Origin of the sequence: Microbacterium sp. 77mftsu3.1 (assembly GCF_900100525.1) — a bacterium.
Taxonomy (GTDB): domain Bacteria; phylum Actinomycetota; class Actinomycetes; order Actinomycetales; family Microbacteriaceae; genus Microbacterium; species Microbacterium aquilitoris.
In genome coordinates this window covers 225,191-281,991 of sequence record NZ_FNCR01000003.1, presented here as the reverse complement: position 1 = coordinate 281,991, position 56,801 = coordinate 225,191, and the positions used below count along the sequence as shown (strand labels likewise).

The 56,801-nt window shown below is 70.2% G+C and carries 50 protein-coding genes, 1 tRNA gene and 1 other RNA gene (2 of these 52 running past the window's edge); 30 read left to right on the top strand and 22 right to left on the bottom strand.

The annotated features are described in order from the left end of the window. The 5 genes from BLR68_RS09915 to rplL all read left to right on the top strand — a co-directional run. On the top strand, nt 1-947 hold the 3' portion of the coding sequence (locus tag BLR68_RS09915; RefSeq protein WP_018186975.1) for a Gfo/Idh/MocA family protein. It extends 199 nt beyond the left edge of the window; only the last 947 of its 1,146 coding nucleotides appear in the window; its start codon lies beyond the left edge, outside the window; its stop codon occupies nt 945-947. A gap of 36 nt (nt 948-983) precedes the next feature. Further along, entirely contained in the window at nt 984-1,988 is a 1,005-nt protein-coding gene (locus tag BLR68_RS09910) for a sugar phosphate isomerase/epimerase family protein (RefSeq protein WP_018186976.1), read from the top strand. 199 nt (nt 1,989-2,187) lie between these two features. Beyond that, nucleotides 2,188-3,210 carry a hypothetical protein gene (locus BLR68_RS09905; protein ID WP_256335367.1) on the top strand — a complete coding sequence of 341 codons (1,023 nt, stop codon included), beginning with the start codon at nt 2,188-2,190 and terminating at the stop codon, nt 3,208-3,210. Nucleotides 3,211-3,526: 316 nt separating this feature from the next. Beyond that, complete coding sequence (gene rplJ / locus BLR68_RS09900; RefSeq protein ID WP_018186978.1) at nt 3,527-4,015, top strand: 50S ribosomal protein L10; 489 nt, start codon at nt 3,527-3,529, stop codon at nt 4,013-4,015. Between the two features lie 50 nt (nt 4,016-4,065). Beyond that, entirely contained in the window at nt 4,066-4,446 is a 381-nt protein-coding gene (gene rplL, locus BLR68_RS09895) for a 50S ribosomal protein L7/L12 (protein WP_018186979.1), read from the top strand. A 79-nt stretch (nt 4,447-4,525) separates the two neighbouring features. On the opposite strand, the gene BLR68_RS09890 is transcribed toward rplL, so the two are convergent. Then, on the bottom strand, nt 4,526-5,581 hold the full coding sequence (locus tag BLR68_RS09890; protein WP_018186980.1) for a LacI family DNA-binding transcriptional regulator: 1,056 nt from the start codon (nt 5,579-5,581) through the stop codon (nt 4,526-4,528). Between the two features lie 266 nt (nt 5,582-5,847). Here BLR68_RS09890 and BLR68_RS09885 point away from each other — a divergent pair, with 266 nt between their 5' ends. The 3 genes from BLR68_RS09885 (at nt 5,848) to BLR68_RS09875 (ending at nt 9,592) form a co-directional block, all read left to right on the top strand. After that, nucleotides 5,848-7,173, top strand: coding sequence for an ABC transporter substrate-binding protein (locus tag BLR68_RS09885; RefSeq protein WP_026302873.1), 1,326 nt, complete (start codon nt 5,848-5,850; stop codon nt 7,171-7,173). A 110-nt stretch (nt 7,174-7,283) separates the two neighbouring features. Next, nucleotides 7,284-8,621 carry a carbohydrate ABC transporter permease gene (locus tag BLR68_RS09880; RefSeq protein ID WP_018186982.1) on the top strand — a complete coding sequence of 446 codons (1,338 nt, stop codon included), beginning with the start codon at nt 7,284-7,286 and terminating at the stop codon, nt 8,619-8,621. After that, nucleotides 8,621-9,592 (top strand): carbohydrate ABC transporter permease, encoded by a 972-nt coding sequence (locus BLR68_RS09875; protein WP_018186983.1) that lies wholly within the window; start codon nt 8,621-8,623, stop codon nt 9,590-9,592. Before BLR68_RS09880 ends, BLR68_RS09875 begins: the two co-directional genes overlap by 1 nt. Nucleotides 9,593-9,659: 67 nt before the next feature. Here the strand turns inward: BLR68_RS09875 and BLR68_RS09870 are convergent, their stop codons facing one another. Beyond that, nucleotides 9,660-10,343, bottom strand: a complete 684-nt coding sequence (locus BLR68_RS09870; RefSeq protein ID WP_018186984.1) for a DUF305 domain-containing protein — start codon at nt 10,341-10,343, stop codon at nt 9,660-9,662. Beyond that, nucleotides 10,340-11,050: a DUF3105 domain-containing protein gene (locus BLR68_RS09865; RefSeq protein ID WP_018186985.1), complete on the bottom strand. Its 711-nt coding sequence runs from the start codon at nt 11,048-11,050 to the stop codon at nt 10,340-10,342. Before BLR68_RS09865 ends, BLR68_RS09870 begins: the two co-directional genes overlap by 4 nt. A gap of 178 nt (nt 11,051-11,228) precedes the next feature. Between BLR68_RS09865 and BLR68_RS09860 the strand changes: the two genes are divergently transcribed. From BLR68_RS09860 to BLR68_RS09850, 3 genes are read left to right on the top strand one after another with little or no spacing between them, the layout of a single operon-like run. Further along, the gene (locus BLR68_RS09860) at nt 11,229-11,885 is read left to right on the top strand and encodes a phosphatase PAP2 family protein (RefSeq protein WP_018186986.1); all 657 of its coding nucleotides are present in this window, start codon (nt 11,229-11,231) and stop codon (nt 11,883-11,885) included. A 4-nt stretch (nt 11,886-11,889) separates the two neighbouring features. Then, a complete protein-coding gene (locus BLR68_RS09855) occupies nt 11,890-13,755 on the top strand; it encodes a helicase HerA-like domain-containing protein (RefSeq protein WP_018186987.1) in 1,866 nt (621 codons plus the stop codon). Beyond that, nucleotides 13,752-14,357: a GNAT family N-acetyltransferase gene (locus BLR68_RS09850; RefSeq protein WP_018186988.1), complete on the top strand. Its 606-nt coding sequence runs from the start codon at nt 13,752-13,754 to the stop codon at nt 14,355-14,357. Before BLR68_RS09855 ends, BLR68_RS09850 begins: the two co-directional genes overlap by 4 nt. Here the strand turns inward: BLR68_RS09850 and BLR68_RS09845 are convergent. Beyond that, nucleotides 14,352-15,782 (bottom strand): MFS transporter, encoded by a 1,431-nt coding sequence (locus BLR68_RS09845; RefSeq protein ID WP_018186989.1) that lies wholly within the window; start codon nt 15,780-15,782, stop codon nt 14,352-14,354. The genes BLR68_RS09850 and BLR68_RS09845 overlap by 6 nt on opposite strands. Before the next feature lie 190 nt (nt 15,783-15,972). Here BLR68_RS09845 and BLR68_RS09840 point away from each other — a divergent pair, with 190 nt between their 5' ends. After that, complete coding sequence (locus BLR68_RS09840) at nt 15,973-17,511, top strand: SDR family oxidoreductase (protein WP_018186990.1); 1,539 nt, start codon at nt 15,973-15,975, stop codon at nt 17,509-17,511. A gap of 18 nt (nt 17,512-17,529) precedes the next feature. On the opposite strand, the gene cydC is transcribed toward BLR68_RS09840, so the two are convergent. Genes cydC through BLR68_RS09820 form a run of 4 tightly spaced genes read right to left on the bottom strand, consistent with a single transcriptional unit; the run spans nt 17,530 to nt 23,320 of the window. Continuing rightward, a complete protein-coding gene (gene cydC, locus BLR68_RS09835) occupies nt 17,530-19,194 on the bottom strand; it encodes a thiol reductant ABC exporter subunit CydC (protein ID WP_018186991.1) in 1,665 nt (554 codons plus the stop codon). Beyond that, entirely contained in the window at nt 19,191-20,828 is a 1,638-nt protein-coding gene (gene cydD, locus BLR68_RS09830) for a thiol reductant ABC exporter subunit CydD (RefSeq protein WP_018186992.1), read from the bottom strand. Before cydD ends, cydC begins: the two co-directional genes overlap by 4 nt. A gap of 20 nt (nt 20,829-20,848) precedes the next feature. After that, nucleotides 20,849-21,883: a cytochrome d ubiquinol oxidase subunit II gene (gene cydB / locus BLR68_RS09825; RefSeq protein WP_018186993.1), complete on the bottom strand. Its 1,035-nt coding sequence runs from the start codon at nt 21,881-21,883 to the stop codon at nt 20,849-20,851. Nucleotides 21,884-21,892: 9 nt separating this feature from the next. Then, complete coding sequence (locus BLR68_RS09820; protein ID WP_018186994.1) at nt 21,893-23,320, bottom strand: cytochrome ubiquinol oxidase subunit I; 1,428 nt, start codon at nt 23,318-23,320, stop codon at nt 21,893-21,895. Between the two features lie 145 nt (nt 23,321-23,465). On the opposite strand from BLR68_RS09820, the gene BLR68_RS09815 reads away from it, so the two are divergent. Continuing rightward, nucleotides 23,466-25,622, top strand: coding sequence for a class A beta-lactamase-related serine hydrolase (locus BLR68_RS09815; RefSeq protein WP_256335365.1), 2,157 nt, complete (start codon nt 23,466-23,468; stop codon nt 25,620-25,622). Nucleotide 25,623: 1 nt separating this feature from the next. Here the strand turns inward: BLR68_RS09815 and BLR68_RS09810 are convergent, their stop codons facing one another. Further along, on the bottom strand, nt 25,624-26,247 hold the full coding sequence (locus BLR68_RS09810) for a helix-turn-helix transcriptional regulator (RefSeq protein ID WP_018186997.1): 624 nt from the start codon (nt 26,245-26,247) through the stop codon (nt 25,624-25,626). A gap of 73 nt (nt 26,248-26,320) precedes the next feature. On the opposite strand from BLR68_RS09810, the gene BLR68_RS09805 reads away from it, so the two are divergent. Beyond that, nucleotides 26,321-26,818, top strand: a complete 498-nt coding sequence (locus BLR68_RS09805) for a DUF427 domain-containing protein (protein WP_018186998.1) — start codon at nt 26,321-26,323, stop codon at nt 26,816-26,818. Nucleotides 26,819-26,842: 24 nt separating this feature from the next. Here the strand turns inward: BLR68_RS09805 and BLR68_RS09800 are convergent, their stop codons facing one another. After that, nucleotides 26,843-27,667 carry an HAD-IIA family hydrolase gene (locus tag BLR68_RS09800; RefSeq protein WP_018186999.1) on the bottom strand — a complete coding sequence of 275 codons (825 nt, stop codon included), beginning with the start codon at nt 27,665-27,667 and terminating at the stop codon, nt 26,843-26,845. 116 nt (nt 27,668-27,783) lie between these two features. Here BLR68_RS09800 and BLR68_RS09795 point away from each other — a divergent pair, with 116 nt between their 5' ends. The 5 genes from BLR68_RS09795 to BLR68_RS09775 are packed head-to-tail and all read left to right on the top strand — an operon-like array spanning nt 27,784 to nt 32,398. Continuing rightward, complete coding sequence (locus BLR68_RS09795) at nt 27,784-28,701, top strand: iron-siderophore ABC transporter substrate-binding protein (RefSeq protein ID WP_026302875.1); 918 nt, start codon at nt 27,784-27,786, stop codon at nt 28,699-28,701. After that, nucleotides 28,698-29,702: a FecCD family ABC transporter permease gene (locus BLR68_RS09790; protein ID WP_018187001.1), complete on the top strand. Its 1,005-nt coding sequence runs from the start codon at nt 28,698-28,700 to the stop codon at nt 29,700-29,702. The genes BLR68_RS09795 and BLR68_RS09790 overlap by 4 nt, the downstream gene beginning before the upstream one ends. Further along, nucleotides 29,702-30,748, top strand: coding sequence for a FecCD family ABC transporter permease (locus BLR68_RS09785; protein WP_018187002.1), 1,047 nt, complete (start codon nt 29,702-29,704; stop codon nt 30,746-30,748). The genes BLR68_RS09790 and BLR68_RS09785 overlap by 1 nt, the downstream gene beginning before the upstream one ends. Next, a complete protein-coding gene (locus BLR68_RS09780; RefSeq protein ID WP_018187003.1) occupies nt 30,741-31,556 on the top strand; it encodes an ABC transporter ATP-binding protein in 816 nt (271 codons plus the stop codon). Before BLR68_RS09785 ends, BLR68_RS09780 begins: the two co-directional genes overlap by 8 nt. Further along, complete coding sequence (locus BLR68_RS09775) at nt 31,553-32,398, top strand: siderophore-interacting protein (RefSeq protein WP_018187004.1); 846 nt, start codon at nt 31,553-31,555, stop codon at nt 32,396-32,398. Before BLR68_RS09780 ends, BLR68_RS09775 begins: the two co-directional genes overlap by 4 nt. On the opposite strand, the gene BLR68_RS09770 is transcribed toward BLR68_RS09775, so the two are convergent. The 3 genes from BLR68_RS09770 to BLR68_RS09760 all read right to left on the bottom strand — a co-directional run bounded on the left by BLR68_RS09770 (nt 32,365) and on the right by BLR68_RS09760 (nt 35,226). Next, on the bottom strand, nt 32,365-33,207 hold the full coding sequence (locus BLR68_RS09770) for an alpha/beta fold hydrolase (protein WP_018187005.1): 843 nt from the start codon (nt 33,205-33,207) through the stop codon (nt 32,365-32,367). The two genes, BLR68_RS09775 and BLR68_RS09770, sit on opposite strands and share 34 nt — an antisense overlap. A 41-nt stretch (nt 33,208-33,248) precedes the next feature. Continuing rightward, complete coding sequence (locus BLR68_RS09765; RefSeq protein WP_018187006.1) at nt 33,249-34,289, bottom strand: LLM class flavin-dependent oxidoreductase; 1,041 nt, start codon at nt 34,287-34,289, stop codon at nt 33,249-33,251. Between the two features lie 76 nt (nt 34,290-34,365). Further along, nucleotides 34,366-35,226, bottom strand: a complete 861-nt coding sequence (locus tag BLR68_RS09760) for an SDR family oxidoreductase (protein WP_018187007.1) — start codon at nt 35,224-35,226, stop codon at nt 34,366-34,368. 108 nt (nt 35,227-35,334) lie between these two features. Between BLR68_RS09760 and BLR68_RS09755 the strand changes: the two genes are divergently transcribed. The 4 genes from BLR68_RS09755 to BLR68_RS09740 are packed head-to-tail and all read left to right on the top strand — an operon-like array spanning nt 35,335 to nt 38,563. Then, nucleotides 35,335-35,697, top strand: coding sequence for a winged helix-turn-helix transcriptional regulator (locus BLR68_RS09755; protein ID WP_018187008.1), 363 nt, complete (start codon nt 35,335-35,337; stop codon nt 35,695-35,697). A 42-nt stretch (nt 35,698-35,739) separates the two neighbouring features. Next, entirely contained in the window at nt 35,740-36,678 is a 939-nt protein-coding gene (locus BLR68_RS09750) for an aldo/keto reductase (protein WP_018187009.1), read from the top strand. A gap of 41 nt (nt 36,679-36,719) precedes the next feature. Further along, the gene (locus BLR68_RS09745; RefSeq protein WP_018187010.1) at nt 36,720-37,451 is read left to right on the top strand and encodes a sulfurtransferase; all 732 of its coding nucleotides are present in this window, start codon (nt 36,720-36,722) and stop codon (nt 37,449-37,451) included. A 32-nt stretch (nt 37,452-37,483) separates the two neighbouring features. Continuing rightward, nucleotides 37,484-38,563, top strand: a complete 1,080-nt coding sequence (locus BLR68_RS09740; protein ID WP_018187011.1) for a DNA glycosylase AlkZ-like family protein — start codon at nt 37,484-37,486, stop codon at nt 38,561-38,563. Between the two features lie 6 nt (nt 38,564-38,569). Here the strand turns inward: BLR68_RS09740 and BLR68_RS09735 are convergent, their stop codons facing one another. The 5 genes from BLR68_RS09735 to BLR68_RS09715 all read right to left on the bottom strand — a co-directional run bounded on the left by BLR68_RS09735 (nt 38,570) and on the right by BLR68_RS09715 (nt 46,079). Then, on the bottom strand, nt 38,570-41,563 hold the full coding sequence (locus BLR68_RS09735) for an alpha-mannosidase (protein WP_018187012.1): 2,994 nt from the start codon (nt 41,561-41,563) through the stop codon (nt 38,570-38,572). A gap of 45 nt (nt 41,564-41,608) precedes the next feature. After that, nucleotides 41,609-42,484: a carbohydrate ABC transporter permease gene (locus BLR68_RS09730; RefSeq protein WP_018187013.1), complete on the bottom strand. Its 876-nt coding sequence runs from the start codon at nt 42,482-42,484 to the stop codon at nt 41,609-41,611. Further along, the gene (locus BLR68_RS09725) at nt 42,481-43,425 is read right to left on the bottom strand and encodes a carbohydrate ABC transporter permease (protein ID WP_018187014.1); all 945 of its coding nucleotides are present in this window, start codon (nt 43,423-43,425) and stop codon (nt 42,481-42,483) included. The genes BLR68_RS09730 and BLR68_RS09725 overlap by 4 nt, the downstream gene beginning before the upstream one ends. Before the next feature lie 4 nt (nt 43,426-43,429). Beyond that, nucleotides 43,430-44,791: an extracellular solute-binding protein gene (locus tag BLR68_RS09720; RefSeq protein WP_018187015.1), complete on the bottom strand. Its 1,362-nt coding sequence runs from the start codon at nt 44,789-44,791 to the stop codon at nt 43,430-43,432. A 109-nt stretch (nt 44,792-44,900) separates the two neighbouring features. Then, nucleotides 44,901-46,079 (bottom strand): ROK family transcriptional regulator, encoded by a 1,179-nt coding sequence (locus tag BLR68_RS09715; protein WP_018187016.1) that lies wholly within the window; start codon nt 46,077-46,079, stop codon nt 44,901-44,903. Between the two features lie 148 nt (nt 46,080-46,227). Here BLR68_RS09715 and BLR68_RS09710 point away from each other — a divergent pair, with 148 nt between their 5' ends. Then, a complete protein-coding gene (locus BLR68_RS09710; RefSeq protein ID WP_256335364.1) occupies nt 46,228-46,746 on the top strand; it encodes a GNAT family N-acetyltransferase in 519 nt (172 codons plus the stop codon). 4 nt (nt 46,747-46,750) lie between these two features. On the opposite strand, the gene BLR68_RS09705 is transcribed toward BLR68_RS09710, so the two are convergent. After that, nucleotides 46,751-47,548 (bottom strand): hypothetical protein, encoded by a 798-nt coding sequence (locus tag BLR68_RS09705; protein WP_018187018.1) that lies wholly within the window; start codon nt 47,546-47,548, stop codon nt 46,751-46,753. Between the two features lie 145 nt (nt 47,549-47,693). Here BLR68_RS09705 and BLR68_RS09700 point away from each other — a divergent pair, with 145 nt between their 5' ends. The 3 genes from BLR68_RS09700 (at nt 47,694) to BLR68_RS09690 (ending at nt 49,151) form a co-directional block, all read left to right on the top strand. Further along, on the top strand, nt 47,694-48,140 hold the full coding sequence (locus BLR68_RS09700) for an SRPBCC family protein (protein ID WP_018187019.1): 447 nt from the start codon (nt 47,694-47,696) through the stop codon (nt 48,138-48,140). A 73-nt stretch (nt 48,141-48,213) separates the two neighbouring features. After that, nucleotides 48,214-48,990 (top strand): isocitrate lyase/PEP mutase family protein, encoded by a 777-nt coding sequence (locus BLR68_RS09695; protein ID WP_018187020.1) that lies wholly within the window; start codon nt 48,214-48,216, stop codon nt 48,988-48,990. A 72-nt stretch (nt 48,991-49,062) separates the two neighbouring features. Then, nucleotides 49,063-49,151: transfer RNA gene (locus BLR68_RS09690), tRNA-Ser, on the top strand. Between the two features lie 78 nt (nt 49,152-49,229). Here the strand turns inward: BLR68_RS09690 and BLR68_RS09685 are convergent. The 3 genes from BLR68_RS09685 to BLR68_RS09675 are packed head-to-tail and all read right to left on the bottom strand — an operon-like array spanning nt 49,230 to nt 53,755. Next, nucleotides 49,230-51,473, bottom strand: coding sequence for a transglutaminase TgpA family protein (locus tag BLR68_RS09685; RefSeq protein ID WP_018187021.1), 2,244 nt, complete (start codon nt 51,471-51,473; stop codon nt 49,230-49,232). Then, nucleotides 51,463-52,710 carry a DUF58 domain-containing protein gene (locus BLR68_RS09680; RefSeq protein WP_018187022.1) on the bottom strand — a complete coding sequence of 416 codons (1,248 nt, stop codon included), beginning with the start codon at nt 52,708-52,710 and terminating at the stop codon, nt 51,463-51,465. The genes BLR68_RS09685 and BLR68_RS09680 overlap by 11 nt, the downstream gene beginning before the upstream one ends. A 13-nt stretch (nt 52,711-52,723) precedes the next feature. Then, nucleotides 52,724-53,755 carry an AAA family ATPase gene (locus BLR68_RS09675; RefSeq protein WP_018187023.1) on the bottom strand — a complete coding sequence of 344 codons (1,032 nt, stop codon included), beginning with the start codon at nt 53,753-53,755 and terminating at the stop codon, nt 52,724-52,726. A 91-nt stretch (nt 53,756-53,846) separates the two neighbouring features. Between BLR68_RS09675 and ffs the strand changes: the two genes are divergently transcribed. The 3 genes from ffs to BLR68_RS09660 all read left to right on the top strand — a co-directional run. Continuing rightward, nucleotides 53,847-53,943: signal recognition particle sRNA small type (gene ffs / locus BLR68_RS09670), an RNA gene on the top strand. Between the two features lie 74 nt (nt 53,944-54,017). Then, nucleotides 54,018-56,156, top strand: coding sequence for a phosphate acetyltransferase (gene pta, locus BLR68_RS09665; RefSeq protein WP_018187024.1), 2,139 nt, complete (start codon nt 54,018-54,020; stop codon nt 56,154-56,156). Then, a protein-coding gene (locus BLR68_RS09660; RefSeq protein ID WP_018187025.1) for an acetate/propionate family kinase crosses the window boundary here: on the top strand, nt 56,153-56,801 show its 5' portion. 575 nt of this gene lie beyond the right edge of the window; 649 of the gene's 1,224 nt are visible here — the first part of the coding sequence; its start codon is at nt 56,153-56,155; its stop codon lies off the right edge, out of view. Before pta ends, BLR68_RS09660 begins: the two co-directional genes overlap by 4 nt.

Sequence of the window (56,801 nt, the reverse complement as noted above, 5' to 3'; positions counted from 1 at the left end):
ACGTGGTCGACATCGTCACCCCCGGTGACACCCACGCCGAGATCGCGATCGCCGCGCTCGCGGCGGGCAAGCACGTGCTCTGCGAGAAGCCGCTGGCCAACTCCGTCGCCGAGGCCGAGGCGATGACACAGGCCGCGGCTCGCGCCGAGGCGCGCGGCATCCGTTCGATGGTGGGCTTCACCTACCGGCGGGTGCCGGCGGCGACGTTCGCCCGCGACCTGGTCGCCGCGGGTCGACTGGGCGACATCCGTCAGGTGCGCGCCGAGTACCTGCAGGACTGGCTGATGGATGCCGAGGCACCGATGACCTGGCGACTCGACAAGCAGAAGGCCGGCTCGGGCTCGCTCGGCGACATCGGCGCGCACGCCGTAGACCTGGCCGAGTTCATCACGGGACAGACGGTCGACAGCGTGTCCGGCATCGTCGAGACGCTCGTCCACGAACGGCCGCTCCTGGGTGAGGGCATCGGGCTGTCGGGGACCGCGAGCGCCGAGCGCGGACGGGTGACCGTCGACGACGTCGCGCTGTTCACCGGCCGGCTCAGCTCCGGGGCCCTCGCCTCTTTCGAGGCGACCCGGTACCGGACCGGGCGCAAGAACGCCCTCCGGGTCGAGGTGTCCGGCACCCGCGGCGCATTGGCCTTCGACCTCGAGCGGCTGAACGAGCTCGAGTTCTACGACGCGACCGCCGCCGAGACCGAACTCGGCTTCCGCCGCATCCTCGTCACCGAACACGGTCATCCCTACCTCGAGCCGTGGTGGCCCACGGGACACATCCTCGGATACGAACACGGGTTCTCGCACCAGGTGCGGGACTTCACCACGGCTATCGCCGAGGGGGTCGCGCCTCGACCGTCGTTCGCGGACGGTCTCCATGTGCAGCGCGTCCTCGACGCGGTGGAACGCAGTTCGGCGGCGGGCAGTCGCTGGGTGCCGACGAACGACTGACCCGCGGGGCGACCCGCATCCACGAAAGGATCTGCAATGGCGCGACCGATCACCCTGTTCACCGGCCAGTGGGCCGACCTGCCGTTCGATGAGATCGCGCGCCTCGCCGGGGAGTGGGGGTACGACGGACTCGAGATCGCCTGCTGGGGTGACCACCTCGACGTCTCCCGCTGGGACGACGCGGAGTACGTCCGGAGTCGTCGGGACATCCTCGAACGCAACGGCCTGCAGGCGCATGCGATCGCGAACCACTTGGGCGGGCAGGCGGTCTGCGACGATCCGATCGACCAGCGGCACCGCGACATCCTCTCCGACCGGGTGTGGGGTGATGGCGAGGCCGAGGGGGTGCGGCAGCGTGCGGCCGAGGGGATGAAGGACACCGCCCGGATGGCGGCGAAGCTCGGCGTGAAGATCGTGACCGGGTTCACGGGGTCGTCGATCTGGAAGTACGTCGCGATGTTCCCGCCGGCATCCCAGGACATGGTGGATGCGGGCTACGAGGACTTCGCCGCGCGTTGGAACCCGATCCTCGACGTCTTCGACGAGGTCGGCGTGAGGTTCGCCCACGAGGTGCACCCATCCGAGATCGCCTACGACTACTGGACGACTCACCGCGCGCTCGAGGCCATCGGGCACCGCGAGGCGTTCGGACTCAACTGGGACCCGAGCCACATGGTGTGGCAGGACCTCGACCCCGTGTCGTTCCTGTGGGACTTCCGCGACCGCATCATCCACGTCCACTGCAAGGACACGAAGAAGCGACTCGGCAACGGTCGGAACGGTCGGCTGTCGTCCCACCTCGCCTGGGCTGATCCGCGGCGCGGGTGGGATTTCATCTCCACGGGCCACGGCGACGTGCCGTGGGAGGACGCCTTCCGCATGCTGAACGCGATCGGGTACACCGGTCCGCTCTCCGTCGAGTGGGAGGACGCGGGCATGGACCGCCTGGTCGGCGCCCCCGAGGCTCTCGCCTTCGTTCGGCGGCTGTCGACCTACGAGCCGTCCGCCGCCGCCTTCGACGCCGCGTTCAGCACGCGCTGAGCGCTCGCGAGCGGGCGCAGCGCCGGGGCCCGAGAGCGCGCGGTCCTGTCGAGCGCGTCGGCTGTGGCGCGGCATCCGCCCTCGCTTTCGGTACGGGGACGCACTTTCGTGCCTCCTCCACACGGGCGAGGCGACCGCGGCTGTCCGGAAGGGCGACGTGCGCGTGTCGTCCGGGCGGACCGGGCGGCACGCTCGGGGGATGCGAGAACTGGACCTGGCTGCCGCCGCGTCGGCGCTGCGGCGTCGAGACGACCTCGTCCTCGATGGGTGGAGCAGACGGGACATCGACGACGCGCTCCGGGGCGGCGACCTCGTGCGGGTGCGCAGGGGGTGGTACTGCGACGGCGGGACCTGGCGGGACCTGTGGCCCGAATCGCAGCACCGCCTCCACATCGCCGCGGTGTCATCGGATGCCGGGGCGCCGCCGGTGTTCTCGTTCACCTCGGCCGCGGTCCTCCACGGATTGCCTCTCTACCGGCTGTTCGTCCAGCGCGTGCACGCGGTCGACGCCGGGGTGGGTCGGCACAGCGGACCCACGGTCGGACGACATCGTGACGCGGTCGACGATGTGGACATCGTCACGGTGGACGGACTCCCGTGCACGAGTCTCGAGCGGACGGTCAGCGATCTACTGCGCGGCGCGAGCCTCGAAGTGGCCGTGGCGGCGGCCGACGCGGCGATGCAACGTGTGGCCGGCCCGCCGCGGCGCTATGACGTGGCGGGCGGAGATGCTTTTCGAGAGCGGTTGCGGGAGCGGCTGCGGCGCAGCTCCGGAAAGCGGGGAGTGCGGGCGGCGCGCGACGTTATCGAGGTGCTCGACGGCAGATCGGAGCTGCCGCTCGAGTCGGTGACGAAGTTGCAGGTGCGGCGGCTGGGCTTCATGCAGCCCGGCCTCCAGGTGAAGGTGCCCGCCGGCACCGGCACATACTGGATGGACCTTGAACTCGTCGAGGCGGACGCGTTCCTCGAGTGCGACGGCGACGGCAATTACATGGACCCCGCGCTCACCGCCGGGCGCCCGCTCAGCGGCATCCTTCTGGCGGAGAAGGAACGCGAGGACTGGGTGCGTGGCGTCACGGGCCGACGGGTGTTGCGTTGCGCCAGCCGCGACGTCGTCACCCCCGATGCGCTCGCTGACCGCCTGCGGGCCTTCCGCATCACCCTCCCCACCTCGCGAGAGCGTCTCTTCTTGCCGAGAAGGCCCCTTCTTGCCGGGCAATAGCAGGCGCACTCGGCACGAAGCGGCGCTCTCGCGTCCCGGGCGCGCGGCGCACACACGGGCGCGGATGCCGGGATTTGGCGCGCCGGGCGGCGGCGCGTACACTGGGGCACAAGCCAAAGACCGTCGGTCATCGTCGTGCGTCCGCGCATGCGATCGAAGCTCTGCATCGCAGGGGCCCACGCAGGTGTACGACAGACTTCCGGGAAACCGGGCTCAAAGCTCCGTGCGCTTGCGCCGGAGCTTTTCTCATGCAGCCCGACCGTCGAGGTCGATGTCCCGCTGCCGCGGGACGTCTCGTACACATCAAGGAGTGACCATGGCGCAGAAGGATGCATCGGTCGCCGAGCTCACGAAGAACTTCGAGAACTCGAACGCCGTCTTGCTGACCGAGTACCGCGGTCTGACGGTTGCCCAGCTCAAGGAGCTGCGCAACAACATCCGTCAGGACGCGCAGTACGCCGTGGTGAAGAACACGCTGACCAAGATCGCCGCGAACAGCGCGGGGATCACGGCTCTGGACGAGGACCTCAAGGGCCCCTCGGCCGTCGCTTTCGTGCACGGTGACTTCGTCGCCACTGCCAAGGCTCTGCGTGACTTCGCCAAGGCCAACCCGCTTCTGGTGATCAAGGGCGGCATCTTCGAGGGCAACGCCCTCACTGCCGACGAGGTCAACAAGTACGCCTCGCTCGAGAGCCGTGAGGTTCTGCTGGCGAAGGCTGCGGGCATGATGAAGGCGACGATGGGCAAGGCTGCCGCCACCATCGACGCGCTTCGCGAAAAGCTGGAGACCGCTGACGCCGCGTAAGCGACGAGCGAGCTCTTTTACACAAACCCCATCTATCTAGGAGATACATCATGGCGAAGCTTTCCACCGAGGAGCTGCTCGAGCAGTTCGCCGGCCTCACCCTCGTCGAGCTCAGCGAGTTCGTGAAGGCGTTCGAGGAGAAGTTCGACGTCACCGCTGCTGCCCCCGTCGCCGTTGCCGGTGCCGGCGGTGGCGCTGCTGCTGAAGAGGTTGAGGAGAAGGACTCCTTCGACGTCATCCTCGAGGCTGCCGGCGACAAGAAGATCCAGGTCATCAAGGTCGTCCGCGAGCTCACCTCGCTCGGCCTCGGCGAGGCCAAGGCCGTCGTCGACGGTGCTCCCAAGGCCGTGCTCGAGGGCGCGAACAAGGAAGCTGCCGACAAGGCCAAGGAGGCCCTCGAGGCCGCCGGCGCGACGGTTTCCGTCAAGTAAGGCGAATCCCTTCACTGGAAGGCTCCGGATGCCGCGGCATCCGGAGCCTTCCGGCGTTAACCGGCCCGGTGGTGAACCGTCAGGGCTCGGCGATGCGGGAGAGCCCTGAGTCGCGGACCGCAGCGGCGGTCGCGCCCGAGCGCGGCGCCGTCGAGTTGCGGACGACGAGGCGCGGCCGGATCATCACGGTGACCGGGTCGAGCGTCGCGTCCTCGATGTGGCGCATGAGCAGTTCCACCGCCGTCGCCCCCTGTTCGCGGGGCACCTGGCGAAGGGTGGTGAGGGCGAACATCTCGGCGTTGACGTGGTCGTCGATGCCGATGACGCTGAGCTCGGACGGGACGAGGATGCCGAGACGTCGCGCCGCGATGATGGCCCCGATCGCCACTTCGTCGCAGGCCCCCACGATGGCTGTCGGGCGCTCCGACGGATCGCTGAGGAGGTCGACGGCTGCTTCGTAGCCGGCCGGCATCGACAGTTCCGCCGGTGTGCGGGTGACCTGCGCGCCGAGATCGGAGTCGTGCATCTCCCGCGCATATCCGTCGAAGCGGGCGGACTCAACGTGAGGCCAGTGGCTCGAGGACGTGCCGCCCAGGAAGGCGATGCGCCGGTGTCCCAGCGAGATGAGATGGGATGTCGCGAGGGCGGCGGCGAGCCGATCGTCGAGCGTGACGAGGCTCGTGGTCTGCTCGGTGCCGATCACGCTGACGACGGGTCGGTCGAGGGCCAGCAGCGCCTCGGTCTCGCTCGCGGCGGGTTCGAGGCCGACGGCGATGAGGCCGTCGAACCTCTTGCGGGAGAGGAAGTCGTCGAAGACGCGCCGACGGCCGGCGCTGCCGGGCGTCGCGTCGTAGAGGGTCAGGTCGAGCCCGCGTTCCAACAGGGATGCCTGGATGCCCTCGAGGACCTCGGCGAAGAACCACCGGTTCACGTGGGGGAGCACGACGCCGATGTTGCGGGTTCGCCCCGTGGCGAGGCTGACAGCGCTGGTCGAGGGGACGTAACCGAGGCGCTGTGCGGCCTCGTGGACCCGCTGTCGTGTGGCCGGGGACACCTGTGCGCTGCCGGTCAGGGCGCGACTGGCCGTCGCCTTGGAGACGCCGGCTTCGCGTGCAACGTCGGCGATGGTGCTCATCGGTCCTCCTCGACCCCGTCATGACCTGTCCCCGTGGTCGAGGACTCAGCGTAGTCGGTGGCGGCCGCGAAGGGAACCGGTTCCATCCTCAGTTCATGGGAGCGATCCCATGCGTATCATAACCGAAAGCACAATGGTTGCAGAACCTTGATATTTCGCAGTTGTGCGGAGAGTGTTCGGCCAAGTAGGTTGTCCTGGAATCGGTTCCCCAAGGATGCGGCCAAGGCTCCTCTGGGCGGACGATGATCCCGAAAGAGGAGAAGTACATGGCATTGTCACAGCGATACCGTCTTCTTGCCCCCGTCGCCCTTCTCGGCGCGGCAGCGTTGATGCTGGCAGGGTGTGCGGAAGGTGGCAGCGGAAACGGCGGCGGCGAGGCGAAGAAGACCGTCCGCATCTCCGGCGGCATTACGGGCGGCGAGGCAGACGCCCTCAACAAGTCCTTCGACCAGTTCACCAAGGACACCGGCATCACCGTCGAGTACGTCGGCGACAAGTCGTTCGAGGGCAACATCGTCACCAAGGTGACCGGTGGCGACGCCCCCGACATCGCGGTCGTCCCGCAGCCGGGTCTGTTGAAGACCCTGGTCGACACCGGGAAGGTGCTCAAGGCTCCCGAAGCGGTCGAGAAGGCCGTCGACGAGAACTGGTCGCCCGACTGGAAGAAGTACGGCACCTTCGACGACACCTTCTACGCGGCACCGATGCTCGCGAACCTGAAGGGGTACGTCTGGTACTCGCCGAAGCAGTTCGCGGAGTGGGGTGTCGAGGTCCCCAAGACGTGGGACGACATGATCGCCCTCTCCGACAAGATCGTCGAGACCACCGGCAAGCCCGCGTGGTGCGCCGGCTTCTCGTCCGAGGCGGCGTCCGGATGGCCGGGCACCGACTGGGTCGAGGACCTCGTCCTGCGCCAGTCCGGTGCCGACGTCTACGACCAGTGGGTCGCCGGTGACGTGAAGTTCACCGACCCGCAGATCAAGAAGGCGTTCGACGCGGTCGGCGAGATCCTCCTCAACCCCGACTACGTCAACGCCGGCTACGGCGACGTGAAGAGCATCAACTCGACGGCGTTCGGCGATGTCGCGGCGGCCGTGGCGAGCGGCGACTGCGCCCTCACCCACCAGGCCTCGTTCCTGTCGGCGAACTTCCTCGACGTGAAGACCGCGGACGGCAAGACCCCCGAGGTCGCGCCCGACGGTGACGTCTACGCGTTCATCATGCCCGGCTACACCGAGGGTGAGCTCCAGATCGAGGGCGGCGGCGAGTTCGTCGCCGGCTTCTCGGACGACGAGTCGACGCAGAAGGTCCTGGAATTCATGGCATCGCCCGAGTTCGCTGACGCTCGCGTCGAGCTCGGTGGCGTCATCTCGGCCAACAAGAAGGCCGACCCCAGCCTCGCCTCGAGCGAGTTCCTCAAGGAAGCGATGACGACGCTGCAGGACGACTCCACGGTCCTCCGCTTCGACGCATCCGACCTGATGCCCGCCACGGTGGGTCAGGGCTCGTTCTGGAAGGGCATGGTCGACTGGATCGACGGCAAGGACACCGACACGGTGCTCTCCGACATCCAGGCCGGTTACGAGAACTGATCGTCGCCTGACGATCGGCTGAGCCGAGCGGGGTCGGGCTTCCAAAGCCCGGCCCCGCTTCTCCCGTCCGTACCGCACGGGTACGCCGCTGTACCCAGAAGGGAACCCGCATGTCGCAGACGACCGTCGACAGGCCCGTCGACACCGAACCTGCCGTCACCACCCACGCTCAAGACCCGAGGGGTCGATCGATCACGAAGATCGTCGTCGCCGCAGGCTTCATCCTCATCGCTCTGGTCGCTTTCCTGCTCGCCTTCACCGGTTCGACCGAGGAATCGGCGCGCATCACGATCGGCTTCTCGCTCAACAGCTTCTTCCTGTGGCTCGGCGCGCTGAACCCGCTCATCCAGATCCCCGTCATCCTGCTGGTCTTCGGCCTCGTGGTGGCGATCATCCTGGTGCTCATCGAGTTCGCGCCGCGCCCCGGGCGCGGCTACTTCATCATGCGGCTGGTCGCCTGTCTCGTGATCCCGGTGCTCGCCTTCCTGCTGCTGCGTCCGTACGCCAACGCCGTCGTCTACGTGGTGGCCATCGCGCTCCTCGTCGGGGCGCTGCTCTTCTTCGCGGACTTCCGCTCCCGTCAGGGCGCGGGATACCTGTTCCAGCTCATCCTCTTCATGGCCCCGGCGAGCATCATGCTGATCCTCGGCCTCGTCTACCCGGCGATCGCGACGATCTTCAAATCGTTCTTCGACAAGACGGGCGATGAGTTCGTGGGCCTCGAGAACTACATCTGGGTCTTCACGAACCCCACCGGCACGGCCTCGATCGTCAACACGATCCTGTGGGCGCTGCTGGCGCCGACGATCTCGGTCGTCATCGGTCTCGCCTACGCGGTCTTCATCGACCGGGCCCGGGGCGAGAAGCTGCTGAAGGTCCTCGTGTTCATGCCCGTTGCGATCTCGTTCGTCGGCGCCGGCATCATCTGGAAGTTCATGTACGACGCCCGCCAGGGCGACCAGATCGGCCTCCTCAACGCGATCGTCACCGCTTTCGGCGGCGATCCGGTGCAGTGGCTCGCCATCAAGCCGGTCATCAACACGCTCATGCTGCTGGTCGTCTTCATCTGGACGCAGACCGGTTTCGCGATGGTGATCCTCTCGGCCGCGATCAAGGCTGTCCCGGTCGAGCAGATGGAGGCCGCCGAGCTCGACGGCACCAACGCGTGGCAGCGCTTCCGCAACGTCACGGTGCCCGGCATCCGCTCGTCGCTGATCGTCGTGCTGACCACCGTGACGATCGCTTCGCTGAAGGTCTACGACATCGTCGCCGTCATGACCGGTGGTCGCGACGACACGACCGTCCTCGGGTTCGAGATGGTCAACCAGCAGCAGCGGTTCCAGAGCTTCGGACACTCGTCCGCGCTGGCCGTCGTGCTGTTCCTGTTCGTCTTGCCGCTGATCGTCTACAACGCCCGATCGATGGCCAAGCAGAAGGAAATCCGCTGATGACCGTGGCAGCCCCGACCACGCCGGTCGACAACCGCACCGCGCGCCAGGTCGCGCGCGACACCCGCCGCAACGAGGCGATCGCCCACAAGAAGCTCACGTCGAAGGGCGCCACGATCGCGGCGGCCATCATCGCGATCTTCTGGACGATCCCGACCTTCGGTCTGTTCGTCACCTCGTTCCGCCCCGGCAGCGACACGCAGACGAGCGGATGGTGGACGGCGTTCACCGATCCGAAGTTCACGCTCGACAACTACATGCAGGCGCTGAACTCGGGCGGGACGTCCACGACGCTCGCCTCGGCCTTCGTGAACTCGCTCGCGATCACGATCCCCGCGACGGTGTTCCCGATCGTCATGGCGGCCCTCGCGGCCTACGCGTTCGCGTGGATCGACTTCAAGGGGCGCAGCGCGCTGTTCGTGTTCGTCTTCGCGCTCCAAATCGTGCCGCTGCAGATGGCCCTCGTGCCGCTGCTCAGCCTGTTCTCGGACGGCCTGAGCATCAATGACGTGCCGATCTTCCCCGGCTTCGGTCTGAACGAGGTCGATTACAGCTTCGCCCGCGTGTGGATCGCGCACGCGATCTTCGCGCTGCCGCTGGCGACGTTCATGCTGCACAACTTCATCGCCGAGATCCCGGGCGAGATCATCGAAGCCGCGCGCGTCGACGGTGCCGGACACGGCCAGGTGTTCTTCCGGATCATCCTGCCGCTGGCTGCTCCCGCCATCGCGTCGTTCGGCATCTTCCAGTTCCTCTGGGTCTGGAACGACCTGCTCGTCGCGACGATCTTCGCCTCGCCGGGTGCACTGCCGATCACGCAGGCCCTCAACTCGCTGTCGGGGACCTGGGGCAACAAGTGGTTCCTGCAGTCGGCGGGTACGTTCATCTCGATCCTCGTCCCGCTGATCGTGTTCTTCGCGCTGCAGCGCTTCTTCGTCCGCGGCCTCCTGGCCGGGGCGACGAAGGGCTGATCGCCGAAACGACAGAAGAGGGGGATGCCGGTGGCCACCGGCATCCCCCTCTTCTCGTTCGTGCGTGTCAGCTGCAGCCGAGGCGCTGCTGCATCGAGGTCATGGCCTCGATCTCAAAGGTCTGACCCTTCTTCATGTTCTCGGCGACCGTCTTCACGCGCGCGTCGGTGCCGAGCTCGAGAACGGCCTCGGCCATCGGGATCGCGCCCTCGTGGTGGCGGATCATGAGCGAGAGGAACATGCAGTCCGCGGTCTTGCCCGTCGCGCTGTGCAGGGCGGCCAGCTCGTCGTCCGAGGCCATGCCCATCGCCTCGCGGACCTGCTCGTCGGTCTGGGGCGCGTCCGAGGCCGTTCCGTGGGCGTGACCGGAATCGGACGCCGACATCCACGCCATCGGTGCGTCGCCGTACTGCGGGAGCCCCCACTGGACGAGCCAGTCGAGCATCTCGCCGCGCTGGGACGACTGTCCCGTCGCGATGTCGTACGAGAGGGCCCGGAGCTCCTCGTCGTCCGTCTCCGCGTAGATCGTCATCGCCATGTCGACCGCCTGCGCGTGGTGCACCTGCATGTCACGGGCGAAGCCGACGTCCGCGGAGCCTTCGGCGGGCGTGGAACCGGCGATGCCGAAGGTCGAGAAGCGGCCGATCGAGAACGCGACCGCGGCGACGGCGAGGCCGACCAGCAGCACCACCCACCACGGCGGGAGGGTGCGCGGGGTGCCCGGCTCGTCGCCGACGGTCTCGGTCGTCACTGCTTGCCGGGGGCGTCCAGGGCACCCGTGCACGCCGCGCCGGGCTCGGGACCGTTGGTGTTGCGCCAGTAGGCCTTGACGAACTCGCTGATGCGCTCGTCGTCGGGGGAGTCGACTTTCAGCTGCGCGTTCCACGCGCTGACGGCGATCGGGGTGTCCATGCCCTCGTAGGGGGAGAGGACCGTGTAGTCCTTGGGCAGCTGCGCATCGAGCGCCGCGACGCCCGCCTCGTCGACCCGGGCCGGGTCGTAGGTGACCCAGATGGCGCCGTGCTCGAGGGCGTGGACCGCGTTCTCGTTCGGCACCGGCTGCGTGTACACGCCGCAGTTGAGCCAGACGGCGTTGTGGTCGCCGCCGGCCGGCGGGGTCTGCTCGTAATCGACGGCGCCCTCGACATGGGTGGCCGTGTGGTCGAAGGTCTGCACGCCGCGGATGCCGCTGCCGTCCCCGTCTCCACGGGCGATCGACACGGGGCGCGGCGTCAGGAGGAACGAGGCCACGACGAGACCCACCACGAGGACCGCGGCGGTGGACCCGACGATCCACCAGGTGGCCTTGGTGCGGCGGCGCTTGGCGAGCTGACGCTGGTACTCGGCGAGCTTTTGCTGCTTCTGCTGCTCGCGCTGCTGCTTGACGGTCAGGTTCAGCTGGGCCTGCGTCGCGGGGTTGCCGCTCGTCCGCTTTCCGGCAGGGTCGTTCGGGGTCATGGGAGTGGCCTCGTCGGTCGGGATGGGAGGGCGCGGGCGCGCCGGTTCGAGTTTATTCGTCTGCATCTGCGGGGGCCCTGGATGGGCGTCGTTCATAGGTTCCCGTGACCCTGCGACCGTCCACTGCCGCGAGCGCAAGGGGCAGGTTCGTCGGCGGGATGTCGGCCAGGATGAGCCCATGACGAGAGTGCCCACGCATGAACACGAGATCGGCATCGGCCTGCGCCTGGCCGTCATCGGCGCGATCCTCCTCGTGGTCGCCGTCGCGACCGGCATCGCGGTCGAATCAACCGATTCGGAGCTGATCGACCTGGATGCGTGGTGGAACACGTACGTGACGACGTTCCTGCCCGGCATCCGTCCGATCTCCTTCCTCATGAACATCCTCGGAGCAGGAGTCGTCGGGACCTACGTCGTCCCCCTCGTCGGCGCCGCTCTGCTCGCGCTGGCACGCCGGCCATGGGGTGCCGTGTTCTTCCTCGCGGCATCGATCGTCGGCGCCCTCGTCGTGCAGCTGCTGAAGGGGCTGTTCGGGCGGGTGCGCCCCGAGGAGATGCTCGTCATCTCGGATCATGGGTCGTTCCCGTCGGGGCATACGGCGAATGCCGCCGTGATCGCGACGGTCGCCGTCATCCTCTTCCCCCGCGTGTGGGTCGCGGTCGTGGGCCTCGCCTGGGCGTTGCTGATGGCTTTCAGTCGGACCCAGGTGCACGCGCACTGGCTCACGGACACACTCGGCGGGACCGTGCTCGGAGTCGCCACGACGATGCTCGTCGCCGCCGCCCTGACGATTCCCATCGTCAGGGAGCGCGAGCGACGCCTCTCGCTAGGCTGACGACATGAGCGCCGATGAAGCCGCCGCCGAACTCGCCCGCCTCGAAGCGGAAGCCGCTGCCGCCGCGGCGGAACTGAAACTCGCCCGCGCGCAGGCCGCCCTCGCGGCCGCGCGTGCAGCGGCGGTGACGACGGATGCCGCTCCCGCCGAGCCCGCGTCTGCCGAGCCCGCTGCGGCGGAGCCACCCGCCGAGGCTCCGGCCGCGGAATCCGCTCAGCCCGCTGCGGCCCCTCCCGCCGGGGGCCCGCTGGACGACGGCGAGGTCGCCCGCATCGCCCAGGGGTACACCTTCGACGAGGCGACCCTCGACCTCGGGGCCCTCATGAACGGTGCCCCCCTCCCGGACGCGCAGATCCGCATCCCGCTCGCCATGACCAACCGGCACGGCCTCGTCGCGGGTGCCACCGGCACGGGTAAGACCCGCACGCTCCAGGGGTTGGCCGAGCAGCTCGCGGCGAAGGGGGTGCCCGTCTTCGCCGCCGACATCAAGGGCGACCTCACCGGCGTGGCGACGGCGGGGGAGCCGAACCCCAAGCTGCTGGCCCGCACGGAGGCGATCGGGCAGGCGTGGGAACCGGCGGCATCCGTCACGGAGTACTTCGCCCTCGGCGGCATCGGCACCGGGGTCCCCGTGCGGGCGACCGTCACCGGGTTCGGTCCGCTCCTGCTCAGCCGGGTCCTGGGGCTCAACGAGACGCAGGAGTCGAGTCTCGGCCTCGTCTTCCACTACGCCGACGCCCACGGCCTGCCGCTCGTCGACCTCTCGGACCTCCGGGCGGTGCTCACCTACCTGACGAGCGACGAGGGCAAGCCCGAGCTGAAGGACCTCGGCGGCCTGTCGCCCGCGACAGCGGGCGTGATCCTCCGCGAACTCATCACCTTCGCCGACGGCGGCGCGGACGTCTTCTTCGGCGAACCGGAGTTCGATGTCCACGACTTCCTGCGGACGGCACCCGACGGGCGGGGTGTCATCTCTCTCCTCGAGGTGCCGGGGATCGCCGACAAGCCCGAACTGTTCTCGACCTTCCTCATGTACCTGCTGGCAGAGCTCTTCGAGATCCTCCCCGAGGTGGGGGATGCCGACAAGCCCAAGCTGGTGTTCTTCTTCGACGAGGCGCACCTGCTCTTCCGCGACGCCTCGAAGGCGTTCACCGCCGCCATCGTGCAGACCGTGCGGCTCATCCGTTCGAAGGGCGTCGGCGTCTTCTTCGTGACGCAGACCCCCAAGGATGTGCCGGCGGACGTGCTCGGTCAGCTCGGCTCGCGCATCCAGCACGCGCTCCGTGCCTTCACGCCCGATGATGCGAAGGCCCTCCGCGCGACGGTGAGCACGTACCCGACCTCGGGATACGACCTCGAACGCGTCCTCCAGGAGCTCGGAACGGGCGAAGCGATCGTCACGGTCATGAACGAGAAGGGCGCCCCCACCCCGGTCGCGTGGACGCGCCTGCGCGCCCCCCAGGGCCTCATGTCCCCGACGCCCGCGGCGGCCGTGCAGGCCGTCGTCGCCGCGTCTCCGCTCCTCGCGACCTACGGGACTCCCGTCGACCGCGAATCCGCGCGCGAGATCCTCGGCGCCAAGATGGCCGCCGCCGATGCCGCGGCGGATGCGGCGAAGGCGGCGACCGAGAAGGCCAAGGCCGACGCGGAGTACGCGAAGCAGAAGGCCGCTGCAGACAAGGCGCAGCAGAAGGCCGAGCGCGATGCCCAGCGGGAGTACGAGCGGATCCTCCGGACCACCGGCGGCAGCACCCGGACGAGCCGCACGCGCGAGGCATCCCCTCTCGAGGAGATCCTCGGGTCGAAGACGACCCAGTCGATCATCGGCAGCGTCATCCGCGGGGTGTTCGGGAACGGACGCCGGCGATGACCGCGGCGGGAGGCATCCGTCCGTTCCGTCCCGGCGATGAGCCGGCGCTCTCGGAGATCTGCCTGCGGACCGCGGATGCCGGGAGCGATGCGACCGGGATCTTCGAGGACGACGCGATCTGGGGCCACATCTGGGCGCTGCCCTACGCGGAACGCCACCCGGACCTCGTCTTCGTGGTCGAGGACGGGAACGGGACGCCGGTGGGATACGTCGTGGCGACTGACGATACGGACGGGTTCGAGGAGTGGTTCCGGACGCAGTGGTGGCCGCGGTTCGCGAACCGCTGGCCGAAGCCCGAGGCCGAGGTCACGCGTCAGGACGGCACGCTGCTCTACGCGTACGGCCGCGGCGAGAAGCCCGAGCGGTACGCGGCCGACTTCCCCGCCCACCTGCACATCGACCTGCTGCCGCAGGCGCAGGGGCAGGGGGCAGGGCGCCGACTCATCGAGACGCTCTTCGCCGCCTTGCGGGAACGGGGCGTCGCCGGTCTCCACCTCGTCGCCTCGGCGGAGAACACCGGCGCGATGGCGTTCTACACCCGTCTGGGCTTCGCGGCGCTGCCGTCATCGCCGGGGTCGAGCGCGTACGGCATGCGGCTATGACCGGTGGACGGGGATCGGCATCGTCGACGTGTCGATGAGCGGGTCCTCGTCCTGACGAGCGACGACCTCGATGGCCTCTTCGCGGGTCTCGACGGTGGGAACGGATCCCAGCAACGGACGCTTGGCGGTCTCCTTCATCGACAGCAGGGCGACGCCGCCGAGCGCGGCGAAGAACATGATGTAGAACGCCGGCATGAAGGTGTTGCCGGTCAGATCGATGAGCGCCTGGCTGAACAGCGGTGTCGTGCCGCCGAACAGGGAGACCGAGACGTTGTAGGCGATCGCCATGGCGCCGAAGCGCGACGCCGTCGGGAAGAGTGCGGGCAGTGTCGACGCCGAGACGGCGACGTAGAAGGCCACAGGGATGGCGACCATTCCGAGGGCGATGAACACAGCCCATTCCTGACCGATCTGCATGACCGCGAAGGCCGGGATCATGAGGACGATCGTCGAGCCGGCGGCGATCATGTACACCGGTCGACGCCCGATGCGGTCGCTGAGCCGGCCGATGAACGGCAGGCACGCCGACATGACCAGGAGCACGGGCACCGTGGCGACGGCGGCGCCCAGGTTGGAGATCCCCACCTCCTTCTCGAGGTAGGTCGGCATGTAGCTGGTGAGCGCGTAGCCTGCGGTGTTCGTCGCTGCCACGATCGCGATGCCGATGAGCACCTCACGCCAGTGGTGACGGAGGATGCCGACGATGCCATGGCGTGCCAGAGGATCATCGCGATCCGGCTCCTCGTCGGTTCCGGCGGTGTTCTCGTAGGCGGGGGTCTCGGGGATCTTGAGGCGGAACCAGATCGCCACGATGCCGAGCGGGATCGCGACGAGGAACGGGATGCGCCACCCGAAGTCCGTCATCGCGGTCTCGCCCCAGACCGACTCGGTGATGATCGTCGTGAGAGCGACGACGGAGGCACCGGCGGCGAAGCCGACGTACGAGCCGAGATCGAGCCACGACGACCAGAAACCTCGCCGCTTGTCGGGCGAGAACTCCGCGACGTAGGTGGTCGCGCCCGCGTATTCGCCACCGGTGGAGAAGCCCTGGATCATCTTCAAGACATAGAGCGGGATGATCGCCCAGAGCCCGATCTGAGCGCTCGTGGGCAGCACGCCGATGAGAGCGGTTGCCAGAGCCATCATCGCCATGGTGAAGAACAGGACCTTCTGGCGTCCGATGCGATCGCCGAGCGGACCGAGAACGAGCCCGCCGATAGGGCGGACCAGGAACGAGATCGCGAACCCGAAGAGGGTGGCCAGCAGACCCCATGGTTCGGGGAGGTCTGCCGTGAACACCGCGGTGATCGTCACGGCGAGGTAGCCGTAGATCCCGAAGTCGAACCACTCCATGAAGTTGCCGACGACGGTGCCGCCGATCGCTGTCCGGACGCGCTTGGTGTCGACCACGACGACGTCGTCCACGCCCAGCCGCGGAGGTGGCGCGGAGCGGGTCAGTGCTTCGGAGGACGGGGGTACCGAGGGGCGAGATGACCTGGCCATCTCTCCACGGTACGTAGTCGATCGGACCCTCGCATCCCGGGGCGTGTCTCTTGACAAACACGACGGGCTGAGCAGGGCCCGACCCCCGTCGGGACCGGTCTATCGTGGCGACATGAGCGAGCTCTCCGCCCCCACCGGCCGCGAACCGGCCCTCGTCGCACGGCCTCGACCGGATGGTTCCGCGCCGCGCGCACTCGTCCTCGGAGCCACCGGATACCTCGGCGGGCGGCTCGTCCCGCGGCTCCTGTCGGCGGGGTACCGGGTGCGCGTCCTCGTCCGCACCCCGGCGCGACTCGCGGCGTTCGTGTGGGGGAGCGAGGTCGAGGTCGTGGAAGGTGCTGCCGAGGACGCGGATGCCGTGACCCGGGCGGTCGACGACGTCGACGTGCTCTACTACCTCGTCCACTCGATGGGCGGGGGCGACGACTTCGAGACGAAGGACCTGCGCGCGGCGGAGACGGTCGCCGACGCGGCGGCCGAGGCATCCGTCGGTCGGATCGTGTACCTCGGCGGGCTGCACCCGGCGGGTGTGACGCTGAGTCCTCACCTGCGCTCGCGGGTCGAGGTGGGCGCGACGCTGCTGCACAGCGGGGCGCCGACGCTCGTCCTCCAGGCCGGTGTCGTCATCGGATCGGGGTCGGCCTCGTTCGAGATGGTCCGTCACCTGACCGACGTGCTGCCGTACATGCCGGCGCCGAAGTGGGTGCGCAACCGCATCCAGCCGATCGCCGTCCGCGACGTCCTGCACTACCTGCTCGCTGCGGCCCACGTGGATCCGGAGGTCAATCGGGCGGTCGACATCGGCGGCCCCGACGTACTGCGCTACGGCCAGATGATGAACGGGTACGCGGTCGAAGCCGGGCTCCGCCAACGCGCGATCGCGGCGCTGCCGGTGCTGACTCCCGGACTCGCCTCGCACTGGGTGAACCTCGTGACGCCCGTGCCGCGGGCGATCGCCCGCCCGCTGATCGCCTCGCTGCAGAACGAGTGCATCATGGACGACCACTCCGTCGACGACCTGCTGCCGCGTCCCGAGGGCGGATTGACGCCCTACCGCGAGTCCGTGCGGCTGGCGCTCCGCAAGGTCGAAGCCGATGCCGTCGAGACCAGCTGGCAGGACGCCGAGGTCTCCTCCGTGCCGAGCGACCCGCTGCCCAGCGACCCCGAGTGGGCGGGCCGGCTCGTCTTCACCGACGAGCAGTCCGCGACGACGTCGGCGAGCCCCGAGCAGCTGTGGCGCGTCATCGTCGGGATCGGCGGGGAGAACGGCTGGTACTCGTCGCCGTTCCTCTGGGCGGTCCGCGGCTGGATGGATCGCCTCGTCGGCGGTGTCGGCCTGCAGCGCGGTCGCCGCAGCCGCGGCAAGGTCGCCGCCGGCGACGCGATCGACTTCTGGCGCGTCGAAGCCGTCGAGGAGGGCCGCCTGCTGCGCCTGCGCGCCGAGATGAAGGTGCCCGGGCTCGCCTGGCTCGAGCTGCGCGCGAAGCCCGAGGGCTCCGGATCGCGGTACGAGCAGCGGGCCGTCTTCTTCCCGACCGGGCTCGCCGGCCGGCTGTACTGGTTCGCCGTCCTGCCCTTCCACGGGTTCATCTTCAAGGGCATGGCGAACCGCATCGCGGCGGCGGCGGAGCGCGAGGCCCCCACGACCTGAACCGCGGCGCGCTGAGGTTCAGGCGGGCGTCAGCCGTCCGCCCGCGACGCGCACCGTGCGATCGACGAGGGATGCCGGGACCCCGGCGTGCGAGATCAGCACGACCGCGTGCGACCCGTCGACGGCGCCCAGCAGGTCGGTCAGGAGCGCATCGGCGGCGGCCGGATCGACACCTGCCGTCGGCTCGTCGAGGATGAGCACGGGGAACCCGCGCAGAAGCGCCCGCGCCAGGGAGATGCGCTGCGCCTGCCCGCCCGAGACGAGGGCGCCGCGCTCGCCGACCCGCGCGCCCAGCCCCCCGCGGGCGCGGAGCCACTCGCCGAGCCCGACCCGTTCCAGCACGGCTTCGAGCTCCCCGTCGGTCGCGGTGTCGCGAGCGAAGAGGAGGTTCTGCCGGATGTCCTCGTCGAAGAGCATCGGATGCTGCTCGCACAGTCCTACGGTCAGGCGCAGGTCGTCGGGCGCGATCTCGTCGACCGAGCGTCCGCCGATGGAGTACTCGCCGGTGACGGCGAGGAACCTCACAAGGGCGTGAGCGAGCGTCGACTTGCCGGCGCCGCTCGCACCCACGATGTGCAGGCGCTCGCCGGGGTGCACGTCGAGGTCGACGCCGGTCAGCGCAGGCGCCGCGGCGCCCGGCCAGCGCACGTCGACGCCGCGCAGCCGGAGCCCGTCGCCGAGTGATGGAGCCTCGCCGGTCGGAGTCCCTTCTGCCGGGATCTCGCTCGGGACCTCTTCGGGCACGACGCCGGCGACACGGGATGCCGCGGCCCGCACCTGCCGCCGGGCGGACGCGGCGAGGGGGACGCCCGTGAAGACCTCGAACACCGCCATCGGCACGAGGACGGCGACGCCGAGCGCGGGGCCCGACAGACCACCGGCCGCGACGGCCGGGGCGGCCACGAGGAGGGCCGCGACCGTCGCGACGCCCGCGGCGAGGGAGACGAGGGCGGCCGTCCCCGCCTGTGCGCCCGCCCGACGGAGAACGGCACGGCGGAGGGCGGCATCCGCGTCCTGGACGGCGGCGCGCGAGGCGGACTCCGCACCGAAGGCGACGAGGACGTCGAGCCGCGAGAGGTGATCGAGGACCGCGTCGCGCAGTCGCGCACGGAGCGGGGCGATCGATCGCTCCGCCCGCGCCCCCGCCACCCAGCCCCACGCGAGGGCGGCGACCGCGGCGCCGAGGAGGCAGGCGAGCAGGGTGAGGGCGGCCGGCCACCACACGAGTGCGACCAGGAGCACCGATCCGATCGCCACCGTGGCCGACGAGACGAGCGGGAGGATCACGCGGAGCGACAGGTTCTGCAGTTCGTCGACGTCGTCGACGAGGGCCGCGGAGGCGTCGCCGCGCGATGACGAGGCGAGTCCCGCGGGGGCGTGTGGGAGCAGCCGCCGCACCAGATCGGTCCGCGTCCGGGCGAGCTGCCGGAGGACGGCGTCGTGACTGGACAGGCGCTCGGTGTAGCGGAAGAACGCGCGGGAGAGGGCGAAAGCACGGACGCCGACGACGGCCATCGTGACGTACATGACGAGCGGTTGCTCCGAGGCCCGGACGATGAGCCACGCGCTGACGGCGAGGAGCGCGACGGCCGACGCTTCGGACAGGAACCCGGATGCGAGTGCGGGCCAGAATCTCCGCGGTGTCGGGACCGCGTCGCGGAGGACGTCACGCATGGTCGTCATGCGGTGACCTCCGCACCGCTCAGGCGCACGACGCGATCGGCGATGCCCCGGGCGCTCTCACGGTGCGAGACCAGGACGATCAGGGCCCCGGCATCCGCCACCTGACGCAGGGAACGCCACAGGTGGGCCTCGGCGTCGGCATCGAGGGCCGCGGACGGCTCGTCGAGGGCGAGCACAGGAGCGTGGCCGCGGAGGTGCCGGGCGAGGGCGCGGGCGACGGCGACGCGCTGCGCCTGCCCGCCCGACAGCCCCGCGCCCTGCACGCCGAGCATCCGGGCGGGGTCGAGGGCGCCGAGGCCCACGAGCGCCAGGGCTTCGCGGACCGTCCGTTCCGGCATGTCGTCGTCGCCGAGGCGGATGTTCTGCGCGACCGTGCCCGCGGCGAGACCGGCGCGCTGTCCCGCCCATCCGAGCCAGGCCGACGGCGCGAGCGAGCTCGCCGCGACGCCGTCGAACTCGATGCGTCCGGTCGCGGGGGCGAAGCCGAGGAGCGCGTGGAGCAGGCTCGATTTGCCGGCACCGCTCGGCCCTTCGATCAGGACGATCTCGCCTGAGCGCGCGTCCAGGGTCACGGGCGGCAGATCGCGCACACGCACGTCCCGCACGCGCAGCACGTGGTCCGTCCCGGTCGGCGCGGGTGCCGGCGCGATGTCTGCGGATGCCGCGGCGGCATCATCGAGCACAGCGAAGACGTCCCGCGTGGCCGCTACCCCCTCGCTCGCGGCGTGGAACTGCACGCCGACCTGACGGAGGGGCAGGAACGCCTCCGGTGCGAGGAGGAGGACGAACAGGCCGACGCTCAGGGTGAGGGAGCCGTCGATCAGGCGGAACCCGATCGCGACCGCGACGATCGCAACGGAGATCGAGGCGAGGAACTCCAGTGCGAAGCCCGAGAGGAACGAGACTCGGAGCACCGTCATCGTCTCGCGGCGGTAGTCGTCCGTCACTCGCTCGATCGCGTCGGCGGCGCGACGCTGACGGCCGAAGACGGTGAGCGTCGACAGTCCTTGCACCGTCTCGGAGAACCGGGTCGCGAGCCGGGTCAGAGTCTCCCACTGGCGGCGCTGCACGGAGCGCGTCGCCAGGCCGATCAGGATCATGAAGATCGGGATGAGGGGAAGGGTGAGGAGGACCGTGAGGCCCGAGATCGCGTCGGCCGACCACATCGCCGCGACGAGGATCGGCGTCGCGATCACGGTCTGCACGAGCTGGGGCAGATAGCGCCCGACGTACGGTTCGAGGGCGTCGAGTCCGCGCCCCGCCACGAGGGCGAGGTGCGACGTGCTGCGCGACGCCGTCCACTCCGGGCCGAGCTGCGCGACGCCGTCGAGCACGGCCGCGCGCAGCTGCGACTCGACGCGTGCCGACGCGCGCGCGGCGACGCGTTCACGGATCAGCGCGAGCACCGAGCGGGCGACGACGATGCCCGCGAGGGCGAGAAGGGTCCCGGCCAGGTCGGCCCCGGCGATCGCATCGACGATCGCTCGGGTCGTGAAGAAGGCGAAGCCGACGATGACCGCCGTCTGCAGGAGGGACAGCAGGGCGATGACGACGAAGAACGATCGGGATGCCGCGGCGTACCGCCACAGGCGGGGGTCCACCGGCGGCTGCCGCGGCTCGGTCTCGTCAGGCATGGCTCGATCCTCCCGCGGGCTCAGTGAGCAGCCGCGGCATCCGCCTTCTCGATCTGCACCCGCGAGATGCGCTTGCGGAACACCCAGTAGGTCCAGGCCTGGTAGGCGAGGATGCCGGGCAGGAAGATGACCGCCGCCCAGGTCATGACGCCGAGCGTGTAGTCGGTGCTCGAGGCGTTCTCGATCGTGAGCGCGTTCGCCGGATCGGTGGAGGACGGCATGACGTAGGGGAACAGGGCGAACCACAGCATCAGGACGGCGCCGACGATCGTGACCGCTCCGAGGGCGAACGCCCACCCGTCGCGGCGACGGAGGTTCGCGACGGCCGACCCGAGCAGCGCGAGCGCGGCGGCGACGCCGCATCCGATCACCGCCGCCAGCGCCGGTGCCTCGCGATCCATCGCGATGACCGTGGTCCAGACGACGGTCGCGGCGGCGAACGCGATCGTCGGGAGAGCGACGCGACGTGCCAGGCGGTGCGCTTCCTCCTTGACCGTGCCGTCGGCCTTCAGTCCCACGAAGTACAGCCCGTGGAGGAAGAAGAGGAGGAGCGTGGTCGCCCCGACGCACAGTGCGTAGGGGTTCAGGAGCGTCAGAAGCGAGCCCGTGACGTTCTTGTCGGCGTCGATCGGGACGCCCTGCACGATGTTGCCGAACGCGACGCCCCACAGAAGCGCCGGGATCACGGAGCCGATCACGATCATCCGGTCGAAGCCGCGCTTCCACGCGAGTCCTTCGCGCTGGTGTCGGTACTCGAACGAGACGCCGCGCAGGATGAGGGCGAGCAGGATGAGCAGCAGCGGCAGGTAGAACCCGCTGAACAGGGTGGCGTACCACTCCGGGAACGCGGCGAACAGGCAGGCTCCGGCGACGATGACCCAGGTCTCGTTGAGGTCCCACACGGGACCGATCGTGTTGATGACCTGGCGCCGCGACACCTCGTCTCGGCCGAGGAACGGCAGGCTCATCCCGACGCCGAAGTCGAACCCGTCGAGGACGAAGTAGCCGACGAAGAAGACACCGACGATGAAGAACCAGAGGTAGGCGAGATCCATGGCGTGCTCCTAGTAGACCGTCGAGGGGGTCTGGTCGACCGGCAGGTCCCGCGGGTCGGGGTCATCGGGTCCGGGCAGCGGGTCGGGACCCTGCTGCGCGGCTTTGAGGATGAGGCGGAACTCGACGACCGCGAGCGACGCGTAGATCGCGGTGAAGGCGACCAGCGAGATGAGCACGGTCCAGGCGGGGACGTTGGGGGAGACCCCGTCCGCGGTGTGCATGAGACCGAAGACGATCCAGGGCTGGCGACCCATCTCGGTGAAGATCCAGCCCACGAGGCTGCCGAACAGCGGGAGCGGGGCGGACCAGATGGCGACGCGCCACATCCAGCCGGCGACGGGACGCGTGGCCTTCTTGCGGGTGACCCAGAGACCTGCGACCGAGATGAGGGTGGCGATGCCGCCGAAGCCCATCATCCAGCGGAACGACCAGTAGGTGACCCAGATCTCGGGCATGTAGTCGATGCCGGAGCCGAAGCGCGCCGTGTAATCGGCCTGCAGGTTGTTGAGGCCTTCGACGCAGCCGTCGAGTGTGTGCGTCGAGAGGAACGACAGCAGGTACGGGACGCGCAGCGACCAGACCTCGGCCGTGCCGTCGGGGGTGCCGATGGAGAAGATCGAGAAGGATGCGTCCGCCCCGCACGCGGTCTTCCAGAGCGCCTCGGCGGCCGCCATCTTCATCGGTTGCGTCTGCACCATCACGAGGCCGAGCTGATCGCCGCTGATCGCCGTGCCGACGAACGAGATGATCATGAACCACATCCCGTACCGGAGCACCGGACGCATCGTCTCGAGATGCTGGCCGCGGCGCAGGTGGTAGGCGGCGACGGCGATGATGACGGCCGCGGTGAACATGAACGCCGCGAAGATCGTGTGCGGGAAGGCGGCGAGGGCGACCGGGTTGGTCAGCAGCGCGAAGAAGTTCGTCAGTTCGGCTCGACCGGTCTCGGGGTTCAGCGTGTAGCCCACCGGGTTCTGCATGAACGCGTTCGCGGTGAGGATGAAGTAGGCCGACAGGATCGAGCCGAATGCGGTCGCCCAGATGGTGAGGAGGTGGATGCGGCGCGGCAGCTTGTCCCACCCGAAGATCCACAGCCCGATGAAGGTCGCCTCGAAGAAGAACGCCATGAGGCCCTCGAAGGCGAGCGGAGCGCCGAACACGTCGCCGACGAAGCGCGAGTAGTCCGACCAGTTCATGCCGAACTGGAACTCCTGGACGATGCCGGTGACCACGCCCATCGCGAAGTTGATCAGGAAGATCTTGCCGAACAGGCGCGTGATGTGCAGCCACTTCACGTCGCCCGTGCGGTGCCAGATCGTCTGGAAGATCGCGACGGTGAGCGCCATGCCGAGCGTGAGCGGCACGAACAGGTAGTGGTAGAGCGTCGTCAGTCCGAACTGCAGGCGAGCCAGGATGAGCGGGTCCAGAAAGTCCACGGGCTTGGTCCTTCCACGGGTATGTTCCGACGGTACGACGCGGTCCCGATCGCGGGATCGGATCGGGCCGTGCAAAACACCCGGATGCCGCCGCGCCGCACCACCCCCATGGTGGGAGCGGTCTCCGCCCCCTACGGTGGGCCACATGACTCGTGGCGAATCCTCCCGTGTTCCCGCGATGATGCGGCGGATGACAGCGCTCACGGCGGTCTGGGTGACCGCGGTGCTGATCCTCACCGCGGGACCGGCCGCGGCCGGGACCGTCCCCACCCCGTCGCCGACCCCCACTCCCACCGCGAGCCCGACTCCGACGCCGACGCCGACGCCAACGCCGACGCCGACCCCGAAGCCGACGGTCGCTCCGACCCCGAAGCCGTCGCCGTCGCCCACGCCGACGCCGACCCCCACACCTTCGCCGGATGCCGGTGCACGCCTGGCAGCGCCCCCGGCCCCGCGCATGCCCTCGATCACGCGGATCAGCGCGCCGACGGCCGCTGACCAGACGATCACAGCGAGCCGCACGCTCTTCCCCGACGGCAGCACGGAGGTCGTCGTCTCGGCCGCCAAGCGTCACGACGCGCAGACCGCGGCCTACCTCGCCGGCGCCCGCCGCGCACCCCTCCTCTACGTCGCGCCCGATGCGATCCCCGCCGCGATCACGGCCGAACTGAAGCGGCTGCGGCCCACCCGCATCCTCGTCGTCGGGTCGACGGCCTCCGTCGGGACGAAGGTGGCGGGCCTGCTCGGCGCCATCGCTCCGGTCGAGCGGATCGCCGGCGGTGACACCTACGCGCTGTCGCGAGCGGTCCTCCGATTCCAGGGCCCGGTGAAGCGGGTGTACATGGCCGACGGTCGCACGATGGGCACCGCTCCGATCGCCGCTGCGGCCGCGAACGCCACCGGCGCGGGCTTCATGGCGGTCGACGGCCGCGGGACGGCGTCGACCGCGACGATGGACGCGCTCCGGGCGGTGGGGGCGAAGGAGGTCGTCCTCACGAACGTGATGTCGATGATGGGTCGGAACTTCGTCGACAAGATCAGGGCCGCAGGCATCAGCGTCCGGCGCCTTCCCGGCGGGACGAACGAGGCGATGGCCGTCTCGGCCGCCGGAGAGTACCCCGCCACGACCACCCGCGCCGTCGTCGTCTCGGGCGCGGACGCGCCCAATTATGAGACCGGCACGGCGGCGGCGGTCGCCGGTGCGCTCCGCCAGCCCTTCCTCTACGCCCGCACCGAGTGCGTATCGGATGCCGCCGCAGCGATGCTCGACCGGCGCAAGGATTCCGTCCTCGCGATCGGCTCGACGAGCCGGCTCAACGCGACGGTCATCTCCGGCGACGGGTGCACGGCCGTCCGGACCGCTGCCGCCGACACGCTGCGCGCGAAGATCACGGCGGCGACCAAGCGGCATCCGTCATCGTCGTACGCCGTGACCGTGCGGCAGATCGGCGGGCTGGAGGTCGTGTCGGGAGTGACCGGTGCCACCCGCCGCGAGCCGGCCAGCATGATGAAGCTGTTCGTCGCCTGGGCGGCGCTGACCCGGGTGGACAAGAAGCAGGCGTCGCTGTCGACGAAGCTGTCCTCGGGGCTGACCGTGAAGGAGTGCCTGCGAGAGCTCATCTGGATGTCGGACAACTACTGCCACACCGACCTCGTCCACTGGATCGGGATCTCTAACCTGAACAAGCAGATCGCCGCCGGCGGGTACGGCCAGACCTCTTACGGGCGCGTCCTCAAAGGGCAGGACGTCCTCTACGGCGGCAACCGCACGACGTCCAACGACCTCAGCCTGCTGCTGTCGCGGATCGAGAAGAAGCAGCTCCTGAGCGCGTCGAGCAGGGCGCTCATGCTCGACCTCATGCACACGCAGCTGTTCCGCTCCCGCATCCCGAACGGCATACCCGCCTCCGCATGGCAGGCGTCCAAGCCCGGCTCCCTTTGGGTGAAGGGCGGCTTGCTCCAGGCGGACACGGCGATCATCCGGGGCCCGAAGGGGACCTTCGTGCTCACGGTCATCGGTGACGCCGGATCGTCGAAGGCCGGCATCCGCGACATCGCGCGCACCGTCTACTCGCACGTCAACGGCTCCTTCGGCGCGGCCGCGAACCATTCGGACCTGCACGTGCGGACCACGAAGAACGCGACGTGGCGGAAGAGCGCGGGCGGCGCGGTCGGCGGAACGGTGCCCGTCGGCACACCGCTGCAGGTCTCGGACTCGAAGCGGCACTGGTACAAGATGCACTACCGCGGCGGCTACGCGTGGATCTGGTACTCGTCCGTGCGCAGCAACCTCGCTTACTGACTCACGCGTCGGGGCGCCGGCGAAGCAGCTGGATGACGCATTGCTGCGGGTCGCAGGACGAACGCATGCCGTCCACGGCGAGCGGTCCGCCCGCCTCGCGGAGCGCCCCCTGCATCAGCCCGAGGTGGACCTCGCACAGGGTCTCGCGGTGATCTGCCTGGTCGGCGGCGTGGGCGCACGGAGTGAGATCGATCGTGAGGCCGTCCTCGTCGATCTCCGGATCGAACCCGCCGTCGAGGAGCTGCTCGACGAGCGCATCGAGCTGATGCTGCTCCTCGCCCGTGAGGGTCCCCGCGGTCTCGGGCATGACGCGGCGCATGAGGTCGCCGCGCTCGACCGCGGCCTGCACCTTGCGACGGTGCTCGGGGCTCGACACGCTCGCACCGTCGACCGCGCGGTAGAACACGCGGGGGCGTCCGCGGATGGTGCGATTCTCGACCTCGGTGGCCACGAAGCCGCGCTCGATCAAGCGCTGCAGGTGCTCGCGCACGGTGTTGGGGTGCAGTCCGGTGGCTTTCACGAGCTCGCCGACGGTCTGCTGCGGAGTCGTCTGCAGCAGATGGAGGATCGCCACGCGCGAGGACGTGGAGATCGCGTTGTAGGCCGTCGGGCGCCGGGCCGTCATGGCTCCATTATCGCGGGATGCCCGGTGCTCGGAGGCGGCCCCAGGATGAGATTCCGCCCTTAATCTGGAGGGCATGCGGCACCCCACTCCAGACCCCGTCGGCCCGGGACAGGAGAGCGTCTGGGACTATCCCCGACCCCCTCGCGTCGAGCCGGTCCGCGGGACCGTGACGATCACCCTCGGCGGCGAACGCATCGTCGCCACGAAGGGAGCGCTGCGGGTCCTCGAGACGAGTCATCCGCCCGTCTACTACCTGCCCATCGCTGACTTCGTCCCGGGCGCGTTGACGCGGGCGCCGGGAGCGTCGTTCTGCGAGTTCAAGGGCGCCGCGCGCTACCTCGACGTCCACGGGGGCGGGCGGACTGTGCCCGGCGCGGCGTGGAACTATCCGAACCCCGAGCCCGGCTACGAAGAACTCGCCGATCGCGTGGCGGTGTACGCGCAGGAGATGGACGAGTGCACGGTCGCCGGCGAGGTCGTCACTCCGCAGCCGGGGCGGTTCTACGGCGGGTGGATCACCGCTCGGGTGGTGGGACCCTTCAAGGGCATCGCGGGGTCGATGGGGTGGTGACCCCTCCCTGAGCGACCCCGGCGGTCAGAGCCCGAGCGACGGCTGCGCGTCGGGGGAGTCGCTCTCGCGCGGCTCCTGCCGGACGAGATCGGCCACGGAGCCCAGGATCTCGTCGGGACGGAACGGATAGCGCTCGATCTCGGCGCTGTCGCTGATGCCGGTGAGGACGAGCACCGTATGGAGTCCCGCCTCGATTCCCGCGACGACGTCGGTGTCCATGCGGTCGCCGATCATGCCGGTGTTCTCGGAGTGAGCGCCGATGCGGTTGAGCGCCGAGCGGAACATCATCGGGTTCGGCTTGCCGACGACGTAGGGCTCTTTGCCGGTCGCCTTGGTGATCAGCGCCGAGATCGCGCCGGTCGCGGGCAGGACCCCCTGGGTCGAGGGCCCGGTCGCGTCGGGGTTGGTGGCGATGAACCGCGACCCGGCGCCGATGAACCTGATCGCCTTGGTGATCGCCTCGAACGAGTAGTTCCGCGTCTCGCCGACGACGACGTAGTCGGGGCTCGTCTCGGTCATGATGAAGCCCGCCTCGTGGAGCGCGGTCGTGAGACCTGCTTCGCCGATGACGAAAGCCGTGCCGCCGGGCTTCTGCGAGGCGAGGAAGTCCGCGGTGGCGAGGGCCGACGTCCAGATCGACTCCTCCGGGACCACGAGGCCCGAGGCGCGGAGCCGTGCGCTGAGGTCGCGCGGCGTGAAGATCGAGTTGTTGGTGAGGACGAGGAACGGGGTGCCGTCGTCGCGCCACTGCTCGAGGAGCTCCGCGGCGCCCGGGATCGGCGTGTTCTCGTGGACGAGGACGCCGTCCATGTCGGTCAGCCAGCACTCGATGTCCGCCCGGGTCCGCATGCCTTCACCCTACGCCCGCGGCTCGTTCGGCCCGGGTAGGGTGATGGCGGTCCGGTCCATGGCTCGACTTTGGTTAGGCTTTCCTTACTTAGCTCCGAGGAAAGGTCCTGCTCACCATGTCCCCACGCTCACGACTGGTCCTCGCCTCCGCGGCCGGGATGATCGCTCTCGCTCTGGCCGGATGCACCGCCGCCGCCGCGCCCGAATCGGCGAGCGGATCCGCGGCCCCGGGAACGCGATCCGTCGAGCACGCCCGCGGCACGGCTGACGTGCCCGACCAGCCGGAGCGCGTCGTGACGCTCGAGCCGCTCGAGCTCGACACAGCGGTGGCCATCGGCACCACGCCCGTGGGTGCGGCCGTAGCGGGGAACGTGACGGAACTGCCCTCGTACCTCGGGGTCTCGGACGTCGCTCCCGTCGGGACCGTCCCCGAGCCCGACCTCGAGGCGATCGCGGCGCTGAAGCCCGATCTGATCCTGGGCACCGAGTCGCGGCATTCAGAACTCTACGAGCAGCTGAGCGCCATCGCCCCGACGGTCTTCATCGCCTCGCAGGCCGACCCGTGGCGTGAGAACGCCACGCTCATCGGCGAGGCGCTGGGCCGTGAGGACGAGGTCGCCGGTCTCCTCACCGGTGTCGACGATGAATGCGCGCGCCTGAAGAGCGAGTACGCGCTCGACGGTCAGACGGTGCAGCTCATCCGCCCGCGCGACGAGACGACGCTCAGCCTCTACGGCCCGGTCTCGTTCGCCGGCAGCCTGCTCGAATGCGTCGGCTTCACCATCCCCGACCGGGAATGGGAGGACGGCCTGCAGGCGGACCTGTCGCCAGAGAACATCGCGTCGGCGACGGCGGATCACGTCTTCGTGACGGCCGCGGACGTCGACGACCGTTCCGCGATCCCCGCTGCGGTCGCCAGCGCGTTCCCCGATGCGACGCTGGTCGACACCAGCACGTGGGTGTCCGGCGTCGGCCCGAAGGGGGCCGAGGCCGTCCTCGGCGACATCGAGCGGTACCTCTCCGCGAACCGGTGACCGTCACCACGCGCCCGGGTCGAGGCATCCTCAGCGTCGGTGTCGTCGCGGCGACCCTCGCCGTCGCCGTGATCGCGTCGCTCGCGCTCGGCGCCAACCCGCTCGCCCCGCCGGCGGTGATCGACGCGCTCGCCGGCAGGGGGACGAGGGAGACGTCTTTCGTCGTCTGGGACCTGCGGGTGCCGCGCACGGTCGTCGGCCTCATCGCCGGCGCGGCGCTCGGCGCGGCCGGAGCGCTCATGCAGGCGTTCACGCGCAACCCCCTCGCCGATCCCGGGCTCCTCGGGGTCGGTGCGGGGGCGGCGTTCGCCGTCGCGCTCGGCGTGTCCCTGTTCGGATTGTCCGACCCGGGAGAGGTCGTCTGGCCCGCCTTCGCCGGCGCGCTGCTGGTGACCATGGCGGTCTCCGTGATCGGTGCGAGCGGGCCGGGCGGACCGGTTCGCCTCATCCTCGCGGGTGTCGCGCTCGGCGCCGTTCTGTCGGGCATCACGACCGCCATCACGCTGACGGACCCGGAAGCCTTCGACCGGATGCGCGGATGGAACGCGGGGTCCCTGCTCGGAGCAGGGCTGGACGACCTCGGCGCCATCGCCCCTTTCGTCGCCGCGGGTGCCGTCCTCGCGTTCGCGCTCGCCCCCGGACTCAACGCGATGGCGCTCGGCGACGACGTCGCGCGCTCGCAGGGAGTGAACGTCGGCCGCATCCGGATCGGAGTGATCGTGGCGGTCACCCTCCTCGCCGGGGCTGCCACCGCGATCGCGGGGCCGATCTCGTTCGTCGGCCTCATGATCCCGCACGTCGTGCGGTGGATCGTCGGACCCGATCAGCGTGCAGTTCTGCCGCTGTCGCTGCTGGCCGGCCCTGTCGTCGTGCTCGCCGCCGACATCCTCGGCCGCGTCGTGATCGCCCCCGCCGAGGTCCCGGTCGGGGTCGTCGTCGCCTTCGTCGGAGCCCCGCTCCTCATCGCGCTCGCGCGTCGACGGACGGCGGGGGCCCTGTGATGGTCGCGACCGTCGTGGACCGTGCGGGCCGAGTGGGGCGACCGGCTCGGTCCGTCGCCGCCGGGCGGCGGCGCGTGCTCGCGGTGGGGGTCGCGGCATCCGTCGTGCTGGTCGTGCTGGTCACCCTGGGTCTGATCCTCGGGGACTTCCCCGTCCCGCTCGAGCGGATCCCAACGATCCTGGCGGGCGGCGGCGAAGGGATCGAACACACCGTGGTCGTCGACTGGAGGCTGACGCGCGTGATCGCCGCGGTCGGGGTGGGGGCGCTCCTGGGCATCGCGGGTGCGCTGTTCCAGACCGTCACCCGCAATCCGCTCGCGAGTCCCGACATCCTGGGACTTTCGAGCGGTGCCTTCAGCGGCATGCTCCTGACGCTGGTGCTCGTGTCCGCGAGCTGGCAGGCTCTCGTCGCCGGATCGCTGGTCGGCGGGCTCGTGACGGCACTCGTCATCCAGATGCTGGCCTCGCGCGACGGACTGCAGGGCTTTCGGATCGTCGTGGTCGGCATCGGGGTCTCGGCGATGCTGGCGTCGCTGAACACCTGGCTGTTGCTGCAGGTCGAACTCGAGACCGCGATGTTCGCATCGGCGTGGGGTGCCGGATCGCTCAACGGCGTCTCCGCAGGCCCCGTCACCGGGGCGCTCGTGGCCGCTGTGCCGATCGTCGTGGGGGCGTTCTGCCTCGTCCCACGGATGCGCCAGCTCGAGTTGGGGGACGATCTCGCCGCGGCCACGGGGGCGCGTCCGCACGCCGTCCGGGCCCTGGCGTTGCTCGCGGGGGTGGGCCTCGTGTCGGCGGCGACCACTGTCGCAGGCCCCGTGGCCTTCGTCGCCCTGGCGGCTCCGCAGATCGCCCGCCGCCTCGCGCGCACGCCGTCGCTGCCGCTCGGACTGTCGGCCCTCCTCGGAGCCGCGGTCCTGCTCGCCTCCGACCTCGTCGCGCAGCACGCGCTGCCCGCGCCCCTCCCCGTCGGCGTCGTCACCGTCTCGGTCGGCGGCCTCTACCTTCTGTCCGTCATCGTCCTGGAGCTCCGTCGCCGTGCCTGATCGCCCACCCGCTTCCCTCACCGTCGAGCAGGCCTCCTTCGCCTATGCCGACACCCGCATCGTCGACCAGCTCTCGCTGCAGATCGAACCGGGCTCGTTCACCGTCGTCATCGGCCCGAACGCGTGCGGCAAGTCGACGCTTCTGCGCGGTCTCGCGCGCCTGCTCGCACCAGAGGAAGGGCAGGTCGTCCTCGACGGCCGGTCGATCGCCGGGATCCCCGCCAAGACGCTCGCGCGGCGGATGGGGCTTCTGCCGCAGACCGCCGTCGCGCCCGAGGGGATCACGGTGCGCGACCTCGTCTCGCGGGGTCGGTATCCGCATCGGGGGATGCTGCGACCCTGGTCGCCGACCGATGAGTCGGCCGTCGTCGAGGCGCTCGCCGCGACCGGGACGACCGAGTTGGCGGACCGGCCGGTCGACGCACTGTCGGGCGGGCAGCGCCAGCGGGTGTGGATCGCGATGGTCCTCGCGCAGCAGACCGAGGTGCTGCTTCTCGACGAACCGACCACGTACCTCGACGTCGCGCATCAGGTCGAACTGCTCGAACTCCTTGCGGCCCTCCACGAGCAGGGCCGGACGATCGTCGCCGTCCTGCACGACCTCAACCAGGCGGCGCGCTACGCGACGACCGTCGTCGCCATGCGCGACGGGCGGGTGATCGCCGAAGGGCCGCCTGCCGAGGTCGTCACGAGCGAGAACGTGTCGGCCGTCTTCGGCCTCGCCAACACCGTCATCCCCGATCCCGTCACGGGAGGGCCGCTCGTCGTCCCGCTCCGTGCGCCCCACGTCACGGAGGTCCGACCATGACCGCAGTCCTCGAGCGCCCTTGGGCGTACAGCGCCTTCGAGGTGGAGGTCGCCGCGACCGTGCGGCTGAGCATGAGGTTCATCCGGATCACGCTGCGCGGCGACGCACTGCGGAACTTCGCGGAGTGGGGTCTCGATCAGCGCATCAAGCTCGTCCTGCCGCTCCCCGGTGGCGGCCTCGCCGACTTCGGCCTGCTCGACGAGCCGACGCCCCACCCCTCCGATTGGTACACGCGGTGGAAGGAGCTCGACGAGACCGAGCGGAACGTGCTCCGGACGTACACCCCCGCCGCGATCCGAGCAGACGACGGCGAGATCGACGTCGACGTCTACCTGCACACCCCGGCAGGGCCGGCGTCTGCGTGGGCTGCGTCTGCTCGCCCCGGCGACCGCCTCGTCGTGACCGGACCCGACCGCCGCATGGGGTGGACGGGGTACGGCCTGCACTGGCATCCGGGTTCGGCACGTCGGGTGCTGCTCGTCGCGGACGAGACCGCGTACCCCGCGGCGCGCAACATCGTGTCGGCGTTGCCCGACGGTGTCGTCGCCGACGTGATGGTGGATGCCGCGGCTCCGGCGGACGACCTGCTGTCACCGCACGTCGCCGCGCCTCACCGCGCTCAGCGCATCGACCGCGACGATGCCGGGGGTCTCGAGCGTGCCGTCGCGGCGTGGGCGGATGCCACGGCGGATCTGCCGCGGGACGAGGTCTACCTCTGGCTGGCCGGCGAGTCCGGCACGGTCACCTCGCTCCGGCGTCTGCTCACCGGCCGGTTCGGTGTGCCGAAGGATCGGGTGTCGTTCCTCGGCTACTGGCGCGAGGGCGGCCCGCTCGTCGGCTGAGCGGGGGAGGGGTGGACGCCTACGAGGTGCCGGCGAAGGGCGGCGATCCACTCGTCCGTCGCGTCGAGGTGCGCGTCATGACTTCCCCGTGTGAGGTCGGCACGACGTGTCTGCGGGCGGCGGGCGATCAGCTCGTCGCGCTGCGCCGCGCTGAACATGCCGTCCCTCCCGAACACGACGAGGGTCGGCACGGTCAGGCTCTCCCACGCCGTCCACTGAGGTCGATGGACGTCCTCGAGGGTGGTCGCCATGACGTCCGCGTCGAATCGCGGAGAAAGGCCACCGTCCGCATCCACGAGGTCGGTGATCCAGGCGCAGGAAAGGGGTGAGTCGCCGAGGAACGCGAGCGCGGCGTCGGGGTCGGCGAACGGTGTCGGCCAGGAGGCGAAGAAGGTGCCGACGGCCGCAGCCTCGCCGGGGCGTCCTCCCTGCGCATGACCTTCGAGCATGACGAGGTCCGAGACGCGATCGGGGTGGGCCGAAGCGGTCAGGAACGCGGTGTGCGCGCCCATCGACTGACCGACGAGCGTCGCCGGCTCCGCGGCCGAGAACAGATCGATCACTGCAACGACGTCATCGACGAACGCGGAGCGCGAGAGGTCCGCCGGTCGTCGCGTGCTCCGTCCGTGCCCGCGCTGGTCGAGGGCGACGACGTGGAAGGAATCCGTGAGTGCGTCGGCTGTCGCGATCATTTCGGTCGCACTCCCGGCCAGGCCGTGGAGAAGGATGAGAAGTCGACCCTCTCCGCCCGCGTCGAGGACGGACAGATCGACGTCGCCGCGAGACACGGTCCGCCGGGTGATCGCCACAGGGTCACGCTAGCCGATGCGGTCCTGCACGGGGTTCGGCGTCAGGCGTTGGCGACCGCGTTCGTCGGAACCCAGCCCAGCGACGGAGCCACGTGGCGTGCGAACGACTCGACGAGGCGCAGGTTGAAGGCGACACCCAACTGACTGGGGATGGTCAGCATGAGGGTGTCGGCCTCTCGCACTGCGGCGTCGTGCTGCAGTTGCTCGACGAGTTCGTCGGGCGTGCCGGCGTACGTCTTGCCGAACGTCGAGCGCATCCCATCGATGATGCCGATCTGGTCACCGTCCGAGCGCCCGCCGAAGTACATGGCGTCCTCCGCCGTGGTGATCGGGAAGATGCTGCGGCTCACCGAGACCCGCGGCGTACCGGCGTGACCGGCCTCGCGCCACGAGGTGCGGAAGGCGTCGATCTGCTCTGCCTGCAGGATGTCGAACGGTCGCCCGTCCGCCGACGTGAGGAGAGTCGAGGACATCAGATTGACGCCCATCCGACCCGCCCACTCGGCCGAGTCGCGGTTGCCCGCTCCCCACCACACACGCGAGCGCAGCCCGGGGGAGTGCGGCTCGATGCGCTGCAGCCCCTGGCCGCCGCCGAACGGGCTGTGCGGGTCGCTCTCGGCGAGACCCTCCCCGTCGATCGCGCGCAGGAACAGGTCGAAGTGCTCACGAGCGAGGTCGGCACCGCGGGGGTCTTCCGAACCGGTGTAGCCGAACGTCTCGTAACCGCGGACGACGCTCTCGGGTGAGCCACGGCTCACGCCGAGCGCCAGGCGCCCGTCACTGATGAGGTCGAGGGCCGCCGCCTCTTCGGCGAGGTACAGCGGGTTCTCGTAGCGCATGTCGATGACGCCGGTCCCGACCTCGATGTGCGAGGTCCGTGCGGCGATCGCGGCGAGCAGCGGCATGGGGGAAGCCTGCTGGCGCGCGAAGTGGTGGACGCGGAAGTAGGCGCCGTTGACACCCAGCTCGTCCATGCCCTGCGCGAGGTCGATCGCCTGCTTCAGCGAATCGCCGGCGGTGAGCTCGCGGCCCCCGCCGAGGGGACCGTAATGGCCGAAGGACAGCGTTCCGAAACTCTGCATACCGGTGGCAACGCCGCGGCCGCGGCATCCATTCCTTTGAATATGGATGCCGCGGCCGCGGAACGTGCGGAGCGCGTCAGCTCGTGGGAGCGACCGCGCGCAGGGCGTCGACCCAGGACGTGGTCGGGCGTCCGATGAGGTCCGTCAGGTCCGTCTCGGACACGTCGAGGGCGCCACCGGCGATCCCGGAGTCGAGGGCGACGACGAAGCCGACCGTGCCCTCGTCGAGCCCGAACGAGGCCAAGCGGGCTGACAGCTCCTCGGGCGTCGCGGGCACATAGGCGACCTCGCGACCGAGGACCTCGCCCATCGCGGCTGCGATGTCGGCATAGGTCGCGCGGGGGCCGGCGAGCTCGTAGGTCCGCCCGGTGTGGCCGTCCTCGAGCAGGACGACCGCGGCCGCCTCGGCGAAATCGACACGGGCGGCGGCAGCGACCGCGGCGCCGCCGACGGCAGCCGAGAGCACGCCGGTCTGGGCGGCACCGGCGAGGTCGCCGGCGTAGTTCTCGATGTACCAGTTGTTGCGGAGGAGGACGGCGGGGATGCCGCTGGCTGCGATGGCCTCTTCGGTCGCCTTGTGGTCGGGGGCGAGGACGAGCTCGACGGTGTCGGCGTGCGAGACGCTCGTGTAGACCAGCTTCTTCACGCCGGCGCGGACCGCGGCGTCGATCACGTTGGTGTGCCCGGCCAGGCGGCTGCCCGGCTCCGAGCCCGAGATCAGCAGGACGCTGTCGACGCCCTCGAGTGCGGCGTCGATCGACTCCGGTGCGCTGTAGTCGAGGGGAACGACGCGGACGCCCTTGTCGGCGAGGTCGGCGGCCTTCGCCACGGTGCGTGCACCCGCGACGATGCTGTCGGGAGAGGCGCCGCGGGCGAGGAGGGCGTCGACGACGAGGTGGCCGAGCTGTCCGCCGGCGGCGGTGACGAGGATGGTCATGGCGAGTCCTTTCAGTGATCGAGCGAGATGCGCGACACGAGAGGGAACCCGCATCGGGACCCCAAACATTCCTCGAGGAGGGTACCCACTTTCAGGTAAGCTGCTGACATGTCTGTCAGTTACGCGCAGATGCAGCAGGAGTCTCCGGGGGTCTTCACGGAGGCCTGCCCCACGCGCACCGTGCTCGACCACATCACGAGCAAATGGGGCATCCTCGTCCTCCTCTCGCTCACCGACGGCACGCTTCGCTGGGGTGAACTGCGTCGCAGCGTCGACGGCATCAGCGAGAAGATGCTCGCCACGACCCTCCGCACCCTCGCCGCCGACGGCCTGGTCGCGCGCACGTCGTACCCCGAGGTCCCGCCTCGGGTCGAGTATTCCCTGACCCCCCGAGGCGTCGAGCTGATGGAGCGCGTCATGCCGCTCATGACGTGGATCCAGGTGAACGCAGACGACATCGTCCGTCGCTGAGGTCGGGCCCCGGGCATCCGTCATCGTGTCAGGATCGTGACCATGACTGTTCTCGGTACGAGCGACCTGACCGTGTTCCCCCTGTCCTTCGGCGGCAACGTCTTCGGATGGACGGCGGACCGCGACACCTCCTTCGCCGTCCTCGACGCCTTCGCCGCTGCCGGCGGCGACTTCGTCGACACGGCGGACGTCTACAGCGCCTGGGCGCCGGGCAACTCCGGCGGCGAGAGCGAGAAGATCCTCGGCGAGTGGATCGCCGCGCGACGACCGTCCGGCGTCGTGATCGCCACGAAGGTCTCGAAGCACCCCGAGTTCCCCGGTCTGTCGGCGGCCAACGTGCGGGCCGGAGCCGAGGCGTCGCTCACGCGGCTCGGCGTCGACACGATCGACGTCTACTACGCCCACGCAGAGGACGACGAGACCCCGCTGGAAGAGACCGTGGCGGCGTTCGGTGCGCTCGTCTCCGACGGCCTCATCCGCTACCCGGCGATCTCGAACTTCTCCGCCGAGAACACCCGTGAGTGGGTGCGCCTGGCCCGCGAACAGGGCGTCGCGGAGCCGATCGTCACCCAGCCCCGGTACAACCTCGTCGACCGCGCGATCGAGCGCGACGTGAAGCCCGTCGCCGAGGAGCTCGGCCTCACGGTCGTCCCGTACTCGGCCCTGGCCAGCGGGTTCCTCACGGGCAAGTACCGCTCCACCGACGCGTCGGGTCAGTCCTCGCCGCGTGCCGGATCGGCCGCGGCCTACGCGACCCCCGACGGACTCGCCGTGCTCTCGGCGCTCGACGACGTCGCAGCGGCGCACGACGTCGCACCGGCATCCGTCGCCCTCGCCTGGCTGCGCGCAAAGGGCACCGTCCCCATCGCGTCGGCGTCGCGGGTCGACCAGGTCGACGCTCTCATCGCCGGCGCGACGATCGACCTCACCGCCGACGAGGTCGCCGCCCTCGACGCGGCTTCCGCCCCGTTCGTCGGCTGAGTTCCGAAGGACGGATGCCGCCCCGCGATTACCCTGGTGGGGTGGCATCCGTCCTGAACATCTCCGCCTACCTCTTCACGCACATCGCCGACCCCGCGTCGCTGCGTCCTGTGCTGAAGGAGCGCACGGAGGCTCGGGGACTCCGCGGCACGATCCTTCTCGCGGAGGAGGGCATCAACCTCTTCCTGGCAGGACCGGCCGAGGACGTCCACGGATTCGTCGACGAGCTCCGTGAGGACGAGCGCTTCGCCGCGCTCACGACGAAGGAGAGCTGGTCGGACGAGCAGCCGTTCCGCAAGATGCTCGTCAAGCACAAGCGCGAGATCATCCGGATGGATCGTCCCGCGATCCGACCCGAAGTCGGTCGAGCCCCCGCCGTGGACCCGACGACGCTCCGACGCTGGCTCGACGCGGGGGTCGACGACGACGGGCGCGAGGTCGTTCTGCTCGATACCCGTAATGCGTTCGAGGTCGACCACGGCACCTTCTCGGGCGCGCTCGACTGGCGGATCGAGAAGTTCACCGAGTTCCCCGAAGCCGCCTCGGCCCACCGCGACCAGCTCGTCGGCAAGACGGTCGTCGGCTTCTGCACCGGCGGCATCCGGTGCGAGAAGGCTGCGCTCGTCCTCCGCGAGGAAGGGATCGACGCCCGCCAGCTCGAGGGCGGCATCCTCGGCTACTTCGAGCATGTCGGCGCCGACGGGTTCGAGGGCGACTGCTTCGTCTTCGACGAGCGCCGCACCGTCGACGCGTCGCTGCAGCCCACGGGCTGACCCGCGTCGGAGGTCGGGGCTAGCCTCATCCCATGCACCGGCTCACGAGGGACGAGGCCCGCCGCATCGCGGTGCGCGCGCAGCTGCTCGACGCCGACCGGCCCGGCGACGTCGTCGAGGTCGCCGAGCAGATCGCCGCGATCAAGATCGACCCGACGGCCGTCATCGCCCCCAGCGAGCAGTCGATCTGTTGGTCGCGCATCGGCTGGGCGTACGAGCCGGGACAGCTGTCCAAAGCCGTGGAGACGGACCGCCTGCTGTTCGAGTACGACGGGCACTTCCGCCCGGCATCCCTCCTCCCCGCGCTCCGGGCGATCATGCCGACACGCAGGCTGGGCGGCGCGACGCGACAGTACCTCGATGCGAACGCCGACTTCCGTGCCGAGATCCTGCGGCGCCTCGACCGCGACGGCCCGCTGCAGGCGTCGGAGATCCCCGACACGAGCGCGGTCCAGGCGAAGAACGAGAGCGGCTGGTACGGGGCGAACCAGGTGCCGCGGATGCTGGAACTCCTGTCGTACCTCGGCGACGTCGCGATCAGCGGGCGAGTCGGACGCCAGCGGGTGTGGGACCTGCCCGAGCGGGTCTATGCGGGGACGGATGCCGCGATGAGCCCCACCGACGCCGAAGAGGTGCTCGCGGGCCGCCGCCTGCAGGCGCTCGGCATCGCACGGCAGAAATCGTCCTGGTCGGGCGTCGGCACGGCCGGCGACGAGGCCGAGGTGGAGGGGAGCTCATGGCGCTGGCGCGTCGACCCCGAAGCGATCGCGGCGCTCGACGACGATCCCGGAGGCCGTGCGGCGATCCTCAACCCGTACGACCGGATGCTCTTCGACCGGCCGCGGCTGACCGAACTGTTCGACTTCACCTTCGTCCTCGAGCAGTTCAAGCCGAAGCACCAGCGGGTCTACGGCTACTTCGCGCATCCGATCCTCGTCGGCGATCGTTTCGTCGGCCTCCTCGACGCGGCGCTCGACAAGAAGAAGGAGACCCTCGTGGTCGCCGCCGTCCACGAGCTCGCCCCGATCGATGAGGACGAGCGCGAGATGGTGCACGCCGAGATCCGGGACCTCGGCGAGTGGCTCGGGGTCCCGGTCCGCGGGCTGGAGTGATCCGGGTCAGCGCGCCAGACGCAGCGTGACGAGCTGGAACGGCGACAGGTCGAGCCGGACCGTCCCCGATGACGCGCGGAGCGCGGTCGGTTCGATCCCGCGCTCGAGCAGGTCGGTCTGCGTGACCGTCGAGGTCTCGAAGCCCGCCGTCAGCTGCGCCGACCGTGCCGAGCCGAGCGCTTCGTAAAGACGCACGATGACGTCTCCGGAGCCGTCGTCCGCCAGCTTGACCGCCTCGACGATCACACCGGGGTCGTCGACCGTGAGCAGCGGCGCGACCTCGCCCGCACCCTGCACCGCGAAGGGAGGCAGGTTGAGGCGGAGGCCCTCGCCGATCGCACCCGCAACGGTCGCGGCGGGCAGGACGGAGAGTCGGAACTCGTGCGCGCCCTGGTCTGCCTCGGGGTCGGGGAACAGGGGCGCGCGCACGAGTGTCACGCGCGCGACCGTCCGGGCTCCGCCGTCGGGGCCGGGTGCGCGCTGCACGTCGTGGCCGTACGAGGAGTCGTTCGCCACCGCGACGCCGTAGTCGCCCTCGACGACGCGGATCCACCGGTGCGCCACGGTCTCGAACTTCGCGGCATCCCACGTCGTGTTCGCGTGGACGGGGCGCGAGAGGTGACCGAACTGGATCTCGGACTCCGTGCGTTCGCCGCGCACCCGCAGCGGGAAGGCGATCTTGAGCATCTTCTGCCGCTCCCGCCACTCGAGGCGCAGGGCGATCTCGAGGGCGCCCGAGAACGGGTCGACGCGGTAGCGCTGCTCGAGTTCCGACGCGCCGAAGCGCCGCCGCACGACGAGGTCCGCACCGTCGACGACGACCTCATCCGCATCCGTGAGGGTCGTCCCGAGGGCGCCGTCCTCGGCGTCGATGTTCCAGGCGTCCCATTCGCGAGGGGTGTCGCGGAACAGCTGCAGCACGCCGCCCGGGAAGGCCGGGTCGATGAGCTCGCGGCCCGTCGTGAGGTCGACCGCGCCCACGACGAGCCCCCGCGCGTCGATCGCCCAGTGGAACCGCTCGTGCCGGAACGCCCACCCGTCACCGTCAGGCTCCGGGACCACGGGCAGGACGGATGCCTCGTCCGCGACCGCGAGCGCCGGCGCGCCCGCCAACGACATCGGCGCCGCGTTCGCGGTCAGCTGTCGATCGCCCTCGCCGGTCAGCGAGCGCAGGGCGGTGTCGATGATCTCCTGAAGCTCGGCCGCGACGCGTGCGTAGGTCGCCTCGGCCTCCTGGTGCACCCAGGCGATCGACGTGCCGGGCAGGATGTCGTGGAACTGGTGCAGGAGCACCGTCTGCCACAGCGAGCGCAGGCGCTCGGCGGGGTAGGCGGCTCCGGTGCGGACGGTGTCGAGTGTCGCCCACAGCTCTGCCGCGCGGAGCAGGTGCTCGCTGCGGCGGTTGCCCCGCTTGGTGCGCGCCTGGGCGCTGTAGGTGCCCCGGTGGTATTCGAGGTACAGCTCGCCCGACCACACCGGCGGGTCGCTGTACTCGGCCTCGGCCTCGGAGAAGAACTGCGACGGTGATCCGAGGTGCACGCGCGGCGACCCCTCGAGGTCGGCCGTACGGCGCGCGGCGGCGATCATCTCGCGGGTGGGCCCGCCACCGCCGTCGCCCCACCCGAACGGGACGAGGGAGTGCGAGGCATCCGCCTTCTCGGCGAACTGGCGTTCGGCGAGGGCGAGTTCCGCGGCCGACAGCTCGGAGTTGTACGTGTCGACCGGAGGGAAATGCGTGAACACGCGGGTCCCGTCGATGCCTTCCCAGAGGAAGGTGTGGTGCGGCATCCGGTTGGTCTCGTTCCACGAGATCTTCTGCGTGAGGAACCACCGCGACCCGGCGGCCCGGATGATCTGGGGGAGTGCCGCGGAGTAGCCGAACGAGTCCGGCAGCCACACCTCGAGCGGCTCGACGCCGAACTCCTCGAGGAAGAACCGCTTGCCTTCGACGAACTGGCGGGCGAGGGCTTCGGAGCCCGGCATGTTCGTGTCGGATTCGACCCACATGCCCCCGACCGGGGCGAAGCGTCCGGCGGCGACGGCATCCTTCATCCGTCCGAACAGCTCGGGGTAGTGCTCCTTCATCCAGGCGTACTGCTGGGCGGACGACGCGGCGAAGACGAAGTCGTCCTCGGTGCGGATGAGGTCGAGGACGTTCGAGAAGGTGCGGGCGACCTTGCGCACCGTCTCGCGGATGGGCCAGAGCCAGGCCGAGTCGATGTGCGCGTGACCGACCGCGGTCAGCTGATGCGACGAGGCGGATGCCGGGGCCGCGAGCACCGCGCGCAGCTCGGCCCGCCCCGCCTCGGCGGTGCCCGTGACGTCGTCGGGGTCGACGGCGTCGACGGCGCGGCCGAGGGCGGCGAGGACACGGGCATGACGCGTGCGGTTCGGCTCGAGCTGGTCGACGAGACCGCGGAGCGTCCAGATGTCCTGCTGCAGCTCCCACACGGTCTCATCGAGAAGGCCGAGCTCCAGCCGACGCAGCCGGTAGATGGGCTCGTCTCCCGCGGTCCGCCGGTCGCCGAGCGGGGTGGCCGCGAACGTGAAGGTGCCGGCGACGCTGGGGTTGCCGGCGGCCTCGATCCAGAGGTCGACCTCGTCGCCCTCGACGGGGACCGAGGCGTTCCGCGGCTCGATGGCTTTGACGATCGAGCCGTCCGGGCGGAAGACGAGCGCCTCGGCCTGGAAGCCGGGACCGGACGCGTCGAACCCGAGGTCGACGACGAGTTCGGGACGCGTCCCGCTCGACCCCCGCCAGGATGCCGGGACGCTCCCGGTCACGTGGAACCACACCGTGCCCCACGGACGTCCCCAGGCCACGCCCACCGACACCGGATCGTACGTCTGCCGGATCGCCTCGGCGAACGGGACGGGCTCGCCCGGCACCTCCCACGCGGTGATCGTGAGCGGAGCGGTCTCGCGGTAGAGGGCGGGCGGCAGGCGGTCGCCGGCGAGTCGGTCGATGCGCTGCAGGGCCAGGCGGTCGTTGCGGTGCATGGGGTTCCTTCGGAAGAGAGGCGGCGGGAGGAGGGGCTGTGCTGGTCAGCCCTTGACGGCACCCGAGAGCGCGAACGACCCCCCGAGACCGCGGGTGACGATCAGGTAGAGACCGAGGACGGGGACCGAGTACAGAAGCGAGTAGGCGGCGAGACGGCCGTAGGCGACGGCGCCGTACTGCCCGAAGAAGGCGTAGATCGACACGGCGGCGGGTTGCCAGTCGGGGGTCAGGAGCAGCACGAAGGGGACGAAGAAGTTGCCCCACGCCTGCAGGAAGACGAACACGAAGACGACGCTGAGAGCGGGCCGCATGAGGGGGACGACGACCGTGAACAGGGCCCGCATCGCGCTGGCGCCGTCGACCCAGGCGGCTTCCTCCAAGCTGACCGGGACGGAGTCCATGAAGTTCTTCGTCATCCACAGCGCCATCGGCAGTGCGCTGGCCGCGAGGAAGAGCGTCACCGCCCACGGTTGGTTGATGAGGCGCAGCTGCACGAACAGGCTGTAGACCGGCACCATGATCGCCGTGATCGGCAGGCAGCTCGCGAAGAGCACCGAGTAGAGGAACGGCCCGTTGAAGCGGGACCGGTAGCGCGACAGCGGATAGGCGGCGAGGACGGCCGTCACGACGGTCACGACGGCTGCTCCCGTCGACAGCAGCAGGCTGTTGACGAGAGGGCGCAGCGTGAGTTCCGGCGTCAGGACGTCGGTGAAGTTGTCGAGCGTCGGTTGTGCCGGCCAGGCGACCCGGTAGGTCGCCGCGGAGTCGATCGAAGCCAGGATGACCCACGCGAGAGGCGCGGCGAACAGCAGGCCGATGACGATGAGGACGAGGTTCGCCCAGAACCGGGTGGCACGACGGCGCGGCGAGGCCACGCTCGGCGCCCGCCGCGGTCGGCGCGTCGCGGTCGCGGCGCTCACCCGACGCCGCCCCGTCGACGGAGCGAGACGACGTACGCGAGCGAGAACACCGCGCCGAGGGCCAGCATGACGATCGCGATCGCATTGCCGTAGCCGATGTCGCCGAACGAGAACGCCTGGGAGTAGGCGAACACCGGCAGCGTAGACGACAGGTCGCCGGGGCCGCCCTTGGTCATCACCCAGATGAGGGTGAACACCGACAGGGTCTGCAGGGTCGTCAGGAGCAGGTTCGTGAAGATCGTGCCCGAGATCATGGGGAGGGTGATGAACCGGAGTCGCTTCCAGGTGCCGGCGCCGTCGATCATGGCCGACTCGGTCACCTCGGGCGGCACGTCGTCGAGGGCCGCGCGGTAGATCATCATCGAGAACGCCGTGCCGCGCCAGGTGTTGGCCAGGATGATGGCGAGCAGCGGCAGCGAGTACAGCCAGTTCGGGCCCTGGATGCCGACGAGCGACAGCACTCCGTTGAGCGTGCCGTCGGCCGAGAGGAACGCGTAGCTGACGAACGCCGCGACGATCTCGGGCAGGACCCAGGCGGTCACGACGACCACACCGACGGTGCCGGCGACGGCCCGGCTCCCGGCGCGGAAGAGGACGGCGAGCAGCATCCCGAGGACGTTCTGTCCGATGATCGCCGACCCCACGACGAACACGACGGTCAGCAGGACCGACAGGGGCAGGACCGGATCGGCGAACAGACGCGTGAAGTTGTCGAGGCCGACGAACTCCGGTTTCGCCGCGCTCACCCCGGTGAGGGCGCGATCGGTCAGGGAGCCCGCCACGGCCCACACGATCGGACCGGCCAGGAAGACCAGGAGCAGGCCGACGGCGGGCAGCAGGGGAACGGCTCGTGCCGGTGTCGCACGCGACCCGACCCGCGTGCGCGCGCGCCGGCGGGCGGGCACGGCCGGGTCGGGGGGCGGTGCGAGGGTCGTCGTCATACGCTCACCCGGTGACGACTCCGTCGTCGCCGGCGATCTTGCGGACGGCGTCGTCGTATGCGGCGGCTGCCTCGGCGGGGGACTGCTGTCCGGTGATGACGGCTTCCGTGGCCTCCTGGGCTGCGACGGAGATCTGCGGGTAGTCGCTGTTGGCGGGGCGGAAGTGGGTGACCGAGACGGCATCCGTCACCGCCTTCACGAACGGATTCGCCTCGAGGTACTCCGGGTCCGCGGCCACGTCCTTTCGGACGGCGATCTGGGAGTTGTTGACGGCGTACCAGAGCGCGTTCTTCTTGTTGACGACCGTCGTCATGAACTCGAACGCGAGGTCGGGGACGTCGGTCTGGGCCGAGGCCGCGAGCGTCCACCCGCCCGACATGCTCACGCCTCCCGGCTCCTGACCGTCCTGTGTCGGGAACAGCGCGACGCCCATCTTGTCGGCGTATTCGGGCCACGCGAAGTCGCCGCCCTCCGCCCAGAACGAGGGCGTGTACGACCCTTCGACCGTCGCGCCGAGGGTGGCCTTCGGGAACATGTCTCCGAAGACCGACTGCCACACGTTGGGGTCGAGCGCCTTGTCGGGGCTGACGGCATAGCCCTCGTCGTAGAGGGTCTGCAGGAAGGTCAGCGAGTCGACGAAGCCCTGAGAGCCGACGACCCACTTGCCGGCCTCGTCATCGTAGAGTCCGGTCCCGTCGCCAGTGCCGTAGAGCAGCTCGTAGAAGCTCTGCATGACGGTGCCTTCGCCCGTGCCGGTTCCGGCGTACATGTTGAAGGGCACCGCGTCGGGCTGGCTCTCCTTGATCTGCGCCGCAGCGGCGAGGATGTCGTCCCAGCTCTCGGGCTGCCACGGCAGCGCGATGCCGGCCTTCGAGAGGACGTCCTTGTTGTACCAGATCACGCGGGTGTCGGTGCCCAGGGGCAGCGCGTAGACCTTGCCGTCGGCGCCTTCGCCGGCAGTGCGGGCGTTCTCGTCGAACTGCTCCCAGTCCTTCCACGCGCCGACCTTGTCGTCGAGGTCCAGCAGGTAGCCCGCTTCGATGTCGCTGCGGACCGAGAAGGAGTCCTCGTAGAACACATCCGGTGCCGTGTCGGGGGAGGCGAGCGAGAGCTGCAGACGTGTCTTGTAGTCGTCGTCGCTCGCGGTGATCGGCTCGAGGTCGACGGTGATCCCGTCGTGGGATGCCTCGAACTCCTTCTTCGCCGTCTTCATGAGGGTGTCCATCGCGGTGAACGCGTTCGTCTTCACGTACACGACCGTCACGGTGTCGCCCTCGGATGCGCCGGGATCCGCGGAACACCCCCCGAGCACGAGGACGGCAGCCGCTGCCGCAGCGATGGACGTGATGGCGGTGCGAATTCTCACGGGGCCCCCTTGCTGACCATGACGCCCGTACCCGATGTCCGGACCCCGTAAGTCAAATGGGTGGAATTACGTGAGTCAAGGCGCACCGGAGACCGTGACGTGATTGGGATCACGCCGACGGAACCAGCAGCGACGTCGTCCGCGGGGTGAGCGCCTCGTCGAGGATCAGGCAGGCCGCTCCGATCGCTCCGACGTCCGATCCCAGGACGGTGCCGGACACCGTCACGGGGTGCACGCCCCGGGCCGCACGCAGCTCGTCGAGCCGGGCGGGGATCGTGCCGGTGAACATCTGGCCGACGCGGTCCCAGAGCGGTCCGCCCATCACGATCCGGTCGACGTCGAGCAGGTTCGACACCACGGCCAAGGCCCGCGCCACGTGCTCGCTGCACCGTCGCAAGAGCTCGTCCGCACCATCGTCGCCCGCGTCCGCCAGCGCCACGAGTCGGGTCATCGCGGCGTCCACCCCGGTCGGGTGGTCGTCGGGGCGCTCGGCGGGGATGACTCCGCGCCGCTCGGCCTCTTCGATCAGGGGGAGCGGTGCGCAGCTGACGGCGATGCAGCCGCGCAGTCCGCACGCGCACGGAAGGCCGTCCGGGTCGACGACGATGTGGCCGATCTCGCCTGCGTTGCCCGACCCGCCGCGGACGACCTCGTCGCCGATGACGAGGCCGACGCCGAGACCGGTGCCGAGGTAGAGGAACGCGAAGTTCTGCGCGCCGTCGGCCTCGTCCGTCCACTTCTCGGCCACCGCGGCGGCGGTGACGTCCTTCTCGAGCACGACGGGCAGGCCCGTCGCCGCGGCGATCGCATCGCGCAGGGGCACGCGGTGCCACCCCGCCAGGTTGGGCGGATCCAGCACGATGCCGCGGTGCACGTCGATGGGACCGGGGGCGGCGATGCCGAGGCCGACGATGCGAGTGCGGTCGATGCCCGATTCGGTGAGGACCATCTCGATGTCCTGGATGAGCACGTCGACCGTGTCGGAGGGGTCCTGCGCCGTCGGGGTCGCTCGCGCGTGGCGGCTGACGACGTCGCCGTCGATCCCGAGGACGACGACGGTGATGAGACCGGGATCGAGGTGCACGCCGATCGCGTAGCGGCTGCTGCCGACCAGGCGCAGGGTCGTGCGCGGCTTGCCCCGGCCGGAGCTGGTGCGCCCCGCCTCTTCCACGATCCCCGCGTCGAGGAGTCGCTGCACGATGTTCGAGACGGTCTGCGCGGACAGGCCGGTGGTGTCGGCCAGCTCGACACGGCTGTGGCCGTGCGAACGACGGATCTGGTCCAGCACGACCGCTTCGTTGTAACCACCGACGCTGGGTTGATTTGCGCCGCGTCTGGCCATGGGTGAACCTGCTTTGCTCCGAGGGGCGGTTGATCGAGCGTAGCGCGCCCCGCGGCGACCGGCGATCCCCTGCCTGGCCCGCTACATTCGTGGCATGTCCTCGCCCTCACCTCTGGCCGCCCGCACCCTCGAAGACGGCGCTGTGCTGCGCGTCGCGCGGCCCGGCGACGAAGCCGGCATCCTGGCCGCGATCCACGCCCTCGCGGCCTATGAGCGGGAGCCGGATGCCGTCCGCACGACGGTCGGCGACCTCACCGCCGCGCTGTTCGGCGACGACCCGAAGGTGTTCGCCCACGTGATCGAGCGGGACGGCGGCATCCGGGCGATCGCGGTGTGGTTCCTCACCTTCTCGACCTGGACGGGACGCCACGGGATCTGGCTCGAGGACCTGTTCGTCGACGAGACCGATCGCGGGCGCGGGTACGGCACGGCGCTCCTGGGTTCGCTGGCGGCCGTCGCCCTCGAGCGCGGCTACCCGCGGCTCGAATGGACGGTGCTCGACTGGAACGCGCCGGCCGTCGGCTTCTATCGCTCGATCGGCGCCGAGGGCATGGAGGAGTGGACGACGCAGCGGATGGCCGGCGACGCGCTCGCCGCGCTCGCGCGGCGCTGACGGGTCAGGACAGCGGCGAGATCGTCACCGGGTCGCCCAGCCCTGACAGCTTCTGCGTGATCGTCGCGGTGCGTCCGAGGAACCCTGTGGTGGATTCGGCGGCCACGGGCAGTCCTTCGGTCGTGATCCAGAGGGTGTAGGACTCGACCGGGATGTCGTACCACGTGTACGGTGCCGCGCTCACGAGCCGGTAGGCCTCGACGGTGCCGTCGGGCGTCTCAACGTCCTCGGGCTCGGGGGAGACCTGCCACGTCTCGCCGGCGCCGATCAGATCGCCCATGAAGCCGGGGTCGGAGAATACGCGGTAGATCTCCGCCGTCGACCCGGCCTCCTGCTGCGACACATCCGCCGAGTCCACGTCGGCGACGACCGGTCCGTCCCCGTCGTCGAGGAGCATCGCGCCGTCGACGAAGCTGATGGATGCCGGGCCGGCACCGCTCTCCAGCTCGCCCCGGAACTCGAACATCGGGTCGTAGTGGTAGACGATCTTCCCGGCCAGTTCGTCGCCCGAGATCGTCAGCGTGCCGCTGTCGTAGCGGACGAGGACCGCTTGGATGCAGGGGCCGAGGTCTCCGCCGGTGACGGTGGTCGCGGTGAGATCGAGGGTCTCGCATTCGACCGGCTTCTCGACGACCGGCGCAGCCGCCGTGGGGGTCGACGAGGGCGTGCCGGGTTCCGTCGGGGTGGTCGTCGCCGTCGACGGCGGATCGGTGGGGCCCGGTTCGGCGGGCCCGGTGCATCCCGTCAGGGCGAGGACCGCCGCCACGGCCGCGATGGACAGGGGCAGGACGGGAGTGCGCACGGGAGCTCCTTGCGTCGACGTGGCGGGAGTCGTCGTCGAGCCTACTCGGGCCGTCTATCGAATCGGATGCCACTGGCGCAAGCCCCTGGGGCGGCATCCGGAACGCCGCCGATCATGGACGGCACATCGCGACGAGAGGAGAACCGTGGCCAGCATCATCGAAACGGTCGATGTCAGTGTGCCGGTGTCGACCGCGTACAACCAGTGGACCCAGTTCGAGTCCTTCCCCCACTTCCTCAGCTACGTCCAGTCGATCACGCAGATCGACGACACGACGAACCGCTGGAATGTGAAGATCGGCGGCGTGGAGCGTGAGTTCACCGCGCACATCACGGAGCAGCATCCGGATGAGCGCGTCGCGTGGAAGAGCGTCGACGAGGATCACGCCGGCGTCGTGACCTTCCACCGCCTGAGCGACACGGAGACGCGCGTCACGGTGCAGCTCGACTGGAGGCCCGAGGGCTTCGTCGAGACCGTCGGCGCCGCCATCGGCGTCGACGACCACGCGGTCAAGAAGGACCTGCAGAAGTTCAAGGAATTCATCGAATCCCGCGGCGCTGAAACCGGTGCCTGGAGAGGCGACGTGGGCTGAGCGGTCGGCGCGTCCGGCTGCTCGCGACGGCCCGGTGGTGCATTCCACCGGGCCGTCGTGGCACGGTGGGAACATGACCACTCTCTCCCTCGAAGGCCGCGCTCGCCGCCTTCGCGACCTGCACGCCGCCCCCGAGATCCTCCGCGTCATCAACGTGTGGGACGTCATCTCGGCGAAGGCCGTGCTCGCTCTGCCCGAGACACGAGCGATCGCGACCGCGGGCCACTCGATCGCGGCATCCTTCGGCTACGACGACGGCACGATCCCCCTCGAGACGACGCTCGACATGGTGGGCCGGATCGTCGAGGCCGCCGGCGACGTCCCCGTGTCGGCCGACCTCGACGACGGGTATGAGGACACCGGCGACACGATCCGCCGGGCGATCGGCGTCGGCATCGTCGGCGCCAACATGGAAGACCGTCTCCGGCCCTTCGACGAGGCCGTCGCGCGGGTCGCCGCCGCCGTCGCGGCAGCCGAGTCCGAGGGTGTCCCGTTCGCGCTCAACGCCCGCACCGACGCCATCGCCAGAGCAGGGGACCGCCCGCTCGAGGAGTCGATCGCCGATGCCATCGCGCGCGGTCGCGCGTTCCTCGACGCGGGCGCCGACGTCGTCTTCGTGCCCGGAGCGCTCGACGCCGACACCACGGCCCGCCTGGTCGAGGGCATCGGCCGGGTCAGCGTGATCGGACTGCCCGGCGCCCTCCGCGCGGCCGAATACGAGAAGCTCGGCGTCGCCCGCATCTCCTACGGCCCGCTCACCCAGCGCGTCGCGTTGACGGCGTACCAGGATCTCGCCGCCGATCTGTACCGGGACGGCGTGATCCCGGACAGCACCCGAGCTCTCAACTGACGGCAGCGGGACGGATGCCGGAGCGCGACCTTCGACAGGGCGGGCGGAGCCTGCGTGGTAGGCTCTCCCGTTGGAAGCGTGTCCGAGCGGCCGAAGGAGCATGGCTGGAATCCATGTAGGCGGGGTAACTCGTCTCGCAGGTTCAAATCCTGTCGCTTCCGCCGGAACGAAGCCCCGCACCTGATGGTGCGGGGCTTCGTCGTTCCCGGAGCTACCGGGTCCTCAGCGCTGCCGGGACCTCAGCGCTGCAGCGGCATCGCCTCGGCGAAGGTCGACCCCGGGTGGACGACGAGCGAGCGCGGCAGCAGACGCGCCGCAAGGCGACGTGGCACCGACACGGCGGCGAACAGCCCGGCGCGGATCGCGGCGGCATCCGTCACGAGCTCGTCACCGTCGGCGTCGCCGAACGAACCAGGCTGCGCGTAGCTCGAGCGCTCGACGGCGCCCACGAGCCGGTCCAGCGCGACCGGCGGACCGCCGTGGTCGGCCTGGAGCCGCTCGCCGAACGCCCGCGGCGACTCCGATTCGGGCACCGGGATGCCGAGGTCGAGCGCCGTGTCCTGCACGAGACGCCACGCCGCAGCGGCGCTGCCGCGTCGCGCCTGCGACCGGCGTCGGCGGGAGACGACCGCGCCGGCGAGACCGGGAAGGGAGAGCAGGAGGATGACGCCGGCCACGATCCCCAGGACCGGCAGCACGGTGACGACGGAGAAGGTCGTCGTGGGCGTGGCGCCCGCGGTGGGGTCCTCGTCGGGTCGCGGTGCCGCCGACGCGGTCGAGGTCGGCTGCGGCGTGGCGGTCGCCGACGGCTCGGGCTCGGGCTCGTTCGAGCCGTCGTCCTCCGAGGCGAATCTCTGTGCGGCGCCGAGGCTCTTGGTGGGTTCGAAGGCGACCCAGCCGATGCCCGCGAAGAAGACCTCGGGCCAGGCGTGCAGTTGGGCGGTCGTGGCCTGATAGACGCGATCGTCGCCCTCGACGTCGCCGGTCGGGAGGCCTGGGAGGAATCCCACGACGACGCGGGAGGGCATGTCGAGGGTCCGCGCCATGATCGCGAATGCCGACGCGAAATGGACGCAGTACCCCGACCGCACCTGCAGGAATCGCTCGACGGCTTCGACGCCGGAGCCGTCGAAGCCCTCCTCGACCGGAGCCGAGAGCGAGTAGTCGAAACTCGGCCCGCGGAACCACGACTGCAGGGCGAGCAGACGGTCGTAGTCGTTCGAGGAGTCGGCCGTCACCTCCGTCGCCAGATCGGCGATCTGCGACGGGGTGTCGGCCGGGAGCTCCACCGCTTCGCGGGGGCCGCCGCGGGCCTCGGCCGCGCGCGCCTGCTCGAGGGTGGGCCGCGGCGTCCGGCTCACGACCTCGAACGTCTGGCCGCGTGCGGCGGAGGTGGGCGAGGCGACCGTTCCGTTCGCAGCGGTGATCCGCCAGCTCCCGGTCACCCCGTCGAAGGAGACCGCGTCCGCGGGGACGGGCAGCTGCGCAGAGGAGAGGTCGAGGACCTCGACCGTGCGCCGGTCCTCCACGATCTCGATGCCGTCGGCGGCGGAGTCCTCGGGCGCCCACTCATCGATCGGCACGGAGCGGTTGCGGTCGGGTTGCCACGAGTTCCCCTCCAGCTCGGTGAGGGTCGCGACGCGCAGGTAGGCCGGGGCCGCCGCGGCGCTCCACTGCCGGACCACGGGAATCTCCGCGGGTCGGCGCAGGTCGTCGCCGAGGTTCAGCGACGCGTCGATCGATGTGCCCCCGCCGAACCCGCCACTGGGGGCGGCCGGCGTCGGCAGCGCCGGCGCGGCGATCACGGCGATGACGATGGCGGATGCCGCGATCACGGCCGCGACGGCGCCGACACCGCCGCGCGGTGCGTCGGCGGACCGCGCACGGTGGCGGGCGCGGGTCTCGGCGCGCAGCAGCCACAGCAGGACGACCGCGAGGAACGCGAAGGCCCACAGGTCCATCACCTGCGGCACGGCCAGCGTCGGGATCAGCCAGACGGCGATCAGGGCGACACCGGCGAGCAGCGGCATCCGCGCCGTCAGGACGACGTGGTCGAGGGCGACCGCGAGCAAGCCGACGGCGCCGACGATGAGGAACGTGAGGGAGGCCGAAGCCTCGAGCGGCGCGACGCCGACGGCGATGTCCGAGCTCGCGATCTCGACCAGTCGCGGCACCCGGGCGAACGCCTCACCCGAGGGGATGACGAACAACCAGGCGACATCCGAGAAGAAAACGGCCGTCATCGTCGCGATCCAGATCGCCAGGAGGGACGGGGTCACGACGAGCGCACCGAGCCGGAGCCGGCGCAGCAGGTACCCGGCGCCGAGCAGCAGACCGGCGAGGACGAACGCGAGTGCAGCCCACGCGCCGCCGGCGATCACGCTGAACAGCGGGACGAGGGCGGCCACGAGACCGAGGAGGAGCGCGACGGTCGACGGCCCGTCGTAGCGGGGGCGCGCGGCGCCCTGCGGTTCAGCCGGCATGAGCGCGCATCCCCTCCGTGCCGACCCCGCCCGGCCACAGCGAGTCGAGCTCGTCCTCGGGTTCGAGGCGGTGCACGCGCCACCCGGCCTCCCGCGCCGTCCGCAGCGCGGCATCCGCGCTGCCCTCGACGAATAGGACGGGCATGCTGCTGTGCGTCACGACGGGAGCGAGGGAGGCGGCATCCGTCACGTCCACCTCACCGGTCACGACGACCACCGGGCCGAGCGTGGATCCCGCGAACAGCGGCGCGAGATCCCGGAGCGAGCCGTCGCGCCGAGCCGTGAGGGTCGCGAAAGCTGTCGTCATCGCCTCGAGCGCCGTGGTGTCGCCCCCCTCGAGCCCCGGGACGAGTTCGGCGCCGTCCACGTCGATGACCGCGACGCTGTATCCCTCGCGAACGAATCGCGCCGCCGCCGAGACCACCGTCGAGACCGCCGCCTCGAAGCCGGGATCCTCGCCCGGGGAGCGCAGGGCCTCGCTGGTCCACCGGGCGGCGGTCCGATCGAACACGATGACGGCCTCGGGATTGGACTCGCGCTCCTCCTGCCGCACCATGAGCTCACCGCGATGCGCGCTGGCGCGCCAGTGGATGCGGCGCATCGAATCGCCCGGAGCGTACGCGCGGGGGATGAGGTTGTCGGCACCCTGCCCGAGTCGGTCGGTGGTGGACTGCATCGTGCCGCCGGCGGCGCCGGGGAGGTCGTCGAGGACCTCGAGCGGGATGAAGGCAGGGGTCACCGTGAGGGGCACGCTCCCGCCGAGCTGCTGCAGCCGGCGCGTCAGACCGAAGGGATCCGTGGTCTCGACGACGAGCGGACCGATCGGGCGCACGCCTCGCCGCCGCGCATGCACACGGTAGGCGATGTCCACGCGGTGGCTGCCCGCGGCGAGCCCCGAGCGGAGCGCCGGATAGACGCCGGTCGGCTCGCCCTCGACACCCCGGGGCAGCCTGTCGTGCCAGGTTCCCACGACCGTCGGCAGCATGGAGCGCGAATCGACCCGGACCCGGACGTCCACCTCGCCGCCCACGGCGGCCACGTCCGGGGCGAAGGAGCGATGCACGCCGTCGGCCCGGTGACCGAGCCACAACGATGCGAAGGACAGCCCCACGACCGCCACGAGGAGGACGCCGAAGAACACGAGCGCGGGCACGCCGACGATCGGCGCCAGCACGAAGGAGGCGAGGCCCAGGAGGACCGCTCCCGTGCCGCGAGGAGTCAGCGGCCATCGCGTCATGACGGGCGACCGGTCAGCGCGCGGCGACGGGGACGCGCACCGAGCCCACGACCTGCTCGAGTGCGGCGGCGACGAGGTCTGCCCCGCCCCGTCCGCGGGACACCGCCCCGCCGCGGGCCGCGATCAGCCGGTGGGCGAAGACGGGTTCGATCAGCGCCACGAGATCGTCGGGGATGACGTACTCGCGTCCTTCGAGGGCGGCCCACACCTTCGCGGCGCGGATGAGCTGCAGCGTCGCGCGGGGGCTCGCGCCGAGTCGCAGGTCCGAGTGCTCGCGCGTCGCCCGCGACAGCGCGACGGCGTACTCCTCGACGGCGGACGAGACGTGGACCGTCCGTGCCCAGGAGATGAGCGAGGCGACGCTCTCGGCGGTGATCACCGGACGGATCGCGTCGAGGGGGTTCGCGCTGTCGCGCTGGCGCAGCATGAGCGCTTCGTTCGCGGCATCCGGGTACCCCATCGAGATGCGCATCATGAACCGGTCGCGCTGCGCTTCGGGGAGCGCGTAGGTGCCCTCCATCTCGAGAGGGTTCTGGGTCGCGACGACGAGGAACGGATCCGGCAGACCTCGGCTCGTGCCGTCGACGGTCACCTGGCGCTCCTCCATCGCCTCGAGCAGTGCGGACTGCGTCTTGGGGGAGGAGCGGTTGATCTCGTCGGCGATCACGATGTGGGCGAAGATCGCCCCGGGCTTGAAGTCGAAGCGTCCCTCGGACTGGTCGTAGACGCTCACGCCGGTCACGTCGCTCGGCAGCAGGTCGGGAGTGAACTGGATGCGGCGCACGGTCGCCCGGATCGAGGAGCCCAGCGCGCGGGCGAGCATCGTCTTGCCGACGCCGGGGACGTCCTCGATCAGCAGATGACCTTCGGCCAGCAGGCAGACCAGAGCGGCACGGACGGCGTGCGGCTTGCCGTCGATGACCTTCGACACCGACTCGACGAGTGCGGTCGTCGTCTCGGCGAACACGGTCGCATCGACCCGGCTGGTGGACCGCGTCGCGGTCCCGCCCCCCGGCGCCGTCATGGTCGTCTGGTCGTCGGTCATCCGTCCCCCTCACGCGGTCGGCGCAGCAGCGCGCCCGGACCGATGCTAACCCGGCCGTCGTAGGCGGGCGCCCGACGTCGGGTAGACTTGCAGCAGCTCTCCGCGAGACGGCACCCAGGCCAACTCCCCCAGGACGGAAACGTAGCAAGGGTAACCGGGCTCTGCCGGGTTCGCGGAGAGTCTTATTTTTGCGGGGGTACCCGCTTTGACCGCAGCCTCGGCTCCCAGCCCGGTCATCGACCCGCGAGCCTAGGCTGGGTGCGTGGCTCAGAGCATCTACATCACCTCCGCCGAAGGTCACTCCGGCAAGTCGACGATCGCCCTGGGTGTCCTCGACACCCTGAGCCGTCGGTCGCCGCGTGTCGGGGTCTTCCGAGCGATCGCCCGCTCGACCGAGGAACGCGACTACGTGCTCGAGATGCTCCTCGACCACGACGGTGTCGACCTCGGCTACGACGAGTGCATCGGCGCCACCTACGACGAGGTCCGCGCCGATCCGGATGCCGCTCTCGGCCGCATCGTGGAGCGCTACAAGGCTGTCGAGGCGCAGTGCGACGCCGTCGTCATCGTCGGCAGCGACTACACCGACGTGGGCAGTCCCGCCGAGCTCGGGTACAACGCCCGGATCGCCGCGAACCTCGGCGCTCCGGTGCTCGTCGTACTGGCCGGTCAGCCCGCCGACGGGGATCGTTTGCCGGATGCCGGGGGTCTGTCGCCCGAGCAGGTGGGGAACCTCGCGACTCTCGCCCTGGCGGAGCTCAAGCACGAGCGTGCGGGGATCTTCGCGGTCGTCGTCAACCGGGCCGACCCGGAGCGCCTCGACGACATCGTCGCAGCCGTCCGGGAGGTCCCCGCCGCGGCGGGCGACATCGGCGTCTGGGCGATCCCGGAGGACGCCTACCTCGTGGCTCCGTCCGTGGGCGACGTCGCCCGCTCGCTCGGGGCGAGCCTGGTCAAGGGCGACGAGACCCTTCTCGACCGCGAAGTGCTGCACGTCGTCGTGGCGGGGATGTCGCTCAACAACGTCCTGCCGCGGCTCGAAGAGGCGGCGATCCTCGCCGTCGCCGCCGACCGCACCGAAGTGCTCCTCGCGGCACTGTTGGCGAATGCGTCCGGGACCTTCCCATCACTGTCGGGCATCGTCCTCTACGGTCCGTTCGAGCTCCCCGAACACGTCGAGCGGCTGATCGACGGGCTCGACTCGAACCTCCCGATCCTCGCGACCGATCAGGGTACGTACGAGACCGTCCGCGGCATCATGAGCGCGCGCGGTCGGCTGGCGGCGCACTCGCAGCGCCGCTACGACACGGCGCTGGCGCTCTTCGACACGCACGTCGACACCGATGATCTGCTGCGTCGCATCGGGCTCGCGAGCTCGAGCGTCGTCACGCCCCTCATGTTCCAGTACGGCCTCATCGAGCGTGCGCGCAGCGAGCGCCGGCGCATCGTGCTGCCCGAGGGGAGCGACGACCGCATCCTCCGCGCCGCGGCGACGGCCCTCGCCCGCGGCATCGCCGACATCACGATCCTCGGCGAGCCGATCGAGGTGCGCTCCCGCGCGCTCGAGCTGGGTCTCGACATCCAGGCCGCCGAGGTCCTCAGCCCGTTCGACGCCGTCCACGTCGACAAGTTCGCCCGGGAGTACGAGCGCCTCCGCGCGCACAAGGGCATCACGTTCCGCCAGGCCGCCGACACCGTCACGGACGTCTCCTACTTCGGCACGCTGATGGTGCACCTGGGGCTCGCCGACGGCATGGTCTCGGGTGCCGCGCACACGACGGCGCACACGATCCGTCCCGCGTTCGAGATCATCAAGACGAAGCCGGGCGTCGACGTGGTCTCGAGCGTGTTCCTCATGGCGCTCGCCGACCGCGTCCTCGTCTACGGCGACTGCGCCGTGATCCCCGATCCGACCGCCCCGCAGCTCGCCGACATCGCCGTCTCGTCGGCCGCGACGGCGGACCAGTTCGGGATCTCGCCGCGGGTCGCGATGCTGTCCTACTCGACGGGGGAGTCCGGCTCGGGCGCCGACGTCGAGAAGGTCCGCGAGGCCACCGCGCTCGTGCGCGAGCGCGCCCCGAAGCTGCTCGTCGAAGGCCCCATCCAGTACGACGCGGCCACCGACGCCGCGGTCGCCGCGACGAAGATGCCGGGCTCGGATGTCGCCGGCCGGGCGACCGTGTTCGTGTTCCCCGATCTCAACACCGGCAACAACACGTACAAGGCCGTGCAGCGTTCGGCCGGCGCGGTCGCGATGGGCCCGGTCCTGCAGGGGCTCAACAAGCCCATCAACGACCTCTCCCGCGGAGCGCTCGTCGAAGACATCGTCAACACCATCGCGATCACCGCGATCCAAGCCCAGAATGCGGCGGATGCCGCAGCCCCGGAGACCCGCGCATGACCCCCGTCCTCGTCATCAACAGCGGCTCGTCGTCGTTCAAGTACCAGCTCGTCGACGTCGAGACCGAGCGAGCCCTGGCCTCGGGGCTCGTGGAGCGGATCGGCGAGGCGACCGGCGTCGCCACGCACACCGTCTTCTTCGCCGAGGAGGGGGCCGGCGTCACCGCGACGAAGGCGACGACGCGCATCGAACGCCCGATCCCGGATCACACGACCGGCTTCGCGGTCATGCTCGAGGCCTTCGGCGCTCAGGGTCCGTCGCTCGATCGGGCACGGCCCGTCGCCGTCGGCCATCGCGTCGTCCAGGGCGGGGCGCGCTTCTTCGAGCCGACCCTCGTCACCCCGCTCGTCGAGATCAACATCGACGAGCTCTCGGCCCTCGCGCCGCTCCACAATCCGGGCGCGCTCCAGGGCATCCGCGCGGCGCGGGCGGCCTTCGCCGACGTCCCGCACGTGGCCGTGTTCGACACCGCCTTCCACCAGACGATGCCGGCGGCGGCGTACACCTACGCCATCGATCGCGAGATGGCGCAGAAGCACCGCATCCGCAAGTACGGCTTCCACGGTACGAGCCACAAGTTCGTGAGCGAGGCCGCGGCCGCCTTCCTCGGGCGCCCGCTCACGGAGCTGTCGCAGATTGTGCTGC

Bases quoted from the DNA above. Each gene is read 5' to 3' on its own strand.
- BLR68_RS09910 (WP_018186976.1), top strand. From the start codon at position 984: ATGGCGCGACCGATCACCCTGTTCACCGGCCAGTGGGCCGACCTGCCG.
- BLR68_RS09905 (WP_256335367.1), top strand. From the start codon at position 2,188: ATGCGAGAACTGGACCTGGCTGCCGCCGCGTCGGCGCTGCGGCGTCGA.
- rplJ (WP_018186978.1), top strand. From the start codon at position 3,527: ATGGCGCAGAAGGATGCATCGGTCGCCGAGCTCACGAAGAACTTCGAG.
- rplL (WP_018186979.1), top strand. From the start codon at position 4,066: ATGGCGAAGCTTTCCACCGAGGAGCTGCTCGAGCAGTTCGCCGGCCTC.
- BLR68_RS09890 (WP_018186980.1), bottom strand. From the start codon at position 5,581: ATGAGCACCATCGCCGACGTTGCACGCGAAGCCGGCGTCTCCAAGGCG.
- BLR68_RS09885 (WP_026302873.1), top strand. From the start codon at position 5,848: ATGGCATTGTCACAGCGATACCGTCTTCTTGCCCCCGTCGCCCTTCTC.
- BLR68_RS09880 (WP_018186982.1), top strand. From the start codon at position 7,284: ATGTCGCAGACGACCGTCGACAGGCCCGTCGACACCGAACCTGCCGTC.
- BLR68_RS09875 (WP_018186983.1), top strand. From the start codon at position 8,621: ATGACCGTGGCAGCCCCGACCACGCCGGTCGACAACCGCACCGCGCGC.
- BLR68_RS09865 (WP_018186985.1), bottom strand. From the start codon at position 11,050: ATGACCCCGAACGACCCTGCCGGAAAGCGGACGAGCGGCAACCCCGCG.
- BLR68_RS09860 (WP_018186986.1), top strand. From the start codon at position 11,229: ATGACGAGAGTGCCCACGCATGAACACGAGATCGGCATCGGCCTGCGC.
- BLR68_RS09855 (WP_018186987.1), top strand. From the start codon at position 11,890: ATGAGCGCCGATGAAGCCGCCGCCGAACTCGCCCGCCTCGAAGCGGAA.
- BLR68_RS09850 (WP_018186988.1), top strand. From the start codon at position 13,752: ATGACCGCGGCGGGAGGCATCCGTCCGTTCCGTCCCGGCGATGAGCCG.
- BLR68_RS09840 (WP_018186990.1), top strand. From the start codon at position 15,973: ATGAGCGAGCTCTCCGCCCCCACCGGCCGCGAACCGGCCCTCGTCGCA.
- cydC (WP_018186991.1), bottom strand. From the start codon at position 19,194: ATGACGACCATGCGTGACGTCCTCCGCGACGCGGTCCCGACACCGCGG.
- cydD (WP_018186992.1), bottom strand. From the start codon at position 20,828: ATGCCTGACGAGACCGAGCCGCGGCAGCCGCCGGTGGACCCCCGCCTG.
- cydB (WP_018186993.1), bottom strand. From the start codon at position 21,883: ATGGATCTCGCCTACCTCTGGTTCTTCATCGTCGGTGTCTTCTTCGTC.
- BLR68_RS09815 (WP_256335365.1), top strand. From the start codon at position 23,466: ATGACTCGTGGCGAATCCTCCCGTGTTCCCGCGATGATGCGGCGGATG.
- BLR68_RS09810 (WP_018186997.1), bottom strand. From the start codon at position 26,247: ATGACGGCCCGGCGCCCGACGGCCTACAACGCGATCTCCACGTCCTCG.
- BLR68_RS09805 (WP_018186998.1), top strand. From the start codon at position 26,321: ATGCGGCACCCCACTCCAGACCCCGTCGGCCCGGGACAGGAGAGCGTC.
- BLR68_RS09800 (WP_018186999.1), bottom strand. From the start codon at position 27,667: ATGCGGACCCGGGCGGACATCGAGTGCTGGCTGACCGACATGGACGGC.
- BLR68_RS09795 (WP_026302875.1), top strand. From the start codon at position 27,784: ATGTCCCCACGCTCACGACTGGTCCTCGCCTCCGCGGCCGGGATGATC.
- BLR68_RS09785 (WP_018187002.1), top strand. From the start codon at position 29,702: ATGGTCGCGACCGTCGTGGACCGTGCGGGCCGAGTGGGGCGACCGGCT.
- BLR68_RS09775 (WP_018187004.1), top strand. From the start codon at position 31,553: ATGACCGCAGTCCTCGAGCGCCCTTGGGCGTACAGCGCCTTCGAGGTG.
- BLR68_RS09765 (WP_018187006.1), bottom strand. From the start codon at position 34,289: ATGCAGAGTTTCGGAACGCTGTCCTTCGGCCATTACGGTCCCCTCGGC.
- BLR68_RS09760 (WP_018187007.1), bottom strand. From the start codon at position 35,226: ATGACCATCCTCGTCACCGCCGCCGGCGGACAGCTCGGCCACCTCGTC.
- BLR68_RS09755 (WP_018187008.1), top strand. From the start codon at position 35,335: ATGTCTGTCAGTTACGCGCAGATGCAGCAGGAGTCTCCGGGGGTCTTC.
- BLR68_RS09750 (WP_018187009.1), top strand. From the start codon at position 35,740: ATGACTGTTCTCGGTACGAGCGACCTGACCGTGTTCCCCCTGTCCTTC.
- BLR68_RS09740 (WP_018187011.1), top strand. From the start codon at position 37,484: ATGCACCGGCTCACGAGGGACGAGGCCCGCCGCATCGCGGTGCGCGCG.
- BLR68_RS09735 (WP_018187012.1), bottom strand. From the start codon at position 41,563: ATGCACCGCAACGACCGCCTGGCCCTGCAGCGCATCGACCGACTCGCC.
- BLR68_RS09725 (WP_018187014.1), bottom strand. From the start codon at position 43,425: ATGACGACGACCCTCGCACCGCCCCCCGACCCGGCCGTGCCCGCCCGC.
- BLR68_RS09710 (WP_256335364.1), top strand. From the start codon at position 46,228: ATGTCCTCGCCCTCACCTCTGGCCGCCCGCACCCTCGAAGACGGCGCT.
- BLR68_RS09695 (WP_018187020.1), top strand. From the start codon at position 48,214: ATGACCACTCTCTCCCTCGAAGGCCGCGCTCGCCGCCTTCGCGACCTG.
- BLR68_RS09685 (WP_018187021.1), bottom strand. From the start codon at position 51,473: ATGCCGGCTGAACCGCAGGGCGCCGCGCGCCCCCGCTACGACGGGCCG.
- BLR68_RS09680 (WP_018187022.1), bottom strand. From the start codon at position 52,710: ATGACGCGATGGCCGCTGACTCCTCGCGGCACGGGAGCGGTCCTCCTG.
- BLR68_RS09675 (WP_018187023.1), bottom strand. From the start codon at position 53,755: ATGACCGACGACCAGACGACCATGACGGCGCCGGGGGGCGGGACCGCG.